This is a genomic window from Synechococcus sp. KORDI-100 (assembly GCF_000737535.1).
Lineage (GTDB): Bacteria > Cyanobacteriota > Cyanobacteriia > PCC-6307 > Cyanobiaceae > Parasynechococcus.
This window is the reverse complement of record NZ_CP006269.1, coordinates 1,864,716-1,915,295: the sequence shown is the minus strand read 5'-3', so window position 1 is coordinate 1,915,295 and position 50,580 is coordinate 1,864,716. Positions and strand designations below refer to the sequence as shown.

General features: G+C 58.3%; 70 protein-coding genes (1 of these 70 cut by a window edge). 39 read left to right on the top strand and 31 right to left on the bottom strand.

Going from position 1 to position 50,580, the window contains the following annotated elements; genetic code table 11:
* Positions 1-1,053, bottom strand: the 5' portion of a protein-coding gene (locus KR100_RS09765; RefSeq protein WP_038545308.1) for a DUF2130 domain-containing protein. The gene continues 351 nt to the left of window position 1, outside the view; the window shows 1,053 of its 1,404 coding nt (coding positions 1-1,053); its start codon is at positions 1,051-1,053; its stop codon lies off the left edge, out of view.
* Between the two features lie 88 nt (positions 1,054-1,141).
* Here KR100_RS09765 and KR100_RS16575 point away from each other — a divergent pair, with 88 nt between their 5' ends.
* The gene (locus tag KR100_RS16575; RefSeq protein ID WP_204207677.1) at positions 1,142-1,306 is read left to right on the top strand and encodes a hypothetical protein; all 165 of its coding nucleotides are present in this window, start codon (positions 1,142-1,144) and stop codon (positions 1,304-1,306) included.
* Here the strand turns inward: KR100_RS16575 and KR100_RS09760 are convergent.
* Positions 1,296-1,679, bottom strand: a complete 384-nt coding sequence (locus KR100_RS09760; RefSeq protein ID WP_038545305.1) for a DUF1499 domain-containing protein — start codon at positions 1,677-1,679, stop codon at positions 1,296-1,298. The genes KR100_RS16575 and KR100_RS09760 overlap by 11 nt on opposite strands.
* A gap of 138 nt (positions 1,680-1,817) precedes the next feature.
* Between KR100_RS09760 and KR100_RS15985 the strand changes: the two genes are divergently transcribed.
* From KR100_RS15985 to KR100_RS15975, 4 genes are all read left to right on the top strand, one after another.
* Positions 1,818-1,994 (top strand): hypothetical protein, encoded by a 177-nt coding sequence (locus KR100_RS15985; RefSeq protein ID WP_156098025.1) that lies wholly within the window; start codon positions 1,818-1,820, stop codon positions 1,992-1,994.
* Positions 1,995-2,245: 251 nt separating this feature from the next.
* Positions 2,246-2,419 (top strand): hypothetical protein, encoded by a 174-nt coding sequence (locus tag KR100_RS15980; RefSeq protein ID WP_156098024.1) that lies wholly within the window; start codon positions 2,246-2,248, stop codon positions 2,417-2,419.
* Entirely contained in the window at positions 2,416-2,664 is a 249-nt protein-coding gene (locus tag KR100_RS09755; RefSeq protein ID WP_038545304.1) for a TIGR03643 family protein, read from the top strand. Before KR100_RS15980 ends, KR100_RS09755 begins: the two co-directional genes overlap by 4 nt.
* A gap of 44 nt (positions 2,665-2,708) precedes the next feature.
* Entirely contained in the window at positions 2,709-3,173 is a 465-nt protein-coding gene (locus tag KR100_RS15975) for a hypothetical protein (RefSeq protein ID WP_156098023.1), read from the top strand.
* Between the two features lie 21 nt (positions 3,174-3,194).
* On the opposite strand, the gene KR100_RS09745 is transcribed toward KR100_RS15975, so the two are convergent.
* Together KR100_RS09745 and KR100_RS15390 are read right to left on the bottom strand one after the other, a co-directional pair.
* Complete coding sequence (locus KR100_RS09745) at positions 3,195-4,631, bottom strand: glycosyl hydrolase family 57 (RefSeq protein WP_081858905.1); 1,437 nt, start codon at positions 4,629-4,631, stop codon at positions 3,195-3,197.
* 58 nt (positions 4,632-4,689) lie between these two features.
* Positions 4,690-4,932, bottom strand: coding sequence for a hypothetical protein (locus tag KR100_RS15390; protein WP_081858904.1), 243 nt, complete (start codon positions 4,930-4,932; stop codon positions 4,690-4,692).
* Between the two features lie 182 nt (positions 4,933-5,114).
* On the opposite strand from KR100_RS15390, the gene KR100_RS09735 reads away from it, so the two are divergent.
* Both KR100_RS09735 and KR100_RS09730 read left to right on the top strand, forming a co-directional pair.
* Entirely contained in the window at positions 5,115-5,312 is a 198-nt protein-coding gene (locus KR100_RS09735; RefSeq protein ID WP_028952331.1) for a hypothetical protein, read from the top strand.
* A gap of 73 nt (positions 5,313-5,385) precedes the next feature.
* Entirely contained in the window at positions 5,386-6,036 is a 651-nt protein-coding gene (locus KR100_RS09730; protein ID WP_038545295.1) for a ParA family protein, read from the top strand.
* Between the two features lie 43 nt (positions 6,037-6,079).
* On the opposite strand, the gene KR100_RS09725 is transcribed toward KR100_RS09730, so the two are convergent.
* Positions 6,080-6,538 carry a lipocalin-like domain-containing protein gene (locus KR100_RS09725; protein WP_038548535.1) on the bottom strand — a complete coding sequence of 153 codons (459 nt, stop codon included), beginning with the start codon at positions 6,536-6,538 and terminating at the stop codon, positions 6,080-6,082.
* A gap of 561 nt (positions 6,539-7,099) precedes the next feature.
* On the opposite strand from KR100_RS09725, the gene KR100_RS09720 reads away from it, so the two are divergent.
* Positions 7,100-7,480: a hypothetical protein gene (locus KR100_RS09720; RefSeq protein WP_038545292.1), complete on the top strand. Its 381-nt coding sequence runs from the start codon at positions 7,100-7,102 to the stop codon at positions 7,478-7,480.
* On the opposite strand, the gene KR100_RS09715 is transcribed toward KR100_RS09720, so the two are convergent.
* From KR100_RS09715 to KR100_RS09710, 3 genes are all read right to left on the bottom strand, one after another.
* Positions 7,462-9,141, bottom strand: a complete 1,680-nt coding sequence (locus KR100_RS09715) for a protein adenylyltransferase SelO family protein (RefSeq protein WP_038545289.1) — start codon at positions 9,139-9,141, stop codon at positions 7,462-7,464. The two genes, KR100_RS09720 and KR100_RS09715, sit on opposite strands and share 19 nt — an antisense overlap.
* A 160-nt stretch (positions 9,142-9,301) precedes the next feature.
* Complete coding sequence (locus KR100_RS15385) at positions 9,302-9,481, bottom strand: hypothetical protein (protein ID WP_081858903.1); 180 nt, start codon at positions 9,479-9,481, stop codon at positions 9,302-9,304.
* 51 nt (positions 9,482-9,532) lie between these two features.
* On the bottom strand, positions 9,533-11,293 hold the full coding sequence (locus KR100_RS09710; RefSeq protein ID WP_038545286.1) for a gamma-glutamyltransferase family protein: 1,761 nt from the start codon (positions 11,291-11,293) through the stop codon (positions 9,533-9,535).
* A 99-nt stretch (positions 11,294-11,392) separates the two neighbouring features.
* Between KR100_RS09710 and KR100_RS09705 the strand changes: the two genes are divergently transcribed.
* A complete protein-coding gene (locus KR100_RS09705) occupies positions 11,393-13,027 on the top strand; it encodes an FAD-dependent oxidoreductase (protein WP_038548532.1) in 1,635 nt (544 codons plus the stop codon).
* A gap of 57 nt (positions 13,028-13,084) precedes the next feature.
* Positions 13,085-13,303, top strand: coding sequence for a hypothetical protein (locus tag KR100_RS09700; protein ID WP_038545283.1), 219 nt, complete (start codon positions 13,085-13,087; stop codon positions 13,301-13,303).
* Positions 13,304-13,423: 120 nt separating this feature from the next.
* On the opposite strand, the gene KR100_RS09695 is transcribed toward KR100_RS09700, so the two are convergent.
* The 3 genes from KR100_RS09695 to KR100_RS09685 all read right to left on the bottom strand — a co-directional run bounded on the left by KR100_RS09695 (position 13,424) and on the right by KR100_RS09685 (position 16,104).
* Positions 13,424-13,810, bottom strand: coding sequence for a hypothetical protein (locus KR100_RS09695; RefSeq protein ID WP_156098022.1), 387 nt, complete (start codon positions 13,808-13,810; stop codon positions 13,424-13,426).
* A 277-nt stretch (positions 13,811-14,087) separates the two neighbouring features.
* Positions 14,088-14,930, bottom strand: coding sequence for a DUF429 domain-containing protein (locus KR100_RS09690; protein WP_038545275.1), 843 nt, complete (start codon positions 14,928-14,930; stop codon positions 14,088-14,090).
* 340 nt (positions 14,931-15,270) lie between these two features.
* Positions 15,271-16,104 (bottom strand): M20/M25/M40 family metallo-hydrolase, encoded by an 834-nt coding sequence (locus KR100_RS09685; protein ID WP_071839886.1) that lies wholly within the window; start codon positions 16,102-16,104, stop codon positions 15,271-15,273.
* A gap of 573 nt (positions 16,105-16,677) precedes the next feature.
* Here KR100_RS09685 and KR100_RS09675 point away from each other — a divergent pair.
* Both KR100_RS09675 and KR100_RS09670 read left to right on the top strand, forming a co-directional pair.
* Positions 16,678-17,391, top strand: coding sequence for a response regulator transcription factor (locus tag KR100_RS09675; protein ID WP_038545270.1), 714 nt, complete (start codon positions 16,678-16,680; stop codon positions 17,389-17,391).
* Between the two features lie 290 nt (positions 17,392-17,681).
* On the top strand, positions 17,682-17,966 hold the full coding sequence (locus tag KR100_RS09670) for a DUF427 domain-containing protein (RefSeq protein ID WP_038548526.1): 285 nt from the start codon (positions 17,682-17,684) through the stop codon (positions 17,964-17,966).
* A gap of 251 nt (positions 17,967-18,217) precedes the next feature.
* On the opposite strand, the gene KR100_RS09665 is transcribed toward KR100_RS09670, so the two are convergent.
* Positions 18,218-18,406, bottom strand: a complete 189-nt coding sequence (locus KR100_RS09665; protein WP_038545267.1) for a hypothetical protein — start codon at positions 18,404-18,406, stop codon at positions 18,218-18,220.
* 187 nt (positions 18,407-18,593) lie between these two features.
* Positions 18,594-18,695, bottom strand: coding sequence for a DUF4278 domain-containing protein (locus tag KR100_RS15030; protein ID WP_071839885.1), 102 nt, complete (start codon positions 18,693-18,695; stop codon positions 18,594-18,596).
* Positions 18,696-19,368: 673 nt separating this feature from the next.
* Here KR100_RS15030 and KR100_RS09655 point away from each other — a divergent pair.
* Complete coding sequence (locus tag KR100_RS09655) at positions 19,369-19,614, top strand: RNA-binding protein (RefSeq protein WP_038545261.1); 246 nt, start codon at positions 19,369-19,371, stop codon at positions 19,612-19,614.
* Between the two features lie 12 nt (positions 19,615-19,626).
* Here KR100_RS09655 and KR100_RS09650 read toward each other — a convergent pair whose 3' ends face one another.
* Positions 19,627-20,937, bottom strand: a complete 1,311-nt coding sequence (locus tag KR100_RS09650; protein ID WP_038545258.1) for an MSMEG_0569 family flavin-dependent oxidoreductase — start codon at positions 20,935-20,937, stop codon at positions 19,627-19,629.
* Positions 20,938-21,111: 174 nt separating this feature from the next.
* Between KR100_RS09650 and KR100_RS09645 the strand changes: the two genes are divergently transcribed.
* The 6 genes from KR100_RS09645 to KR100_RS09620 are packed head-to-tail and all read left to right on the top strand — an operon-like array spanning position 21,112 to position 25,671.
* Positions 21,112-21,594, top strand: a complete 483-nt coding sequence (locus KR100_RS09645; protein ID WP_038545255.1) for an MSMEG_0572/Sll0783 family nitrogen starvation response protein — start codon at positions 21,112-21,114, stop codon at positions 21,592-21,594.
* Between the two features lie 19 nt (positions 21,595-21,613).
* Positions 21,614-22,606, top strand: a complete 993-nt coding sequence (locus KR100_RS09640; protein ID WP_038545251.1) for a Nit6803 family nitrilase — start codon at positions 21,614-21,616, stop codon at positions 22,604-22,606.
* A complete protein-coding gene (locus KR100_RS09635; RefSeq protein ID WP_038545248.1) occupies positions 22,599-23,690 on the top strand; it encodes an MSMEG_0568 family radical SAM protein in 1,092 nt (363 codons plus the stop codon). The genes KR100_RS09640 and KR100_RS09635 overlap by 8 nt, the downstream gene beginning before the upstream one ends.
* A gap of 3 nt (positions 23,691-23,693) precedes the next feature.
* Entirely contained in the window at positions 23,694-24,362 is a 669-nt protein-coding gene (locus KR100_RS09630) for an MSMEG_0567/Sll0786 family nitrogen starvation N-acetyltransferase (RefSeq protein WP_038545245.1), read from the top strand.
* Between the two features lie 14 nt (positions 24,363-24,376).
* On the top strand, positions 24,377-25,336 hold the full coding sequence (locus KR100_RS09625) for a sll0787 family AIR synthase-like protein (RefSeq protein WP_239420307.1): 960 nt from the start codon (positions 24,377-24,379) through the stop codon (positions 25,334-25,336).
* Between the two features lie 53 nt (positions 25,337-25,389).
* Entirely contained in the window at positions 25,390-25,671 is a 282-nt protein-coding gene (locus KR100_RS09620; RefSeq protein ID WP_038545239.1) for an MSMEG_0570 family nitrogen starvation response protein, read from the top strand.
* A 93-nt stretch (positions 25,672-25,764) separates the two neighbouring features.
* On the opposite strand, the gene KR100_RS09615 is transcribed toward KR100_RS09620, so the two are convergent.
* On the bottom strand, positions 25,765-26,106 hold the full coding sequence (locus KR100_RS09615) for a hypothetical protein (protein WP_038548523.1): 342 nt from the start codon (positions 26,104-26,106) through the stop codon (positions 25,765-25,767).
* A gap of 171 nt (positions 26,107-26,277) precedes the next feature.
* On the opposite strand from KR100_RS09615, the gene KR100_RS09610 reads away from it, so the two are divergent.
* Positions 26,278-27,123: a sugar phosphate isomerase/epimerase gene (locus tag KR100_RS09610; RefSeq protein ID WP_038545236.1), complete on the top strand. Its 846-nt coding sequence runs from the start codon at positions 26,278-26,280 to the stop codon at positions 27,121-27,123.
* On the opposite strand, the gene KR100_RS09605 is transcribed toward KR100_RS09610, so the two are convergent.
* From KR100_RS09605 to KR100_RS09590, 4 genes are read right to left on the bottom strand one after another with little or no spacing between them, the layout of a single operon-like run.
* The gene (locus tag KR100_RS09605; RefSeq protein WP_051847448.1) at positions 27,077-28,168 is read right to left on the bottom strand and encodes an aromatic ring-hydroxylating dioxygenase subunit alpha; all 1,092 of its coding nucleotides are present in this window, start codon (positions 28,166-28,168) and stop codon (positions 27,077-27,079) included. The two genes, KR100_RS09610 and KR100_RS09605, sit on opposite strands and share 47 nt — an antisense overlap.
* Complete coding sequence (locus KR100_RS09600; RefSeq protein WP_038545233.1) at positions 28,168-28,935, bottom strand: ABC transporter ATP-binding protein; 768 nt, start codon at positions 28,933-28,935, stop codon at positions 28,168-28,170. Before KR100_RS09600 ends, KR100_RS09605 begins: the two co-directional genes overlap by 1 nt.
* 3 nt (positions 28,936-28,938) lie before the next feature.
* Positions 28,939-29,766 carry an ABC transporter permease gene (locus KR100_RS09595; RefSeq protein WP_038545230.1) on the bottom strand — a complete coding sequence of 276 codons (828 nt, stop codon included), beginning with the start codon at positions 29,764-29,766 and terminating at the stop codon, positions 28,939-28,941.
* Positions 29,766-30,770: an aliphatic sulfonate ABC transporter substrate-binding protein gene (locus tag KR100_RS09590; RefSeq protein WP_038545227.1), complete on the bottom strand. Its 1,005-nt coding sequence runs from the start codon at positions 30,768-30,770 to the stop codon at positions 29,766-29,768. The genes KR100_RS09595 and KR100_RS09590 overlap by 1 nt, the downstream gene beginning before the upstream one ends.
* Before the next feature lie 194 nt (positions 30,771-30,964).
* Here KR100_RS09590 and KR100_RS15970 point away from each other — a divergent pair, with 194 nt between their 5' ends.
* Complete coding sequence (locus tag KR100_RS15970; RefSeq protein ID WP_156098021.1) at positions 30,965-31,120, top strand: hypothetical protein; 156 nt, start codon at positions 30,965-30,967, stop codon at positions 31,118-31,120.
* Positions 31,121-31,626: 506 nt separating this feature from the next.
* The gene (locus KR100_RS16570) at positions 31,627-31,794 is read left to right on the top strand and encodes a hypothetical protein (protein WP_204207675.1); all 168 of its coding nucleotides are present in this window, start codon (positions 31,627-31,629) and stop codon (positions 31,792-31,794) included.
* 10 nt (positions 31,795-31,804) lie between these two features.
* On the opposite strand, the gene KR100_RS15965 is transcribed toward KR100_RS16570, so the two are convergent.
* Positions 31,805-31,978 carry a hypothetical protein gene (locus KR100_RS15965; RefSeq protein ID WP_156098020.1) on the bottom strand — a complete coding sequence of 58 codons (174 nt, stop codon included), beginning with the start codon at positions 31,976-31,978 and terminating at the stop codon, positions 31,805-31,807.
* Positions 31,979-32,125: 147 nt separating this feature from the next.
* Here KR100_RS15965 and KR100_RS15960 point away from each other — a divergent pair, with 147 nt between their 5' ends.
* Positions 32,126-32,341 (top strand): hypothetical protein, encoded by a 216-nt coding sequence (locus KR100_RS15960; RefSeq protein WP_162176512.1) that lies wholly within the window; start codon positions 32,126-32,128, stop codon positions 32,339-32,341.
* Positions 32,342-32,401: 60 nt separating this feature from the next.
* Positions 32,402-32,755 (top strand): hypothetical protein, encoded by a 354-nt coding sequence (locus tag KR100_RS09585; RefSeq protein WP_038545224.1) that lies wholly within the window; start codon positions 32,402-32,404, stop codon positions 32,753-32,755.
* A 7-nt stretch (positions 32,756-32,762) separates the two neighbouring features.
* On the opposite strand, the gene KR100_RS09580 is transcribed toward KR100_RS09585, so the two are convergent.
* The gene (locus KR100_RS09580) at positions 32,763-33,176 is read right to left on the bottom strand and encodes a YccF domain-containing protein (protein WP_038545221.1); all 414 of its coding nucleotides are present in this window, start codon (positions 33,174-33,176) and stop codon (positions 32,763-32,765) included.
* A 96-nt stretch (positions 33,177-33,272) separates the two neighbouring features.
* Between KR100_RS09580 and KR100_RS09575 the strand changes: the two genes are divergently transcribed.
* From KR100_RS09575 to KR100_RS09560, 5 genes are all read left to right on the top strand, one after another.
* Positions 33,273-34,130 carry an NAD-dependent epimerase/dehydratase family protein gene (locus tag KR100_RS09575; protein WP_038545217.1) on the top strand — a complete coding sequence of 286 codons (858 nt, stop codon included), beginning with the start codon at positions 33,273-33,275 and terminating at the stop codon, positions 34,128-34,130.
* A gap of 422 nt (positions 34,131-34,552) precedes the next feature.
* Positions 34,553-34,717 (top strand): DUF4278 domain-containing protein, encoded by a 165-nt coding sequence (locus KR100_RS15020; protein WP_081858902.1) that lies wholly within the window; start codon positions 34,553-34,555, stop codon positions 34,715-34,717.
* Between the two features lie 315 nt (positions 34,718-35,032).
* Complete coding sequence (locus KR100_RS09570) at positions 35,033-35,254, top strand: hypothetical protein (RefSeq protein ID WP_038545214.1); 222 nt, start codon at positions 35,033-35,035, stop codon at positions 35,252-35,254.
* A 378-nt stretch (positions 35,255-35,632) separates the two neighbouring features.
* Positions 35,633-35,785: a hypothetical protein gene (locus tag KR100_RS15955; protein ID WP_204207674.1), complete on the top strand. Its 153-nt coding sequence runs from the start codon at positions 35,633-35,635 to the stop codon at positions 35,783-35,785.
* Positions 35,785-36,057 (top strand): hypothetical protein, encoded by a 273-nt coding sequence (locus KR100_RS09560; protein WP_038545209.1) that lies wholly within the window; start codon positions 35,785-35,787, stop codon positions 36,055-36,057. The genes KR100_RS15955 and KR100_RS09560 overlap by 1 nt, the downstream gene beginning before the upstream one ends.
* A gap of 1 nt (position 36,058) precedes the next feature.
* On the opposite strand, the gene KR100_RS09555 is transcribed toward KR100_RS09560, so the two are convergent.
* Positions 36,059-36,379: a hypothetical protein gene (locus KR100_RS09555; protein WP_239420306.1), complete on the bottom strand. Its 321-nt coding sequence runs from the start codon at positions 36,377-36,379 to the stop codon at positions 36,059-36,061.
* 36 nt (positions 36,380-36,415) lie between these two features.
* On the bottom strand, positions 36,416-36,799 hold the full coding sequence (locus tag KR100_RS09550) for a DCC1-like thiol-disulfide oxidoreductase family protein (protein ID WP_038545206.1): 384 nt from the start codon (positions 36,797-36,799) through the stop codon (positions 36,416-36,418).
* On the opposite strand from KR100_RS09550, the gene KR100_RS09545 reads away from it, so the two are divergent.
* Positions 36,799-37,170 carry a hypothetical protein gene (locus KR100_RS09545; protein ID WP_369793790.1) on the top strand — a complete coding sequence of 124 codons (372 nt, stop codon included), beginning with the start codon at positions 36,799-36,801 and terminating at the stop codon, positions 37,168-37,170. The two genes, KR100_RS09550 and KR100_RS09545, sit on opposite strands and share 1 nt — an antisense overlap.
* On the opposite strand, the gene KR100_RS09540 is transcribed toward KR100_RS09545, so the two are convergent.
* On the bottom strand, positions 37,171-39,060 hold the full coding sequence (locus KR100_RS09540; protein ID WP_081858901.1) for a cadherin-like domain-containing protein: 1,890 nt from the start codon (positions 39,058-39,060) through the stop codon (positions 37,171-37,173).
* An 881-nt stretch (positions 39,061-39,941) separates the two neighbouring features.
* Here KR100_RS09540 and KR100_RS09525 point away from each other — a divergent pair.
* The 5 genes from KR100_RS09525 to KR100_RS15945 all read left to right on the top strand — a co-directional run bounded on the left by KR100_RS09525 (position 39,942) and on the right by KR100_RS15945 (position 41,458).
* Positions 39,942-40,142, top strand: coding sequence for a hypothetical protein (locus tag KR100_RS09525; protein WP_038545194.1), 201 nt, complete (start codon positions 39,942-39,944; stop codon positions 40,140-40,142).
* A 57-nt stretch (positions 40,143-40,199) separates the two neighbouring features.
* Positions 40,200-40,412, top strand: coding sequence for a hypothetical protein (locus KR100_RS09520; protein WP_038545191.1), 213 nt, complete (start codon positions 40,200-40,202; stop codon positions 40,410-40,412).
* Positions 40,413-40,464: 52 nt separating this feature from the next.
* Positions 40,465-40,590, top strand: a complete 126-nt coding sequence (locus KR100_RS16945) for a hypothetical protein (RefSeq protein ID WP_255347477.1) — start codon at positions 40,465-40,467, stop codon at positions 40,588-40,590.
* 295 nt (positions 40,591-40,885) lie between these two features.
* Positions 40,886-41,041, top strand: coding sequence for a hypothetical protein (locus KR100_RS15950; RefSeq protein WP_204207673.1), 156 nt, complete (start codon positions 40,886-40,888; stop codon positions 41,039-41,041).
* 96 nt (positions 41,042-41,137) lie between these two features.
* Positions 41,138-41,458, top strand: coding sequence for a hypothetical protein (locus KR100_RS15945; protein ID WP_156098016.1), 321 nt, complete (start codon positions 41,138-41,140; stop codon positions 41,456-41,458).
* A 125-nt stretch (positions 41,459-41,583) separates the two neighbouring features.
* Here KR100_RS15945 and KR100_RS09515 read toward each other — a convergent pair whose 3' ends face one another.
* Positions 41,584-41,832, bottom strand: coding sequence for a hypothetical protein (locus KR100_RS09515; RefSeq protein ID WP_204207672.1), 249 nt, complete (start codon positions 41,830-41,832; stop codon positions 41,584-41,586).
* Between the two features lie 161 nt (positions 41,833-41,993).
* Between KR100_RS09515 and KR100_RS09510 the strand changes: the two genes are divergently transcribed.
* Together KR100_RS09510 and KR100_RS09505 are read left to right on the top strand one after the other, a co-directional pair.
* Complete coding sequence (locus KR100_RS09510) at positions 41,994-42,608, top strand: hypothetical protein (RefSeq protein WP_038545187.1); 615 nt, start codon at positions 41,994-41,996, stop codon at positions 42,606-42,608.
* A gap of 24 nt (positions 42,609-42,632) precedes the next feature.
* A complete protein-coding gene (locus KR100_RS09505; protein ID WP_038545184.1) occupies positions 42,633-42,917 on the top strand; it encodes a 2Fe-2S iron-sulfur cluster-binding protein in 285 nt (94 codons plus the stop codon).
* 10 nt (positions 42,918-42,927) lie between these two features.
* On the opposite strand, the gene nth is transcribed toward KR100_RS09505, so the two are convergent.
* Positions 42,928-43,581 (bottom strand): endonuclease III, encoded by a 654-nt coding sequence (gene nth, locus KR100_RS09500; RefSeq protein WP_038545181.1) that lies wholly within the window; start codon positions 43,579-43,581, stop codon positions 42,928-42,930.
* A 177-nt stretch (positions 43,582-43,758) separates the two neighbouring features.
* On the opposite strand from nth, the gene KR100_RS09495 reads away from it, so the two are divergent.
* Positions 43,759-44,646 carry a metal ABC transporter substrate-binding protein gene (locus KR100_RS09495; protein WP_369793843.1) on the top strand — a complete coding sequence of 296 codons (888 nt, stop codon included), beginning with the start codon at positions 43,759-43,761 and terminating at the stop codon, positions 44,644-44,646.
* 22 nt (positions 44,647-44,668) lie between these two features.
* On the opposite strand, the gene KR100_RS09490 is transcribed toward KR100_RS09495, so the two are convergent.
* A complete protein-coding gene (locus KR100_RS09490; protein ID WP_038545178.1) occupies positions 44,669-46,147 on the bottom strand; it encodes a hypothetical protein in 1,479 nt (492 codons plus the stop codon).
* A 237-nt stretch (positions 46,148-46,384) separates the two neighbouring features.
* Here KR100_RS09490 and KR100_RS09485 point away from each other — a divergent pair, with 237 nt between their 5' ends.
* The gene (locus KR100_RS09485) at positions 46,385-47,146 is read left to right on the top strand and encodes a metal ABC transporter ATP-binding protein (protein WP_239420456.1); all 762 of its coding nucleotides are present in this window, start codon (positions 46,385-46,387) and stop codon (positions 47,144-47,146) included.
* Here the strand turns inward: KR100_RS09485 and KR100_RS09480 are convergent.
* The 4 genes from KR100_RS09480 to KR100_RS09465 all read right to left on the bottom strand — a co-directional run bounded on the left by KR100_RS09480 (position 47,138) and on the right by KR100_RS09465 (position 50,527).
* Positions 47,138-47,374, bottom strand: coding sequence for a hypothetical protein (locus KR100_RS09480; RefSeq protein WP_038545175.1), 237 nt, complete (start codon positions 47,372-47,374; stop codon positions 47,138-47,140). The two genes, KR100_RS09485 and KR100_RS09480, sit on opposite strands and share 9 nt — an antisense overlap.
* Before the next feature lie 45 nt (positions 47,375-47,419).
* The gene (locus KR100_RS09475) at positions 47,420-48,643 is read right to left on the bottom strand and encodes a flotillin family protein (protein WP_038545171.1); all 1,224 of its coding nucleotides are present in this window, start codon (positions 48,641-48,643) and stop codon (positions 47,420-47,422) included.
* Positions 48,644-49,900, bottom strand: a complete 1,257-nt coding sequence (locus KR100_RS09470) for a flotillin family protein (protein WP_239420305.1) — start codon at positions 49,898-49,900, stop codon at positions 48,644-48,646.
* 126 nt (positions 49,901-50,026) lie between these two features.
* Positions 50,027-50,527, bottom strand: coding sequence for an NfeD family protein (locus tag KR100_RS09465; RefSeq protein WP_038545165.1), 501 nt, complete (start codon positions 50,525-50,527; stop codon positions 50,027-50,029).
* Positions 50,528-50,580 lie beyond the last annotated feature (53 nt).

Genomic DNA, 50,580 nt, shown 5'->3' with positions numbered 1-50,580 from the left:
GATGAATGGGATGAAGAATTGTGGACGGATGACATAGGTTTTGTCGTATCTGTGGGAGACATCGACGATTCCAGAATTGTAAAGTTCGCTATCGGGTTCAAGCAGAGAAACAAGAACCGCGTATTCGCAATTTTTTTCTCGGCGATCTTTGTCAAGCTCTTTTAAAAAGTCTTCGTTTTTCTTCTTGGTTGCGGTCGTATCAGACTCGTTTTTCATTTCAAACATTATGGAGATAATTTCGGTATTCAGCGCATCTAAATCACGAAATATGTAGTCGCCTTTACTGCCGGACGTGGCATCGTTGTCTTTTTCAAAATAAGCCCGCGGGAAGGCCGCTGCACGGATTCGGTTGAATTCCGTTTCGCAGTGCTGTTCAAGGGTTTCGCCCACCATTTTTGTTGAGAGACGGGCCTTCATGTCACGAAGTCGTTCAATCGCCTGATCCCGGTCATGGATCTGAAGTTCGTAACGCTCCTTCAGGCTTTGTTCGGCAAGCTGATGCTTCAGTTCGCTCTGACTTAATTCACTGCGAAGCTCATCACGCTGTTTCTCAATAGAGGTCAGGGCCTCCCGGATTGCAAGTTTCTGCTGCACTCCGCTGGACTCCAGCTGGGAACGAAGCTCGCGGAGCTCACCATCTTTCTTAAGAGTGATGGCTTGAATTTCCTTGGCGAATTTTGTCTCTGCAAGACGGGTTGCGGTGGTGTTGCTGTCGCGGACCTGCTGGAGTTCACCAGCCAGAAGATCGCGTTGCTTTTCTGCCGCACTGACCGCTTCCGTGATCGCCAGCTGCTGGCTGATCGTCCGGGTCTCCAGGGATGCCTTCAGTTCTTGAATTTCCAGTTCCTTGCCTGCTGCAACCGTTTGCATCTCGGCCTTGATTTTTTCAACAGCAAGATTGATGGCACTGCGCTTATCCTTTTCCGCCAGCGACAGCCTCTCCCGCAGTTGTTGTTCAAATTCTCGATCACGAACCTGTTTGAGAATATCGGCGTAGCCAGTTTCATCAACCTTGAATGCCTTGCCGCAATGGGGGCAGATGATGTCATTCATGTGGGGTGATCTGCGTCCTGTAGATGTCGGCTTGTAATGGTCACCTTATCGGGATGTTGCTACCAATCCAGCAGCACAGTGTTTCGCCATGACAACCCTCACCTCGGCCTGGCCCGCGCTGCTCTCAGACCCCCATGCGCTCCTCGAAACTGTGATCATTGTTGGCATCGTCGTCCTGGCGATGCTGGGATTCTTCACGGGCCTGAAGCAGTTGATGGGGGATCTTCGCAATCTCCGCAAAGTCAAGGCCTGAGCGACGCCAGGCGATTGGCATTGACGCCGAGGTCTGAGTCGCCGAGGCGGGAGATGGAACGGGCTTCGACGCTGGTTCCGGTGTCCAGCAGCTCAAGATCATCCACGAATCCGAACAGGGCACTGCTTACTTCCGCGTGCAGGTACTGGGCGGTCTGCTCGACGATCTGTGTGCGAGGCAGCAACGCCACTGCATGGGTCAGGGTCAGGAATTCAGCGTTGGAGTCCATCGCCGTCCATTGCTTTTCGGCGCAGTGAGCGGGCCCCGGGCAGGGGCTGAGATGGCCGTTGTGAATGCCGAGGTCCGCAGGGACGGGGCCCACGACGTGGAACAACATCAGCACCGGCAGCACCAGTGATGCAAGGAAGGCCATGGCGCAAGCTGCGATCAAAGCCCAGCAATTTCAACATGAAACCGTTCATTCTTCCTGACGTGATCCCAAAGAGAGCCTGTGGTTTTTGAGCACTGGATCGCGCCTTGATTTTCAATTTCGATAGGACAGACCACACTGATGTTCTGCATTGAACGGCTGGATTCCAACGGTCACTGGACCAAGGAGATCTGCTTCAAAACCGAATTCAAGGCCTTCGTGAGCGCGCGAACCAAATCGCGTGCCACGTTGCGCACCTATCGGATCGTGAACCCAACCTGGAACCACGTTGTGGCGGTGGTGAAGGGTCAGAAATAAACCGTCAACGTTGCCGGTTTCTGCCCCAACTGAGCATGGCGAGCCACAGCCAGAACAGCAGCCCGACGGGGACCACAATCACCAGCAGCTGGGCGATCACGAACAGACGCACCTCCGGGTCCATGCGTCTCAGCGGTTCAGCAGGTAGTGGATCACGCCGATCGTGACCATCAGCACGATGCCGGCATTCCAGATTGTGGAGGGAGCAGCAGGTGGACGCATGTCGCCATCATGGGTGGCCTGACTGTTTTGTGGCGGTGCACAGCAACTGGTTTCTGCTTGGTTGGGGTGTCGTGGCAGCCGCCTCGATCTGGAAGTTCTGGAGGCTGACGGCCTCTTACCGCAGCAGCTTGCGTTCGAGTGGCACACCGCCTGCCTCGGCTCGCCAGCGGCTGGAACGTGCCTGGCAGAAGAGCAATCAATGAGTGCAAACCAACAGCTGCCGATCGAGGATGTGGATCGGGTAATCGAAATGGCCTGGGAAGATCGCACGCCGTTTGAAGCCATTGAGATGCAGTTCGGCCTCAAGGAGAAGGATGTGATCGCCTTGATGCGCTTTGAGTTGAAAGCTTCATCATTCCGGATGTGGAGACGGCGCGTCAGTGGACGTCGTACCAAACATCAGGCGACCAGCAAGGCGGATCGCTTCCGAGCCCCGTGCCACCGCTGAGCTCACCTGCCATCGGGCCGCTGACTCAGGCCTCCTGACTCGGCTTGGCTGGCACGTCTGATGTGGCCGCGGGTTTTTCCTTGGGGCTTGATTTCACCTGCGCAGCTGATGGATCGGAATCTGCAGCTGCTTTTTTGCTGGAGGCGGCTGATTCATCAGTGGCTGTTGTCTTATCAGTAGCCGGTTTGTTGTCAGCGTCTGTCGTCTTTTCAGTGATTGTTGTCTTGACAGTGGCTGATGTCTGTTCAGGGGCTGTCTTTTTGGCAGGTGTTGCTTTTTTTGCGACGGCAGTTGCGGCAGGAGCTGGTTTCTTGGGTTTGAGCTTGGAGCTGTCGAGGTTTTTTTCACCCCAGCTCTTGAAGCCAATGAAAGTAAGCCCTGCAACGACGGGGATCGAGAGAACACCGCCGACGCTGATCTCAAAGCCCGTCAGTGCCATGGTGGCTGCAAAATTTAAATTTTATCGGCTTCGACACGCTGCCCTGCATCTTTTTATTGATGTCGGCTGACATTAATGATCACGGCATGGTTCATGGCAACAGGGCTTCACCGCGCTGGTGAATCGTGCGGGCATAGTCGGTCCAGGTTCCCTGGCCCCAGTAGCGAAAACAGCTGGTTTGCAGCAGCAACACGTGCAGCAAAGCTTCCTGATAATTCCTTCGCCTGGTCAGGCTCGGATCCTCAGCAAGGGCCGCGTCAAAGTGCTGATGAAAGCGTGCACTGAGCTGTTTTATCGGTTCCAGCACGTTGTCGTAACCCTCAACCCAGCTGAGGTTGTTGGTCCATGAAGCCCCTTCCATTGAAAAGCCCTCACCGGCTTTGGTGAGGTCGTCGATGGCCTGCGACACCTTGGCTGGGGTTGGCCTTGCGTCGATGCTCTGCCAGAGGCGCTGCTGCTGAACGGCCTGGATGGTCGGGAACTGATCGCTGCTCAGTCCGGCGGCATCCAGCAGCTCGAGATACTCCGTGCCGTTGATGGCGACGGTGCCGTTCTGCGCTTCCCGGATGCGCTGATTCGCCTGGATGAATGCCGATGGGAATTCATTCATCATCACGCCGCCGTTTTCGCCATCAGCGATCTGACTCACCAGTGGCGGCACCTCCCGGCCACCCAACGGCAGCCTTTGCAGCCCAAGCGCTTCGTAGCAGGGCTGCATCTGTCCCACCAATTTGGTGTCGGACCCCTGGGTCTTGATCAGCGCCGTGATGCTGATCGTCTCGCCGGAACTGTTGCGGGCGATCAGCCGGTTCGGCAGATACTTCTGCTCCTGACTGAGAGCGGCACCGTCGAGGGTTTCAACGCTGTGCTCCTGCACCATCAGCCAGCGATAACCGGATTGCCTGAGGGCGCTGATGAATTCGAACAAGGTGTCGGGATGGTTGGGCAGGTGCATCTCCGGTGGCGAGAACCCCCTGACCCGCTGAAGTGCCTCATCCCCGAACATGGCCGCAAACTGATGCTGCCAGGCTGTGATCTGAAGCTTCAGGTCGGGGATCGGTGTGGAGGGAGCCACCGCGTGGCTCCAGAAGCTGCCAAGCCACTCCACATGGCGCTGCATCTCTGCATCACAGGCCAGATAACGCAGTGCTCCGGTGATGTCCTGCCGTCCCATCTGCTCAACACCCCAGAGCAGATTTCCCGAGTAATCCACCATGATGCGCGGGTTGCAGCCCTCACGGATCAGTTGCGGCATCAGGTCGGCCAGCCGCCTGTAGCACTGGGCGAAGGGTTCGGCGTTGTGGTTGTCGCCTTCTCCCTGGTGCTCGATCATGTACTGGAGATGGGAGATCAACGCCCCATCGGCACCGGCGGGAATGGTCGGTTGGTGCATGTGCAACGCACAGGCGAAGCTGGAACGAATCCGATCAAGGTTCAGATTGCTGTGCTGGATCCAGACGGGGCTTTGTGATTGCAACAGGCTTTGCAGATCCGCTTCGCGACCGGCGATGGGAGGAAGGGAGATCAAGGGAAACAGGTCAGCCAGCCTCCTTTCCCTAGCGCCGTTTGCAACAATCAGGTTTGTTTCAGCGCAGAGACAAAAAAATTGGGAGGGTTCCCCAACCCTCCCAACACTCGACGCTGATTCCCCTCCCGGAGGGGAATCCACATGATTCCTGCGATTCCTCGAACAGGTTGTAGGTATGGATACTCAGTTGCATGTCCAGGATGAACGGAGCCCGTTGCTGCGGTTCCTGCAGCGTCTCAGGCGTGATCGATCCTGTGCTGATGGCAAGTGGATGACGCCTGTGGATCATCCCGGAGACCATTCATTCAGACATCGTTGGAGCGACCTGGAACCTTTCCTCGACGCTGATGGACTCAAAGTCTTTGTTAAATCGTGGTGGAAATGAACCTTTTTTGACGGATTTGGTGTTCATCGCTGCTTACTGAATGTGGAGCTGCTTGCGAGCAGCAATACCGCTTTTACGGTTGGAGCGCTGTCAGCAAGATGGTCGTGAACTCCTTTCAAAACAAGGACGGTTGGGCGAGAGCTCAGCAGCGCAAGGTGAATCAACCGATCGATCTGGATACGTTGATGTGGGTACGGAATCGCTTGATGCGCCTGGAGGTGGAGATGCGTTGGGCCGATCGGATCTGCCTTTTTGAAGAGTTTTTTCCGAACGATGCGTTGATCCCAAGAATCTGATCAGCCGGATCGTGTGTTTTTGGCGATATCGCCAGGACTTATTTCGGCGTTGTTTCTACTCTCATCAAAAACAATGTTCCTGACGGTTTTCGGACAGAAAGGAGGCGTTGCCAAAACCTGCACCAGTGTTCACCTCGCCTGCGTCTGGGCACAACAGGGTCATTCGGTGTGTGTCGTGGATGCCGATCGCAATCGCTCCGCCACGGCGTATGCCGCCCGTGGCATGTTGCCGTTTGAGGTTGTGCCCGTCGAAGCCGCTGCCAAGGCAACCCGGGCAGCCCAAGTGATCATTACCGATGGCCAGGCCAGCAGCCACGAAGAGGAACTCAAAAACCTCTCCGCTGGTGCCGATCTGGTGTTGTTGCCAACAACGCCCCAGGCCCGGTCGGTGGAACTCACCATTGAGCTGTCGTCCATCCTGCGCAGCATGGACACCCTGCATGCGGCCCTTCTGGTGAAGGTCGACAGTCGTAAGCAACGTCTGGCCAACGACGCTCGCCAGACGCTGGACGGTTTCGGAGTGGACGTGCTGACCGCTGAAATCCCCTTGCTTGCGGCCTTTGAGAAGGCGGAGGTTGAAGGCGTCTGTGTCTCGGAAGCCGTTGACGATCGCGGCCGGGCCGACCTGCGCCGGATGGGAGGTTGGTCGGCCTACTGCGCTGCAGCCGTCCAGATCAGAGAGCGGCTGATGGCGGCGGACGCGACGGATTCGATGATCGCCTGACGGTGATTTACAACCATAAATCAGCGATCAGCCGGCGATTGACTCACCGACAACGCTGGAAGGTCACGATGCTGCGGGTGAGTCCCTTCTCCGGCCAGTTCGGCATCACACGCCAGGGGGTTGTGACCGTGAGCCGGTCATCGTCAATACGGAAATAACGGGTCTGTTCGGTGCCAACCCATTCTGGATTCCAGGCCACGTCCACCCTGGTGATCCAGCGGTTGTCCTCCAGCGTGTAAGTGCCGGTGTAGGCGATCATGCTGCTGAGCAGACCGGCACTGTCCTCGATGCTTTCAGCTGCCTGGCGGCCTTCGGCGGAAAGGGTGAAGGCCAGTCGCCCTTCAGGGGTGAAGATCACATAGCCCGAGGGGTTGTTCCCCATTGGCGGAAATGTCTCGTCCGATTCCTTGACCTCCACGAGATAGGTCACCAGGCTCCAGACGCCATGGACCTGCTGGCTGGTTGTCGGTCGCTCCTGTGGTTGGACGGACGAGGCGTTCAAGACCCGATTCACGGAGATGCAGCTACCAAAGCATGCTGTTGAAGGATCTGCGGTTGCATCAGCCAGTCCTGCCGTTGCCATGTCCATGGCGATGGCAACGGAACTTGTTCATGGCGAACATTGATGCCTTGTTTTGATCCAGCTCTTGCATGGGTTTTCAGGTGCAAGCTGTTGATTGATGGCGGGGCTGATCAATGCCCGTCCATGGGTCGATGGGCGCCTTTCAGTTGACCGAATCAGGCATCGCGAGCGGTCTGCGGTTGGATGTATGGCTTGATGACTGAATGGCGTTGCTGAAAGATTGAGTTGGCTGAACATCAGAGAGCGTGTTCTTCGTCCTGGTTCTGATGTCTGATGCAGCGTTCCTCAAAGCTTTTGCTTGGATCATTGAATCCGTGATTGACCATTGGGACATGCCCGAACCCCCATATTGACCACCTGAAGGATTGCAAGTGGTTCCGCCTGAGATTGCCTGGTATCGGCGGCACCTTCAGCGCCGCTGATTGTTGATTACCAAGATGATTCTGAACATCAAGTGACAGACCTGCTCGGTCGCCTGATATGAGAGAGGACTCCGTACTCCAGCGGAGGGAATTTGCCCTTGCAGAGCTGGACAGCGCTTTTGAAGGATTTCTCTGGTTGGTCATAAAAGATCGTTTGATGCATGCAGCCGCAATACTTTTCTTTCTGACGTCGATAGTTGTCACGCATGTCATCCTCGCCAAGGCAGATGTCTGTCCAGAGATCACGCGGTGGAGGGATGACGGCCTGAAATCGCACGCAGTCTTCCAACGTGTCAAACAACGGGTTGCTGTCCTGGCATTGCTTCAGGAGGTCCGGATAGGCATCAACGCCTCTGAATTCGCTGTCTGCGTGAACAGGATGCGTGACGAGGACGAAGGCGCCGACAAGGAGGAGGAGTTTCATGACGAACAGCTGTAGTGAGAGATTCCCCCAGCGCTGAAGAACTCGCGTGGTTTGAGTTGGTCGTAACGCGATGCAAGCGCTTCCGATGGGTCGTCGTACGGGTGGCGGAACAACAGCTGCAGCTCCCGCACCAGCTCATGATCGCCCTGTTCGGCCTGCTGGTAGGCGGGGGCAATCAGCCATTCGCGCCAGGTGATGGCGGGGTTGACGCGCCGCATCGCTGCAGACGTCTCGCTCAGGTTGTCGTTGCTGCTGAGTGAGGCGTGCCAGCGCTTCAACCAGGCTTGCCAATGGGCATCGATCGCGTCGGAGCTGGGCAGGTAGAAACTCGGATGCAGCTCGGATGAATGGCCGGGTCGCTCGCAGAGCAGCCGGAAGGTTTTGGTGTAATCGGCCTTGGAGGCCACCATCAGCTGCAGCAGCTCGCCGACCAACGCCTCGTCGTAGGCGGGCAGACCGAGCTTGCTGGCCCACATCGTCTCGAGTTGCAGCTGCATCGCTGTGGCGAAGCCCTGCTGCAGCCGATCAAGCTGCTCCTGGGCGTTGTCGTCTCCCTCCAGCAGGGTGCGCAGCGATTTCCAGAACATGCGGTAGTTCGCCTCCGCAGCCACAGGTTGGTTGAAGAAGGAGAAGTGGGCACCACCGCCGGTCCAGGGTTGGAAGCGGGGATCGAACAGCTCACAGAATCCGAAGGGGCCGTAATCAAGGGTGTAGCCCCCTGCGGCGCAGTTGTCGCTGTTGAAATTGCCCTGGCAGTAGCCAACCCGCATCCAGTTGGCGACCAGGGAGATGAGTCGTTCGCGGAACAGGCGGGCCAGCTCGAGCACCTGCTGGTTGAACGGCAGGCTGGCGTCGATCTCTGGTCCGTAGTTGCGTTCGATCAGGTGTTGCACGATCAACTGCAACTCCAGGCGCGCCTCCGGGTGAGCATCGTCGCGGGCTCGGCGGGCGAACAGCTCGATCTGGCCGACGCGCAGAAACGATGGAGCGACGCGGGTGCTGATGGCTGCCGGGTTGTCCACCATCACATCCGGATCGAAGGAGCGGGAGTTCTCCGAGTACCAGGGGCGGCGCACGCTCTCAGCGCGCGACATGTACAGCGTCAGCGAGCGGGAGGTTGGAACGCCGAGGGCGTGCATGAACTCCTGGGCCAGGAATTCGCGCACGCTCGAGCGCAGCACCGCACGGCCATCGGCACCGCGGCAATAGGGGGTGGGACCACCACCCTTGAGTTGCATTTCCCAGCGTTTGCCGTTGAACACCCCTTCCACGATCGACATGGCCCGTCCATCGCCGTAACCGTTACCCGTCCCGAACGGGCACTGCTGGATGTACTCGGTGCCGTAGATCGAGAGGGCATACCCGGTGGCCCAACCCCAGGGGCGCATCGGCGGAGTGGCCACGGAGGCATCTCCGGAGAACAGGCTGGTGAAGGCAGGGTCCTGGGCAAGAGCGTCGTCCAGACCCAGTTCAGCGAACAGGGTCTGGCTGTGGGCCACGTATTCCGGGTTGGGAATCGGCGTCGGTTTCACCGGAACCCAGTGACCTGAGTAGACCGGCCGAGGACGGTGATCGATGCCATCCGCAGTAGCCTCAGGATCCGGATGCAGACTCTCCAGCAGGGAGTAGTCGACCCGCTCGGCGAACTCCGTGAAGCTCTTCGAAGTGGTGGACATGAGGTCGAACGGTCTCCCTCGCGATGCTATTCAGCGGATCGAATCGCCTTTGATCAGAAGGCAGCGAGGAGTTGGGTAATCGCTGCGGCTGCGCCGATGCCGCTGAAGAACAGAACCAGTGGCAGCACAACCGGCCAGCCAACAGAGGAATCGGGAGTCATCAGGCTTCGTTCCCTTCCGGTTGGTCGCTTGCAGGTAGGAGCTGCTCTGTCGTGGCCTTGGTCTGGCTGCGTGGGCAGGTGGGTTCGGCAGCGTTGGCCAGGTTGGCGAAGGCGGCCAGCACCATCACGGCAATGACGATGGTGCCGCCTGCAAATGCTATGAACGGACTCCTATGCATGGCAACCGTTTCGAAACTCGCTAGAAGCTAACGGCTGCCGAAGAAATCTGCTCAGGGCAGCGCCAGGGCTGTCCCTTCACGGCGTGGATCGGCGACGCCATACCACCGACCGTCGGTCCATTGTAGGAGAGCGGTGCCGCTGCCGAGACGTCGAATAAGACGTGGTTGATCGTCGGGATCCCAACGATCGATGTCGATCGGCCAGGGCAGGGGTGGATCCTTCTCCAGCACCAACTGGGTTGATCGTGCCGAGAGATGGGGCAGTCCCACAGCCCTGGGCGGTGACTCCTGCCAGACGAGGGAGGCCAGCAGCACGCGGCTGAGAATGTGGGGGATGCTGCGCCCTCCGGGACTGCCGATCGCGAGGACCGGCCGCCCTGCCTTGAACACGATCATCGGTGCCATTGAGGACACCGGCCGGCGTCCCGGCCAGCGCCGGTTCGCCACCGGCTGGCCGTCGATCGAAGGCTGGAAGGAGAAGTCGGTGAGCTGATTGTTCATCACCATCCCGGCGATCAGGTGGCGGCTGCCGAACACCGTCTCAACCGAGCTGGTGTAGCTGGCGATGTTGCCCTGGCGATCCACGATCGAGAGATGGCTTGTGCCCTCTTCCCGGCCCTGCTTCGGTAAGGCGAAGGGATAGCGCGTGGTCCCCGGGGGCAGGCCAGGTGTCGGGCGCCGAGCGGGGCTGACCTGAATCGTCCGGGCGCGGGCACGGATGTACGCCGGATCGAGCAGACCGCGGCTGGGGATGGCGCCATCGATCGGATCGCGCACCCAGTAGAGGCGATCGGCATCCGCCCAGCTCTGGGCCTGAGCCAGGCGCTGCCAGGACCGGGGATCCGACGCGGACGCGCCGGTGGGACCGTTCAGCTCCTGCAGCAGGGACAGGGTCTGCAGCACCGCCAGCCCGCCGCTGCTGGGTGGTGGAACCGTGCAGAGGCGGTGGTTCAGTTGTTGCTTGCAGAGGGGTTGGCGACGCACCACCGCATAGGTGGCCAGATCAGCCGAGGTCCAGCCGCGGAAGCCGGGTTCATCGGATTGGAGGGCGCTGATCTCGTTCAGGATCTGTTGCGCCAGGGCTCCCTTATAGAACGACGGGCCTCCTTCTCTCGCCAGGGTTGTGAGGGTTCGGGCCAGGGCAGGGTTGCGAAACAGCTGATTCGCTGGCGGTGCCTGGCCACCAGGGAGGTAGAGGGCCTGGAAGGCGGGGCTGTGATCGATGCCGATGCGCTTGGCCATGCCAAGCGAGCGACGCAGGCGCGGGCTGGGTTTGAAACCATCGCGGGCCAGGCGGATGGCCGGTTGCAGGGTGGTGGACCAGGGCAAACGGCCGTGCTGCTGATGGGCCTCCCAGAGCAGGGCGATGGTGCCGGGGATGCCGATGGCGTTGAGGAGGCTGGTGGCTTCACGCCAGGGCCGTGGCTTTCCGGAGGGATCAAGCAGGTCGTCCGCTCGGCTGCGCTCGGGGGCGACTTCGCGGCCATCCAGCACCTCCAGGGAGTGTTCCTGTTCATCCCAGTGGAGAAGGAAACCACCACCCGCCAGGCCTGAGCTTTGGGGTTCCACCACAGCCAGCACCGCCTGCGCCGTGACCAGGGCATCCACCGCGGAACCGCCGGTTTGCAGCATGGCCAGGGCCGCGGAGCTGGCCAGCGGATTGGCGGTGACAACGACGCCGGATCCCGCAGCCGTGGAGATGGTCTGGCCGCCGGGATCGGCAGATTCCGGGTCGTCGCGGCTGACCGGTGCAGCCGCCGAGACTGCGCCGCCGATGCAGAGACTGAGAATCAGCAGCAGTGCACGGAGCATCGGGCCGGGGCTGGTTCAACCGTGTCGGTCGTTGAGTCTGACGGGGTGATCCCAGCCCGTGCCTAACTTATGCGCCTTGATTCGCTGCAGGACCAACCCATGACGGCGAAGGATCGATCAGCCGCCGCTGCATCCCATGTGGTGGTGATCGGTGCCGGCTGGGGGGGCTGGGGTGCCGCCAAGGCACTGTGTGAAGCCGGCGTGCGCGTCACCCTGGTGGATGGGATGGCGGATCCCGGTGGCCGCACACCGCTCACCACAGCCAGCGGCAAACCCTTTGAGGCCGGCACCCGCGGCTTCTGGCGGGACTACCCGAACATCAATGCGCTCACCGAGGATCTCGGGCTGCGCAACGTTTTCACTGAGTTCACCAGCAGTGCCTTCTGGTCTCCCCAGGGGCTGGAGGCCACGGCACCGGTGTTCGGAGAAGGGCTGCAGCTGCCCAGTCCACTGGGGCAGGCCTTTGCCACGGTCAGCAACTTCAAGCGACTGCCGGTCGCCGATCTACTGAGCATCGTCGGACTGCTGGTCGCCATGCTCGATCTGAACCGCAGCGATGCGGTCTATCGCCGCTACGACGCGATGGACGCGTTGACCCTGTTCCAGCAGTTGCAGATCAGCGAACGCATGATCGACGACTTCCTGCGGCCGACGTTGCTGGTGGGTCTGTTCAAACCGCCGGAGGAGCTCTCGGCGGCGGTGACGATGGAGCTGCTCTACTACTACGCCCTGGCCCATCAGGATTCCTTTGATGTGCGCTGGATCAAGTCCAGGAGCATTGCCGAGCATCTGATCGCTCCCCTGTGTGAGCGGTTGTGCAGCCAGCATCAGATGCAGCTGATGGGGGGAACCCTGGCGGCTCGCCTGAATGTCTCGGCCGATGGGAGGGCGATTGATTCCGTGGAGACGCGGGAGGTTGTCACCGGTGAGACGGGTGTAATCGACGACGTCGATGCTGTGGTGCTGGCGGTGGGATCCAAGGGAATGGGGGCATTGATGCAGGCGTCGCCGCAGTGCGCGGCGTTGGCGCCGGAGCTTGCGGAGGCAGGTACGCTTGGTGCCATTGATGTGGTGTCGGTGCGGTTGTGGCTGGATCGCACCGTTCAGGTCGCCGATCCCGCCAATGTCTTCTCCCGGTTCGAGGGCCTGCGCGGCGCCGGGGGCACCTTCTTCATGCTGGATCAACTGCAGGCCGACACGCTGCAGGAGCTCTGGGGCGACCAGCCGGTGCAGGGATCGGTGATCGCCAGCGACTTCTACAACGCCACGGCGATCGCCGAGCTCAGTGATCAGGCGATCGTCGACTGCCTGATGCAGGACCTGCTGCCCCAGGCGCAGCCCGCCTTCCGCGATGCGCAGGTGGTGGATCAGGAGGTGCGCCGCTATCCGGGATCGGTGTCGTTGTTTTCGCCGGGAAGCTTCAGCCAACGGCCACCGTTGGAGTCGTCTCTGGAGAGGGTGGTCTGCGCCGGCGACTGGGTGCGCATGGGCAGGCGTGAATTCGGTGCCAAGGGCCTCTGCCAGGAACGTGCCTATGTGTGCGGGCTTGAGGCTGCCAATTCCTTGCTGCGGAAGGGGATTGTGCAGGGCAGTGACCCTGCTGCCAGCCGCCAGCACGCGGTGCTTCCGATCCGCGCCGATGAACCGCAGGTTGTGCTCGGCCGGGCGTTGAACAAGTTGGTGATGGACCCGCTGGAGGCTGCGGGCATCCGCTGGCCCTGGCTGGCGGGCTGACGGCAGTGAGGTTGGCCGTCGGCGGACTTAGCGTCGAATCAGATCCTCAACGACTGCATGCAGCTCAGCCTTCTTCAGCGTGTTGTTGCAGCTGCTCTGTTCCTGGCAGCGGCCATGCCATTCAGCCCAGCTCCGGCTGAGGCGAAAACAACCCGAACATTCAGTGGCTCCAATCCGGCTGAGGTGGAGAAGAACGCCCGCAGAGCCGGCTACACCTATCCGGAGGGGGAGATGCAGTGTTCAGGTCGCTGCAACCAGCGCTGGGCGAAAGAGTGAGGTCGCTTTGACAAATGAAAATCGCCGAATCGTTGAGCAGACCTTCGACGGTTTGCCCAATCGTTACTGAACCATGGCGATGACCTGTTGTCGTTCACAGCCGTGATGTCTGGCTCAGTTTTAACAGCTTCCGCCGTTGATGTTGAAGGACTCAATTGCAAAATACAAAGGGTCATTTTCCTGACCCGGAATGATGTATTTGATGCGTTGCTTCCTGAGATTGAGCTTGCTTTTCAAGCGACTGTTCTGAACCGATTGAAGGAAGATTGTGGTGGTGTTGCGATCGGTCTCGCGAAAGATGAATGGATTCCTGTCGTTCGCGCCCATTCGCATCTCCCAGAATCCCGGACTGATCAGTCGGAAGCGCCGTTCCCAATTGGCAACGCAGGTCACATTCCTCACATCGTTGATCCGTGGCCCTCGCATCTGCGTAAGCCCCGGGCTGCCACTCAGACCGATCCCCAGCAGGCAGGCCATGCCAAAAACGCTCCTGGTTCGTCGCTGCATCTCAGGGCTCCCGGAGGTTTGATGGATTCGGAACCATCCTCAGCGCAGCTGATGGTCTTGTCCAGACGCTGGCTCACGGCAGGCAATGCAGCAGTTCTCTCTATTGCTCCATGCCCTCAGTCAGCTCGGTACGAAGATCGCGGCAGTAGTCGGAGATCGGTACTTCTAACATGCAGGACTCCACCAACCTCTGGATCGGGATGGTGCCGCCTGTGGGCAGCTGGTCGTCGGGCGGCCAGATCCGTTGTTCGTTCCTGTGCCTTAACGCCCTGGCTGCCTACTCACAAAGGCTCACTGGAATCCAGATCGCGGCGCTCTCATCCCCCAGCCCAGCGGTGCGGCCCTCGAGGTGTTCGATCCCCATCCAGGCGCAGATCAGGGCATCGAGGATGTCTTCGATCGGCTTGAGCGACGCCAGGGTTGTCACCTCAGATGGCTCGGGGATGAACTTCGGGATGCCGCTGATCTGGGCCTCAAGCCCGGTGTTGATCGCTCTGAATTGATCAAGCAGCCGTTCGATGCGTTCGGCGGGTGCGGGCGACTCGGCCTTCCAGTACTGCAGCGAGCGGCTCACCTTGTAGGGAACCCGGTAGTTGCGCTCCAGCAGTGCCAACAGGGCGACGTGGGGATAGACCTCGATGAGGGCAGGGAAGGGTGTGGGGACAGTGGTGGTGTGCAGCTGGTAGCCAAGAGCGGCGAGGACGCCTCGCAGCTGATCGGCAATGGCGCCGGGGCGTTCGCTCGACGGACTGTGCACCGCACAGCCCCGGGTCCCGAAGCGGCTGGCGATGGCCGTGTCGGCGGCCCGTCGGCCGGTAATCGGAGTCGTGGCCAGGGGCATGTCGACAGCGACGCAGCTAACGGCTGCACCGGCCAGTTGCTGTGAGGCCTGAAGCAGGGCTGCAGGGTCGGGCCTGCTGCCGCCGGCTTTGGTCTTTGGATCCCAGTGCTGCCCAGATGCTAGGCGGATGAAGGCGTCGTAACTGGGGGCCAGGGCCAGGCATTGCCAACCCTCAGCTTTTCGTTGCACCAGAGCTACACCACTGGGGTTGTGGGCCGTCCAGGCGGCGTCGATGCCGAGGACGCATGAGCCGTTGGTTGGATCAGTTGTGTTGGCCATCCAGATCCCAGGGGTTGATCAACGTGAGGCCGATGTCCTCGACGTCGCGTCAGTTACCAGTTGTCCCTCGTGGGAGAAGTGCTCATGAATGCGGGAACCCAGCACTGCTCTCAATGCTGGCATCGCTGACGAAGGGCATGGGAAAGCCCCACCACTGGGGCGGGGCTTCCGGGATATGGCGATCGCTGGCGAGGCGGTGATGACGTCTTGTTCTTGTCCTTCACCGTGCTTTCACGATGGCCCGGTCGCCGGGTTGGGTCTGTGAGCCAGGTCAGGCAGGGCCGTGTTGTTGATCACAGAAGGGAATGCCCTTGCTTGCCCGCTTTTTTTGTCTCTTAGTTCAAAGGCCGCTCAAGCTAATGTCTAGCCCATCAATCACCGATGCAAAGAACGGCAGATCCAGGCTGTCGATCGTGTCGCTCATCCGGTGGTAATTCGGGTTCCGCAGGAATGAGGTGTCGGTCACCATCAGCGCGTTGTAGCCGCGATCCCAGAACGGGCTGTGGTCGCTACGGCGCACCGCGGAAACGTCATGGCCGGCACGCAGAACCGGAAGCAGTTTGGTGGTCACGTGTTGACCCATGGAATGGGTGAGACGAGGGAGCATCAATCCCGCGCCTGCATTGGCCACCAGTGCGATGAAATCCCCTCGATCGCCGTAGATGTGCCGCATCGCCGGATGGGGGTAAGCCTGCATGTCGCTGGTGAACGCCAACATCTCCAAGCTCACCATCAGCTTCAGGGGCTGTCGGTCTGTCCTGAGTTCCTCGGCCAGTGCAGCGCTGCCGAGCATCCCCCATTCCTCCTGATCAAAAGCGACCAGCCACACCGGGCGTTTGGGAGGTTTGGCAGACCAACGTCTCGCCAGTTCAAGCAACGCCACGATTCCACTGGCGTTGTCATCTGCACCGATGGAATGCAGTGGTCCGTCGTAGTGGGCGCCAACAAGGAGGGGTCTGCGTCTGGGGTTGCGGCTCGGGAGCCTGAGGATGAAGTTGACGCCATCATCAATCCCACTGGTGAAGTGGTGCTCCTCCAGCTCACCATGAGCAGAGAGCTGATCACGGACGTAACAGCGCACAGCCATCAACCCCAGGCGGTCCCAGCGCGCATGGCGCGGAACGGCGATGGCTTCTAGATCGGCCAGACAGATGTCGCTCAGACCTCGAGGCATTGCTGCAGCAGTTCAAGTTGGTGATTGGTGTCGGCTCGATATCGCGACACCTCCAGCACCTGAGTTGTGGGGCCAGCCAAGACGGTTTGTTGGCGGACTTTGCTGGACGGATTGGCCTGTCTCTGAATCAGGTTGGCTTGCCATCCCTCTCCTATGGATTGACAGCGCCAGGCCGAAGGCGTTGAAGACAGCGCTGACGTTTCGGCAAAGCTAACGACGGGCCGACACGTGATCGTTTATTGGATTGATGCTCGGACTGTCCCATGAGAAAGCCCCACCACAGGGGCGGGGCTTTCGGGCATATGGCGGGCGCTGCTGGGGGGAGGTCAAGCGCAGTCAGCCATCGCACGACGGTTCTTTTGGCTCTGTTTCATCCTTGGCTGAACCCCCTGTTGCGTCCTCCCCCAAAAGGGGAAGCAACTGCTGAGGATTGGCTGAGTGAGACCGCATGTACGGATGAACCGGCTGTAAAGAGTGCTGCGCGATGGATTGCGTGTCCTTCCGGCAGCTGCATCACCGGAAGCACTTCGCGCCTGGGTTCCCCGCTAAAACGTAGGGATCAACTCCCCGGCCATGGAGCTCCGGCTTGATACTCGCGCGCTTCAGGATGCTGTCGCCCGGGCCAAACAGCTGCTGAAGGATCGTCGGCTGGTTGTCGTCTTCGGGGATCGACTCACCTTGATGTCCTTTTGCGTCGCCGAGCCGATTCGTCCATCGCTGGTGGGTGCCGCCACCACGGAAGACGAGGGCTTCGAGCTGGTGCGACGCACCCAGCCCGACCTGTTGATCTGCAGCTCGGATCTGGAAACCGGCTACGGCCCCTATCTGTTGAGACGCGTGAAAGCGGAATATCCGTGCTGTCAGTTGCTGATTGTGCTGGCCCGCGAAACGGAGGAGGCGGTGTGCGAAGCGATGGGGGCGTATGCCGATGGTGTGGTGTTCAAATCCAGCCTCGGCACCGGTCGCGGTGATCTGATCAGTGCGCTTCAAACCATCGCAGATGGAGGCGTGTATTACCCGGAGGACATCTGTCGCATCGCTGCATCAGTTCCCCAGCCGAACCTGCCGGGCCTGGTTGAAGAACTCACACCTCGTGAGCTGGAGGTGGTGGCGGCCGTGTCCCATGGCCTCAAAAACAATTCAATCGCCGATCGGCTCGGTGTGTCCGTGGAGACGGTGAAGACCCACGTCGGCAATGCCATGGACAAACTCGGGGCCCGTGATCGGACCCAGATGGCTGTGACGGCGTTGCTCTACGGCCTGATTGATCCAAAGGGTTTCGGCTGAGCGAACAAAACTTTTTGCGTCCCATGTCATGCATGGGTTTTGACGTGACCAATCATGAATGGCGTGTCTGTTGTGGTTGATCAGGATCGCCAGGTTTCCTTGATTGGCTCATCAAAAGTTGATGATCAATCTGTCAGCAGCGTTGCAATTCTGTGCTGCATGCCTGAGACATTCGTGTGATTCATACGACCACGTTTGAATGATGTCTGGCCGTCGTGACGGTGGTTCGCGGCGCTCTTCGTGCTGCCATGTTGATTAAGCTCCGCTGCACATCAATCGAGCACCCATCCATGCAGGCAGTTTTGAATGGCACTGTGATTGCTGAGAGCGACGACATTGTGATGGTGGATGGCAACCCCTATTTCCCCCGCTCTGCAATGCGAACGGAGTATTTTCGCGAATCCACGCACAGCACGGTCTGCGGTTGGAAGGGAACCGCTCGCTATTGGGATGTCGTCTTCGGTGAGAAGGTGATCCGCAATGCCGTCTGGGCCTACGACGATCCCAAACCGAAGGCTGAAACCATCCGTGAACGGTTTGCTTTCTATCGAGGCAAGGGGGTCGATCTTGCTTGATCAGTCTGTCTTCACCCTGTCAGTGATCACGTGCCTAGCTCTCGATAGGGTTGTCGTCACCAAGGGCTTGGCGGCGGCGAAGTTCAAACTGCAGTTGTCGCAACTTCTCAGCGTTTTTCGTGTTTTCACCTTCCGTCCAGTGTTGCGGGTGAGCTAGCCGCGATTGAAGCTCCGCAATGTGGCCGATGAGTTGTCTCGCTGGGTCCTCGGAGTCTTGGGACACTCCCACTATGAACGGGTTGGCGACAGGGTCACTCAGAGGTTGTACTCATGCTGCTGGCTGCTCTGCGTTCCTCCTGGCTTATGCGTCTGATCGCGGCGTGACGAAAGGCGCGTTCTAGCTTGGTGAGTCGCGGTTGTTTGTCTTTCATGGCAGCTTCCCCGCGCTCTTTTGCCGCGTTGATGAAATCATCTGATTTGGTTCCTTTCAGCCCGGCCATTTTCTTTCCGTTGTTCTGCTTCCACCATGACCAATCCTGAGGTCATTGGTTGCCAAACAAAAGCCCTTCTTTCGGATTGGTGCCAAGAGAGGACGTCTTGTTTTGTTTGATCAGCGACCGGGAGTGCGACTAGAATTCCATTAAAAAAGCCCCGCGGGGGCGGGGCGTTCGTGCTTTCAGACTGAACTCACTTGGCGTAAGAGACGCCGCGGTAGGTCAGGGAAGGCTTTTTGCTGGCGACGGCAGTTTTGGTTTGCACGTAGCGCTGGCCGCGGTAGGTCAGGGTCATTGGAGGTTCCTCGAAGCAAGCTCAGGTCCCCGTTCCATGGCCTGAGTCGAACTGCGCTCCGCGAGGTGCGGAGTGAACGTTTGGTAGCTGTCGCTACAAGACCTTTATACGACTGCCGTCTACCGTCCTGTCGTTCACTCTGATACCAAACCTCCTTCAGGTCCGCCGGTTCTGTTGAACTCCCCAATGAAGGAGGCCGCCCCTCCCGGATGGAAGAGACGGCCAACGTCGCTCGTTCGTGCATGGCTCAACCCGTGAACAGCAGATGAAGCGAATGATCAGGGTTGGAAGCGTCTGGCTGATGGCGCCTGGGGCCAGGGAGTCCAGAGGTTAGGCCGGCATCCTGCGGGGCACCTTGATCTTGGGCGGTGCAGAGGATGGTCGACTGGTCGGACGGACCGCTGTTGTCGTTCCAGACGAAAGGCCCACGCATGGGTGGAAACTGTTGGAGCAGGGGCCGAGAGTCAGGCTGCTTCTCAGGTGTGCTCAGGTGGAGTGTCGGCCGTCATGGGCTCCTCCGATCTCAATGACCACAGTTTTGGCGCGCGCGGACACAAAGGCAATCGGTGTTAAAGCGCATTGCGAACAGAGCCTGTTTCGATCGAGATTGGGAATGCCGTGCCGTCTTTCCGTGATGTGAGAGGGTGGTAGAGAACCTTTTCCGTTCAATTTTTTGACCATTTTCATTGGAAATCTCTCCTGGGATGCTGAGAGAGAAGACCTGCAGCATCTTTTCGGGCAATACGGAGAGGTAACCAAATGCTCAATGCCGCTTGATCGTGACACCGGTCGCAAGCGTGGATTTGCCTTTGTGGATCTCAGTCAGGAAGCGGATGAAACCAAGGCCATTGACGATCTTCAGGACGTCGAATGGATGGGTCGCAACATTTCAGTTCGCAGGGCGGAGCCGCGCCGTTAATGAAGCCTGTTCTCAGGAGCCGAGAATGGCTGTGCATTCCAGCCGTTCCTGGCTGGCGTCACGACGTTCCAGCCGCAGGCTGATCAGTCTGGCCAGGTAGTCCGCATCGTCTTTAACACCGCAAAAGCGACCTGAGCCCCAGGTGTTGAGCCAGGGAAGTCCCAGAAAATAAAGGCCTGCGCTCTGGGTCACCCCTCGATCATGGGCGGGTTGGCCGGCACCGTCGAAGACCGGCGCATCGATCCAGCTGAAATCACTGCGGTACCCGGTGCACCAGATCACGGCTGCCAATGGATCCGTTCGGAGATCGAGTCCGGGATCCGGCTTCGGTGTCGGCTGCCAGCAAGGTGAGTAGGCCGGCTCAAGTGGGGCCTCGATCTGTTCCTGTTGGATCCAGCTGTCAATGCTGCTGCGAATACGGCAATACACCGCATCGGCCTGGTCAAGGCTGTCACCAAGGTCGTTGGCAAAGCCAAGGTGTTCTGCAGTGATCTCGCCGAGTCGGCCGTGCAGCTGCATTCCCTCGAGAGCTCGACGTCGCAGATCGATCTCGCGCCCCCCATCGCGACCGGTGAGGTAGTGATTCGTTTTGGCGCGAACGCTGCGCGGGTCTGCATGTTCGCTGATCGGCATCGAGTAGTAGCCCATGCGATCGAGCCAATCGACGACGTCTCGGCCTCGGTATCGGCGTGGTGAACGTGGAGCGCTTCCCACACTCAGATGCACGGTTCTTCCGGCCAGAAAAAGATCCTCGGCAATCTGGCTTCCGGACTGACCACTTCCCACCACCAGGACCGGTCCCGGCGGCAAGGCGTCAGGGTTGCGGTAATCCCGTGCATCAAGCTGAAGGATCGAGCCTGGGAGCCTTTCGGCCAGGGGATGCCTCCGTGGTTGGTGGTAACCACCGGTGGCCACAACGATCTGCTCGGCCTCGATCTCTCCTTCACTGGTAATCAGGCGGTAACCATGACCATTCGGCGTCAGCCGTTGCACGGCAACGCCCTCTCTCACATCCCCCGCCACATGTCTGGCAAACCGTTGCAGGAAGTTCACGATCGAGTGTTTGTCCATGAACCCCTCCGGCTGGTCGCCGTCGTAAGGGAAGTCCGGTAGACGGCACTGCCAGTTGGGCGTCACCAGGCAGAAGGAATCCCATCGTTGCTGGTCCCAGGCGTAGCCGATGCGATGTTTCTCGAGAACCAGGGGACGGATGCCGCGCTGCTGAAGGGCGTAGGTCACAGACAAGCCAGCCTGCCCAGCGCCGATGACGACAACTGAATGTGATGACCTGGCGGTTGTGCTGTGCGACGCACTGTTCAGCATCAATCAGCTCAGAATTTGCCTTTTTAACCATCAGGGAAAGCAAGCCGTCGTGATGTAGTCATGGGCACGAAAATCAACGCAGACCCGTGGGTTTCGATGCCTGATTCGGTTGCATCAGGAACATTTTTTGAATGGTGACCAAGGCCATGGTTTGGGTTCTTAGCCTTTCTTCACATGCCAGTTGTCGATCGCCCCGCTAATCAGCCCGGAGATTTTCTCGTCGACTACGAGGAGAAAGTTTTTCCTGATGTGAAGGCGGATCCAGGTGAGAAGGCGTTGGTGACCTTTCACACCGTGGCATTTGAAGGGTCGATCGGTCTGGTCAACCTGCTTCAGGCCAGTCGTCTGATCAACAAAGGCTTCGAGACCTCCGTTCTTCTCTACGGCCCGGGCGTGACGCTGGGTGTGATGCGTGGTTTTCCCAAGCTTGGTGACGCGGCGTTTGACGGCCATCTGAACTTCAATGCCCGTCTGCAGAAATTCATGGATCAGGGTGGCAAGGTCTACGCCTGCCGCTTCGCTCTGCAGGCCCTCTACGGACACAGCGAAAAGGCTTTGATGCCAGGCATCACTCCGGTCAACCCTCTGGATGTCCTCGACATCGTGTTGATGCATCGCAAGGAAGGAGCCTTCATCCTCGAGACCTGGACGCTCTGAGTCAGCACCGGACCTCACCATGGTGACCACCGTCAAAGTTGCCGCTGCCCAGATCCGTCCTGTGCTTTTCAGCCTGGACGGGTCCCTTCAGAAGGTGCTCGATGCCATGGCCGATGCGGCGGCCGAAGGCGTCGAGTTGATCGTCTTCCCCGAGACGTTTCTCCCCTATTACCCCTATTTCTCCTTCGTCGAGCCCCCTGTGCGGATGGGTCGTCCGCACCTTGCTCTCTATGAGCAGGCGGTGGTGGTTCCCGGTCCTGTCACTGACGCCGTTGCAGCAGCGGCACGCCAACACGGCATGCAGGTTCTGCTGGGCGTCAACGAACGCGATGGAGGCACCCTTTACAACACGCAGCTGTTATTCAACAGCTGTGGTGAGATCGTCCTCAAACGGCGCAAGATCACCCCGACTTACCACGAGAGGATGGTGTGGGGACAGGGAGATGGCGCCGGACTGAAGGTTGTCACCACCCCTCTGGGTCGTGTCGGTGCCCTGGCTTGCTGGGAGCACTACAACCCCCTCGCTCGCTACGCCCTGATGGCCCAGGGGGAGCAGCTTCACTGCGCCCAGTTTCCCGGCTCCCTCGTGGGACCGATCTTCACGGAGCAGACGGCCGTAACCATGCGGCACCACGCCCTGGAGGCCGGCTGTTTTGTGATCTGCTCCACAGGATGGCTGGATCCCGAGGACTATGGGGCGATCACACCGGATACGTCGCTTCACAAGGCCTTTCAGGGCGGATGCCACACCGCGGTGATCAGTCCGGAGGGCCGTTATCTGGCTGGACCGCTTCCGGACGGCGAGGGCCTCGCCATTGCGGAGCTGGATCTGGCCCTGATCACCAAACGCAAGCGAATGATGGACAGCGTCGGCCACTACAGCCGTCCGGAGTTGCTGTCGCTCCGCATCAACAGCTCGCCTGCGATGACGATGCAGGAGATGCCATCGGAGCTGCAACCTTCTCCAGCCGTTGAGTTGGGCCGTGCGATCGAGGAGTTGAACCATGTCTGAGCTGGGCCGTGTCGTGACCGAACTTCAGGTCAAGGGTCTTCGCGATGGATCCCTCAAGGGGAACCGGGGGCGGCGAGGCGGTGCAGGTCCGTCGGACCACCGCGCCCTTGAGCTTGATGGCACCACCGTGATGGTGCCGATTTACAACGATGCGTCCAGCCTCTCGCCTTACAGCCTCGACGCATCTGGTGATGGGGTCGCCCTGAGCGGCCCTCAGAACGAGGCGTTGCCTGCGGTGACGACCACCGATGAGCCGACGTTCTACGGACTGAGCACGGCCGATGGCGTGCCCTATCGCTCCATCGCTCTGCTGCACAGCCGCAGTGTCCTGGCCACCACGCTGCTGCAGACCTGTATCCGCTTCCGGGACCGCACGCAGTCCTGTCAGTTCTGTGCCATCGAGCAGTCCCTTGAGGATGGTTCCACGGTCGTTCGCAAAACCCCGGATCAGGTGGCGGAGGTGGCTGAGGCTGCCGTGCGTCTCGATGGCGTCACTCAGCTGGTGATGACGACCGGCACCCCCAACAGTGATGACCGTGGAGCTCGCTTGATGGCCGAGACGGCCGCCGCCGTCAAGCAGCGCGTGGATCTGCCGATTCAAGGCCAGTGCGAGCCACCGGACGATCCGATCTGGTATCGACGCATGAAGCAGGCAGGGGTCGACAGTCTGGGCATGCACCTCGAAGTGGTCTCGCCGGAGGTGAGACGTCGCATTCTGCCTGGGAAGTCTGAGCTGAGTCTGGAGCGGTACTACGAGGCTTTCGCCGATGCCGTTGCTGTTTTCGGGCGCGGGGAGGTGTCCACCTACCTGTTGGCGGGGTTGGGCGACAGCCGGGATGCTCTCCTCGACTGCAGCCGTCGACTGATTGACCTTGGTGTTTACCCCTTTGTTGTCCCCTTTGTGCCGATTTCCGGGACTCCACTGGAGAACCATCCTTCGCCGGACACTTCATTCATGGTTGACGTCTACCAGGGGGTTGCCGAGCTGTTGCGCCAGGGAGATCTCCGGTCGGAGCGCATGTCTGCTGGTTGTGCGAAGTGTGGAGCCTGTTCGGCCCTCTCACTGTTTGAGCAGAGCACCTGAACCATGGTGTCCTGTCTTGATCCGAGCAGCCGAGGCATCGGTCGCAGCGTCAGCTCCGCCCCCAGTTTGTTCACCCCTTCAGTCCGTGGAGGCATCGGCATCGATGCCGATGACTTTCGCCTCTCGCCGACCGCTCACTCAGATCGCTTCACGTTTCACTTGCTGCGTCCGGATTCATCCCTGATCCGTGGCTACTGGTCCCTGCGGCGCAGCATCTTCTGCCGTGAACAGCATGTGTTTGAACACTCTGATCGCGATGAGCTCGATCGCATCGCCTGTCCGATCGCGGCGTTGCATCACAGTTCCGAGCCGCAGGACAACGACGACGGCGAGGCTCAGGTGGTTGGTGTGGTGCGGATCGTTGAGACCGAACCACGGCTCTGGTACGGAGGCCGCTTAGGGGTACACAGCGATTTCCGACGTCACAACCAGATCGGCAAAGGCCTGATCTGGAAAGCTGTCACCAGCGCCAATGGCTGGGGCTGCGATCGTTTTCTGGCCACGGTTCAAATTCAGAATGTGCGCTTCTTCCGTCGTCTGCACTGGACGTCTATCGAGGAACTCGAGATTCGTGGCATTCGCCATCACCTGATGCAGGCCGACCTCGACTACTACGTCCCGTCAAGGGAGTTGCGACCAGCCGGGACCTTTGCCTCACCCATCGCGGCATGAATCTCAGGCCGTTGGTGACTGCGCTGCGTCAGCAGAGCGGTCTGCTTGCCAAGCGCGACATCCAGCCTGCAGCGGAGGCGTTTTCCCATCGTCCCTTCCCGCAGTTGGGGGCCGCTGGAATGCTGGGCGACGATGCAGCCCTGTTGCCTCGCCAGAACGGTCAGTTGTTGCTGGCCTGCGAGGGCATGCATCCCGGCCTCGTGGAGGACGACCCATGGTTCGCAGGCTGGAGTGGTGTTCTGGTGAACCTCAGCGATATCGCCGCCATGGGTGGACGTCCCCTGGCTCTGGTGAACAGTGTCTGGAGCCAGGGCCCGGAATCCCAGGCTGAGCTGTTGGCTGGAATGCGATTCGCCTGCGATCGCTTCGCGATTCCCATGGTGGGAGGGCACTCCAACCAGCACAGTCCGTACCGGGCTCTGTCGGTGGCTGTCCTGGGGGTCGCCGAAGGCCCCGTGCTCTCAGCCCGGTCGGCACGTCCTGGCGATGAGCTCTGGATGCTGGTGAACCAGAAGGGATCCTTATACCGCCACTATCCCTTCTGGGATGCGGCGACCAAGGCGTCTTCAGAATCGCTTTGCTCCCACCTCAGCCTGCTTCCAGCTCTGGCTTCGGCAGGGATCGTTCATGCGGCCAAGGACATCAGCATGGGGGGGATCACGGGCACAGCGGCGATGTTTGCCGAAGCCTGCGGCCATGGACTCAGCATCGACCTAGATTTGATCCGACGGCCGGATCAGGTTGAGGAGACGGCATGGCTGACCTGTTTTCCCAGCTTCGGGTACCTCCTGGCAGTGGACCCGTCACACGCGGACAGGCTCAAACGGTCGGTGCGAGACGATCCCGATCTGATCTGCTGCCGGATCGGACGGTTCGCCAAGGGAGCCTGTCAGGTTCAGTTGGAGCGCGCTGGCGAGTCTGAATGTTTCTGGCAGGGCTCTCTTGGCCTGACAGGCTTCGGCTGTGCCAGTTGAAACAGCAGGGTTGAACGACCCCATTGCAGGATTCGTGATCACTTTTCAGGCTCATGCCGGAAGTTCGCTTTCAACTGGAGTGGCCTGACGGTCAATTCAGCACCTTGTATTCACCCTCAACGGTGATATTGGAGTATCTGAAACCTGGCGACTCGTTCCGCGTTTCTGAACTTGAATCCCTCGGTGTGAAGGCATTGAGGGCAGCATCTGATCGAGTTCGTGCTCGCTACGGATTTGCTTGCACGCGAACTGACGAGGAGGAATCCCAGCTGCGTCGCTGGACGTCGCGCTACAAACCGGAAGAGAATGTCAGGGTGATCAGCCAGCTTCCTTGAAGCAACTCATCTGGACAACGTGAACAGATCGTCATTGGATTGTTCATCAGTTCTCAGGGTCCATCTGTCTTGTTGATTCGCTGGCTCTGGCTCTCAGGCCCTCTCACCCGGAGGGGTCTGGCGCAGCATGCACTCCCAGTGTTGCTGCCAGGTGCGTTCGTCGCCGATACCCGCCAGGAGTTCAACGTTTGCAGGTGATTGCTTTAGGCGTTGTTTCCAAACATTGATCTCTTCGGCCTGATCGATCCAGAGATTGAGAACATCGTGATGAATGCGATCGGCATCCCAGCGTTGTTGGTCTGCTACGCGCTGAGACCAGATCACAAGATCATCGAGTGCGACGGGTCGGAAACCCATCAGATTCAAGCCGGTGAGCTGCTCAAGTTCAAAACGCCGCAGTACATCTCCGAGTCCGAAGAAGTGAAGAAGGATCATGGAGTTGATCACTTGTTCCCGGAGAACGTAAGGGCAATGTGTTGAAAAAAAGGTTCAGGTTGATGAACTTTATCGTTACGAATTGATCACAGAATTGATTGCTGCGTCTTGGCACTCGACGCTTGAGACTGCCAGATTTTCCTTGTTGAGATTGGTTGCCGCTGGTCTGTTTTGTGTCCCACTGAGCTTCTTCTGTTCCAAACACTCTGGGGTTGGCGCGGATCCTTCGATCAGGCCCTTCAACGTTCCGGTGCAACCGGTTTTGACGGCATCGAGATCAACCTGGATCATCCCTGCCTTGAAACCGTCAGCTCCAGTGATCTGCTCGAGGCACTGCGTCGGTTCGATCAGGCCCTGATCCTGGAAATCATCACAGGCGGGGATTACACCCCCAACCTCGGCGACAGTCCCGACCAGCATCTCGAGCAGCTCGATCGAGCCCTGAATCGCGCAGGGCCGCTGCTGCCTCTGAAGATCAACCTGATCACCGGCAGCGATAGCTGGACAGACCCGGAACAGAACGATTTTCTTGAGGCGGTGCTGGATCGCCTTGAGCAGGTGTCCTGTCCGGTGATGCTGGAGACGCATCGGAGCCGCAGTCTGTTCAATCCCTGGCGGTTGCCCTTCTGGCTCCAGCAGCACCCCCGCCTGCGCCTCACCGCCGATCTCAGCCACTGGTGCGCGGTGAGCGAACGCCTGATGACGCCGGACCTGAAGCCGATCCAGGCCATGGCAAGTCATGTCGATCACATTCATGCCCGGGTTGGGCATGCCCAAGGTCCCTCGGTTTCGCACCCGTTTGCCCCGGAATGGGCTGAAGCCCTGGAAGCCCATCGTCTGTGTTGGCAGTTGTTTCTTGATCGCCGCGGTTCGAAGGCTGATCCGATCACGATCACCCCGGAATTCGGGCCTGATGGCTACATGCCGACGGTTCCCTTCAGCGCCGAACCGCTCGCCGATGTGGACGCCATCAACGTTGCCATGACCTCCTGGCTTCGGACGACGATGCGTCTGTAGACCCCGGGAGTTGTTGTCGGTAGATTCTTTGCCAGTGCAGGATCCGATCTTCCAGGCGGTGGGCAGGTCCTGGCATGATGCCGCTTTCGTAGCCGCGCTGCGCTGATTCCACCAGTTTCCGGTCTTCCTCCAGGAAGCCAAGCAGGCTGGTGAGCCAGATGTCCGTCGCTTGGTCGCGCTGGTCGTCGTCGCCGCCGTCTCGGCTTTGCTCTGAGACAAACAACCGCAACTGCATCGCCGTGGTGCAGTGGCTCTCCGGCAGGAACTCCAACAGCGCCATGCGCCCGTCCGGCCAGGTGATCAGGTGCGTCCAGGGAGGCAGGCCGAACGTATGAAAGTGGCCGCCGTCGGCATGGGGTGTGATCAGGACATTTCCGAACTCCGTGAACCGGTGCACGTAGTCCTTCACAGGCCCCTGCTCGCGGTGCAGAGTCGTTGGATGGGCCACCGCGACGTGATAGTCGTCGAGGGTGTTGTCGTGAGCGACTTTCCAGTTGCAAGTCAGGCGGCGTCGGATCTGATGCACCTGCTTCATGGGGCTTGTCCACAGGGCCATCACTTCCTGATGCACCTGTTCCAGCTGTCGCGTCAGAGGACGAGGCTCGTCGCTGAGCGCCACCCAGATCAGTGGGCCATCGACGAGACAGGGGAGCGCTGTGAGGGGCCAGTCCCTGCGCTGAAACGGCTGCGGGAGGTCCTGTTCCCTGGCTGCCGCCAGCAACTCTCCCTCCAGGTTGTAGGTCCAGCCGTGATAAGGGCAGATCAAACGCCGGCAGGGCAGGCCGTTGTCGCTCTCGTCCTGAAAGGCCACGCCTCGGTGGGGACAACGGTTCAGGAACGCTCGCGGTTCTCCGTCTCCTGGCCTTGTCAGAAGGAGAGGCCGTCCCAGAAGGTTGATGGCCTGGCACTGGCCAGGGGCAAGCTGAGATGTGGCTGTGACGGGATGCCAGTACGTCCCGGCATAGGTGCTGCAGTCCCAGCGATGAACATCAGGTTCGGTGTAAAGCCAGGCTGGAAGAAAGCTCTCACTCTCGAGGGCCTGCATCACAGAAATGTCGGTTCCAGCTGCTTGAGGCTGGCGGACAGGCTTCGGCGCAGCTGCTGAAAATCACTGCTCAGCCGCAGTTCATCGAGATCGCTTTTATCGAGCTTCACGTCCAGGGAACGGATGATCCGGCCTGGATTGGGGGCCAGCACATGGACGTTCTGAGCAAGCACCAGGGCTTCCTCCACGTCATGGGTGATCAGGAGAACGGTCAGGCCTGTGCGCTGCCAGAGCTGGAGCAGGAAATCCTGCATGGATTCTCTGATCTGCAGGTCCAGGGCACCGAATGGTTCATCCAGCAGCAGCACACTGGGGTTGGTGGCCAGGGTGCGTGCGATGGCGACCCGTTGCTGCATGCCGCCGGACAGTTCGCGAGGCAATTTGGACGAGGCGTCCTGCAAGCCCACGACCTCAAGGAAGTAAGCCGTACGTTCTCGGATCTCCCTGGATTTCATCCCCTGCAGACGCATCCCGAAGGCCACGTTGTCGGCGGCATTGAGCCAGGGATACAAGCTGTATTTCTGAAACACCATTCCCCGGTCCGGGCCTGGACCACCGACCACGTTCCCGTCCACAAGGATCCGACCGCTGCTGGGCTGATCAAGGCCGGCAATCAGTCGCAGGATCGTGCTCTTGCCAGAACCGGAGCTTCCCACCAGGGCTGTGAAATCTCCGGATTGCATCCGGAAGCTGATCCCTTCGAGGACGGTTTTGCGCGAAGGCCCGTCCCCGAAGTGCTTACCGACCTGCTGGACCAGTAATTCCATCCGCTACACCGCCCAGCGGCAGCTCAGACGAAGCAACAGCCGGAAACTCATATCGATCGCAAAGCCAATCAGACCCAACACGATCAGTTCAGCGAAGATCTGATCGGTACGGAAGAAACGCTGAGCGAGCTGGATGCGTTTCCCTAGACCCACCTCCGCCGCCACAAGTTCTGCGACCACGACCAGATTCCAGGACGTGGCGATGTTGATGCGCAGGGTGTCAATGATGCTCGGCATGCTGTAGCGGGCCACCACCTGCACGAGCACCTGACGGCTGCGGCCCCCCAGGGTGAGGGTTGTTTCGATCAGTTCCTTTGGAACGAACTTGACTGAATCCATCACCATCAGGATGTTGAAAAACACCGTGCCCAGAAAGATCAGAGCGATCTTCGGTTCCTCACCGATGCCCAGGTAGATGATCAGAAGAGGAATAAAAGCCGCTGCCGGCATGTATCGCAACATGGCGATGAGCGGCTCGCAGAGCGCGCAAATGGCTGGGTAGACACCCATGCCGATGCCGATGGGCACAGCCACCAGGGTGGCGAGCAGGAACCCAGCGAACACCCGCCCTGTGCTGGCAACGATGTCCTGAAACAGGATGCCGCTTTGCGCCATCGAGGCGAGGGATCGATAAACAGCCCCCGGTGAGGGCAGGAATTTTTCATCGACGACGCCGAGAGCGGCGATCACCGTCCAGGCGAGCAACGGGAGCAGCAGTGAAGCAACCTGAAGTCCGCTCCTCACAGCTCTTGAGGGCGTTGCCCCAAGAGCGAGCAGGGAGAGAACACCAGGCTTTTTCTCAAGGGCAGCGGCAGGGGCCGAAGCGCTCATCAGGCGCCGGCTTCCTTCTTGACGAAGCTGGAATCAAACAGGCTGCTCAAGTCCGGTTTCTCCTCGATGAAGCCGACGGAGACCATGAAGTCGGCCATGGATTCGGCTGCATAAGGCATGTGCTGCATGCCTTCCCCAGAGCTGAACGCTTCAAGGTTTTCATCCAGAGTGAAGAAGCGGGTTCCACCCTTGTACTGCTCGTATTCCTCAGTTGGGATCCCTGCCCTTTTCGCCATGATCTCCTCGGACTTCTCAGGGTTTTCGTCCATGAATGCTCTGACGTCCCACCAGGTTTTGACGATCTTCTGAACGTCATCGGGACGTTCCTTGATGAGATCGCCACTCACGGTGAGGAGGTCAGGGATTGCTCCGGGGTACTCCTTCGAGGTCGCGATCACCCGCGCTCCCTCACGTTGCATGGCAGTTCCGGTGTAAGGAGGGAAAGCGCCAACCGCATCCACCTGACCAGCTGCAAAGGCCGTTGCTGCCTGGTCGGTCGGCATGCCCTTGATCACAACGTCGTCGCGACTGAGGCCAACGTCCTTGAGCGCCAGGCTGAGCAGGTAATCGTCCACGACCCCTTCTTCCACGGCCACGGTTTTGCCTTTGAGCTCTTCCACTGACTTGATCGAGGCATCGGCAATGATCTGGTCGTTGCCAGCGGAGTTGTCGTTCACCAACACCACAACCTCTCCACCGTTCTCTCCGGGAAGAAAGGAGATCGTGTCGTTGAGGGTCTGGGAATTCCCATCAATTTTGCCGGCAGCAAAGGTTTCCATCGATGGCAAGTACCCGTCAAACCACTTCATCTCGACGTTCACGCCGTTTTTCTCGAACAGCTTCTCCTCGACAGCGATCGCCCAGGGCCACCAACCGGCCCAGTTGCTGTAGCCGAGCACGATTGGTGGTCCACTGACAGCCGAGGTATCGGGAGTCTTCGAGCAGGCAACAGCCAGGAGGATGGCCAGACCTGCGAAGAGCAGATTTCGGAGCTGTTTGGTCATGGTTTGGGCAATGGCGAGCTAGACGACTCATCAGCTCAATTCCGCCATCGTCTGCAGCGTTTGAATCTGGTGTGGTGTGAATCACTACGAAACAGTTCCCTGGTGTTTGGTCCGGGGCTCGCATCGGTGAAGCGATGCAACATCACCCATGCATCGTTTTGCTGAGTCGGTACGTTTGAAGCCCGGATCAAGGTATGGACCAATCCTTTGGTGGCCTTCCGAACAAGGAAATCAGTTCCGTTGTCAGTTCCTGGTGGAGGGAGCGGGTGAAGGAATTGATCAATGAGGAGCGTGCAGAGGATGCAAGAAGCCTCTATCTCGAATTTGGAGACACGAGTCAGACCATCTGATGGCTGATGATCTGATGGCTGATGAATGGCTGGGCTAAACGCCAGCCGGCTCAGTTGCTCCCCCCACGATCAACCGATGAGATGAACCCTTGAAACAATCAAGGTTCATGGACCCGGGAAGCATCAGGTTGCAATGAGTTGCTGAGATTCTTGATCTCCAAAGGATCGATCCCATGGGTATCAACAAAACGATTGACGTTCTCTGTGGGGGATCACATCGAATTCTGTTGTCTTCGCCCGTGAAGGCACAAGGATCGCAAGACGTGATCACTTCCGCCATCAGTCAGTCAGTCAGTTTGTTATGAATCACATCTCGAATGGCCTGGTCAGGAGCTGCACGAACACAGACATTGTTGGCATGGTCAGTCCAGTGGCCCAAGCTCCGATCAGTGGTGAATCAACGATCAGCGGGACAGATCCGAAGCGCTCAATTTTCTCTCAGGCTGGATTAATTCCTGGGTCAGCAGACGTTTACGCTTGCTCAAGATCACTCTGGAGATTGCGGCGTGGTTCTCTTCCTGACATCCGGTTTGTTTGCTGTTCTGTCTGGGTTCACAGGCGCAGATATCGCTTTATTCCGCAAGCTCAATCATGAACTTGGCATGCTTTGCCAGGCCCCTCCATCACAAGCCATCCGCGTTTGCAGAATTCATGCTCGCTTGGTGAACGGCTGATACGTCCTCGCTAAGCAGCTGTGTCTTCAGGAATCACGGTTTGCCTGGCCTCCAGATCTGTGATGGCTTCACGAAGCGAATTGATCAAGACGTCACGACTGCCGATGGCCTCAACACGCGCCAAAAGCATCTTGAGACGGCTGATCTCAAGGTCGCTGTTCTCGGAGAGGCGATGACGTTTCATAGGAAACGAATAACGAGCGACATCTCCTGCTTTCTGTATCAAATACATCAATAGTAGCGAAGTAGGTATTCCTACGAACATTTTTGCGTGACGATGTTATGTGGAGAATCTTGTACAGATCGTCGCTGTGTAGTGGGATGAACCCACATGAATCGTTGGTTGCGTAGAGTTACTTCATTGTCTTTTTATACAACAATGTCTCCTGGTTTTAAGAGTGTGAAGGAGACCAAGCTTGCGAGTGCACACTTGCTAAGTCTTGCCAAAGATGTTGTCGATGCCAAAACACGCAAAGATGTCCAACTGGATCCTGATCTGGATATCTGCGATTACATCAAACGACTTCAAGATCACGAACAGGACTGAAGCGCTTGGATCCTCCACCTGCATGTTCACCCGGTTGACTTCCGTTCATATGCTGAGTGCATGACACCCAGTACAACTCCAGGTCAACTGGAGCGAGATTTCAGAACAGCTCAGCTGCATGGTCGCTGGCTCAGCGACGAGGAACTTGCAGCGCTGGACGAAGAACAAAGGCAACGGATCCAAGACCAGGACCATCGCAATCAGGTCCGCCTCCGCTTGATCGTCCTGACCGGCGTCAGTTTGTTGATTCCGCCTCTCTGGCCATTGGCGATCGGACTGACCCTCTATCTGTTGTTCCCCTCCACAACCCGCCGACTTGGATTGGCAGCAGGGCTGGTTCTTGTTGCTGCAGCGATTGGATCAGCAGGGCTTCTGGCGATCCTGACGATCTGGTTGTTGTCTCTGCTTTTTTAAACGGCGACTAGAGCCACGGGCGCTCGCTTGGTTTCACGGTCATTCCCACCGGCGCCAGAGCAATCAGAGCCAGCTTGAGGTGCTGAATGCCAAATGGGATTCCGATGATGGTGACGAAGCAGGCCAGAGCCGAGCTCAGATGCCCGATCGCGAGCCACCAGCCCGCGACCAGGAACCACAGCACATTTCCGATCAGACCAACCGTCCCTGTCCCCAGATCGCTCTGGCCGGTGAGCTGTTTTCGGTTGATGGCTTCATAACCGAAGGGCCAGAGAGAAAACTTGCCGATCACCCAGCAGCTTCTGGCCCAGGGCAAACCAATGATCGTGATCGCACAGAGCAGAGAGGCTACCCACCAACCCAACGCCATCACGAGGCCTCCGAGCACGACCCAGACGATGTTGAGGATGGAACGAATCATGCGGTCAGCGTCCTCAGACCTTTCAAAGATGGCCGCATTGGATACGCAAGGCACCGATCCGTCTCGTTACGTTGCGTGAACAAATATTGATTCAAAATGACCTCCCGTTTTGGAGTAGTGGGTTGCGGCTACGTCGGAATGGGCGTTGCGATCAATGCTCGCAGCCGCGGCCTCGAGGTCACGGGCACCACGACATCACCCTCGAAACTCGCCCAGCTCTGCGAATTTGTGGATCATCCGCGGATCTGCCGCGCTGGTGACCCTGGCACCGATTACAGCTTCATCGATCAACTGGATGGTCTTCTGATTTCGATGGCCCCGACGACCGAGGACGAAGCAAGTTCCTATGGCAGTGTTTTTGGGGAAGGTGTGCAGTCTTTGGTTGAGGCCATAGGGCGCCGCAGTTCACGCACTCCCCTCCATATCACTTACCTCAGCAGTGCCGGGGTCTACGGCGACAAGGCAGGACAAACCATCAACGAACTCAGCCCACCGGATCTCACCGACGCCACCAATGCTCTGTTGGTTCGTGCTGAAACTACTGTTCTGTCCCTGAACAGTGCTTCTACCCAGGCCTGTGTGCTACGTCTTGGTGGAATTTATGGACCAGGCAAGGATATTCCGGGTTACATCCGCAGCGCTTCAGGGCAACAAGTCCCCAAGAACGGCAACAACGTCAATGCCTGGATTCACTTCCTCGACATTCTTCGCGGCGTGAGCTTTGCGTACGAACGTCGCCTGCAGGGGATTTACAACCTTGTGGATGATATGCAGCTGTCCCGGCGGGAGTTGTCGAACGAGTTGTGTGATGCCGAGGGACTGGCCCCTGTGATCTGGGAGAACCACAACCGTGATGGAGCACGGGTGTTCAATGCTCGCGTCAGCAACGCACGGCTTAAAAATCTTGGTTTCAGTCTCAAGGTCAATTCAATGCTGGATCCCGTCCCTGCCTGATGGATTGAATGTCTTTGCAAACCTTGTCAGTAAATCTTGTTGATCATTGATGGCCGCATTGTTGTCAGCTCCACAGCGTTGATTCTTCGCGGCAGCCATGGCCAACTCAATGGTCTTTCGATAAGCCAGCCTCCGTTCTGACCTGTACAGCAGATGTTGTGTAGATAGTTGCTTGATATTTGTGAACGGACCCCATGAGGTTTGACGTCCTGTCAACCCGCTTTTACAGACCCCTTGTCTTCTCATCGCCGGGCAGTCTGACAATTTGCATCGTCTTCCTGGCCAGACCTTGCCGGGGATTCAGACACGGTTTATCCATATTTCGTAGCAACGACTACTAAAACGTTCACCTTGTTATCCGGCAAGGCGCAGTACGACCCAGGTCATGGAACGGGGGCCTGGGCTGAATCCGAGACCAACTGATGCAACTCACTTTCCTCGGCAACACGTACACGCGCCAGAATGACGTTTCGGCGAAAACCGTTGTTCAACTCACCTACCGCCACAGCGTCTACCAGGCCAACCGTGAGGCTGTCTCGTTCAGCTCACCTCGCCTCACCTATCGCGGTGTCTCCTACTCGCGCTGATTCATCGGCCTTGGACGTCGGTGGCCCTGTCCTGATCATCGGGGCCACTGTTCTTTTGACGAGCATCTTGAAGATCAAGGCAGGCTGAGAGATCACGCGGCCTTTCAAACGCCAGTAGTTCGCCATTGACCGTTCAATCTGCATGCCGCAGCGGTGGCAGGCAAACAAGGGTGACATCGGTAATGAACCCCCCCCCCTGACGTCCTCACATGATGCCTGTTCAGGCGCTGTTCACAGCAATTTCTGTTTTCCGTATCAATTCGGACAATGAAATGCGTCCAGCTGAGGCTTACTAAATGCAGATTCTGAAATGGCATGGATCTGGTTGCCACTTCCACAGACGTCCCTGGGCTCTACCGCTTTACGGCATCCAGCATCCTGGGAACGCTTTGGTTGCAGACCCATTTCGCAGATTCCGAGTGGGACGCTCTTCTCAAAGGCGAGGCGAGCTTCGGTGTTGATTGTCTGAACGCTCTTGTTCAGGACGCACGGTCCGCTGGCTTGGCCGTTGAGCAGGGCGTCGTTGTTGAATCTTGATGACAGTGGCTTGTCGATGAATTAGCCATCCATTGTCTGGAGAGTCTCATCCTGGACTCATTTCGTGTCCTTCGAGACCTCCAGAGCAGCCTTGGTGCATCGGAACTCCGACAGCGTTTTAATTGTTTTGATGACACTCTTCTACGAGGATGAGGATCATATCCTTCCTCTCTTGCTTCATCCAGTCGATGACAAGGCACCTCCCTGTTGTTGTCGGGATTGCGAAGGCATCCGTAGTCGCATGAGCGAGCTCAAGGTTGACACCAGCCCATCCCCTCCACTGGTGGCTTAACTCGATTTGTAAATGCAACGCCGCTGTTGGCCACGCTGGCCACGTGGAATTTCCTACAACTCGCTAGTCCTATGAGACACCTTTTTGTGTCCGACGAATTCTGTTGTGAGCTGGCCTCTTCTCTTGCTGTGATGTTGCTCGAGTTCAATGCCGAGTTGGAAGAATTTTGTTTTCAGATCGACAGCCACGATCAGGCGCAGGAGGGGACTGAGCGTTCTGCACTGGAAGCGGTTCGTTGATGCTGGAGGAGATCAGGGCCGTTTTTGCTGATCCTCAGGTTGCTGATCTTGAGGCTTTGTATGACGCAATCAATGCTGCGAGAGATCTGGCACCCGACTCGGATTTCGAAGCCTGTTACGACATCGTCATGGCAGAGGGGGGGGCGGAGGCAGAGGCCTGGATCTCCTTCACAGTGCAGACTGCAACCCGTTTTGACATCGATCAGCAGCCGGATCCTGATCAGTTTCTGCAGGTGCTCAGGGAGAAGTGTGATTCACGGCGCCAGACGTGATTCAGCTTTCGGCGTATTTGAGAGCCTTCAGGCTCATCACCATGTGCGTTCGCAGGCTCCCGAGAGCCATCACCTGTTTCGGTGTCCGGGTGCGCGACACCTCATCTCCCTGGCTTTCCAGCCACATCAGGAGCTCTTTGGTTTGATCCGCCCAGGCTGACAGGGCTGCTCTCAGGAGTTCGTCCTCATCGACTCGACCTTCACGAGCCAAGGCCCCCTCGGTTGCGGCCTTGAGCAGAGCGTTGAGCTGGTGCTGGCTCAGGGCATCAGGAAAGGCAGGATCGAAGTCGATGCTTAAGCAAATCTGTAGGACTTGGGTCAACCGTAGGCCCTGACGGTCCCTTTATGCCACTGGACGTCATGTCGCCTCGTAATCGGGGTCTTCCGGCAGGCCGCGAATTGCGAGCGAAACACGCCTGGCAAGCAGCAATCCCGGGTAAAACAGCGTTGTACGAGCATCGTCCTGGAACAGCTTTTGTAACAGTTGCAACAAAGGGTCTCCAGGCTCCATGCGGCGAGAGAGCTCTGCAATGGCTGCACTGCCATGCCATGCCTGATCGCCTTCCAGCAACACAGCACCGTTCGCCAGATTCATTCCCCGGCTTCGCAATGTCTGACGCAACGCCTGTTCAGAACGTCCATCGCGGATTTCCAGATCAGGAATGCCGCTGGTGAGTTCACTGCGGAGTGCGAAATGACGACAGAACGGGCAGCCGCCGTCGTAGATCAGGGTGAGGCTCATTGAACAAGTTTGACGTGAATTGCATCGCCAATGTGGTGTTCGCTGCCCTCACGCTGTTGCTCCTGGCTGTTCCCGTACAGGCCGACTGGCTCTGTGACGGTGATCCGCTCAGCATCAGACGCATATCAGGTGCTGTGGATATCAGCGGCCTTCCTGATGGCATTCCAAACTCAGCTGCTGGAACACTGCCTGGTGACGGCATCCTGATCAATTGGCGAGGCGTCACGCTGCAGTTGCCACGCACGAACAATGCTGGAACGCCGAGCTACACCGATGGACGCTGGTGGTGGAGGGCTGAAGATCCTGATCGGCCGGAGTTCAAAGAGCGTCGTGGTGGCATCACGGTTTACGCCTGTGAGCCAGTTGCCTGATCAGATCACTGTGGCGTTGGAAAGGTCCGGCGCTTTGTAGAGGATCGCCAGCTGATCTCCGTTGTTGTTGAAGATGGAGGTCTTTCCAGCGTCAATCTTCCAGCTCCAGCCAGGGACGGAGCTGAGGTCGAGTGAATCGTGCTTTGTTTTGAAATCTTTGATTTGCACGCGCCCCTTCGGATGGATCACGAAGGTATCCGAGCCCTTTCCTCCTTTGGCTTGATCAGGTTTTTGGCCGTCATCTTGGCCGGCATCCAAACGGTCGTCACCCTTCCCGCCGATGAGGGTGTCCCGGCCATTTTTTCCAAGAAGATGATCATTCCATCGCCTTCCGATCAGGCGATCGTTCTTTTTCGTCCCCTTGATGGTTGGGACGTTTTTCGCTTCAAGTGTGAATTGCTGACGGACTTTTGTTGTTGCTCCCTGTCCGTCGTCGATGAGATAGCGAAACACCACATCACCAACAAATCCCTGTTTGGCTTTGAATCTCCAGGAACGAGCTCCTTTGTTCAAGAATGTTCCCTGTCGAGACCTTAAGCCTCTGGCCATGAGGGAGTCATTGTCTGGATCGCTAAACCCGCTAACAAGATCACGGTTTTTCAGTCGATAGGGTCTTCCTTGCCTCCCCGTAGTGAGCTCAGCCACTGAACCAGTCTGGACTGGTTGGTCGTTGCGAGGTTGAAGGGTGAATTCATTGCTGGCTGGTAACCGTTCGCCACGCCCATCGCCAACGATGAAAATCACACTGATGGGACCGTTGAAATTCTCGGGAGCATTAATTGTGAAACTTCCATCGGGATTTTTTCTGCTTTCACCAACGGAGCTGGTGAACTCTTCTACAGAAAGCGGATCTCCGTCCACATCACTGAATCCCTCGATGAGTTGTGCTCGGCTGATGGTGTAAGCGGCATCCTCGAGTCCTGTGGGAAGCAGTGCTCTGGCTCCGGTGAGGGCCGGCGCGTCATTCACATCCGCCAGTGAAAAGCTGTTGGTGGCTGACGTATTGCCTCCGAAACCATCGCTCACGGTGTACGTCAGTTCGACAGGGCCGCGATAGTTTGATGGTGGCGTGAACACGAAATTCAGACCATCATCGCTGTTGGTTAAGGTTCCTATAGATGGATTGATTCCTGTAAGTTGCAATGAATCTCCATCCGGATCGGTCCATCCTTCAAGTAAATCTTTGACGCTGATTTGATAAAAGACGTCTTCCTTTCCATCTGAAAGCAGGGCTTGGCTGCCGCTGAGAACAGGAGAGTCGTTGATTTCTGCTCCCCAGAGTGATTGAAGTGCCGCGATATCAAGTGCTGTGTATGTCGTCGGTTGAACTCCGCTGGCTGGGCGGCCATAGGCCATCAATGTCTGGTCGACTGAGGTGCTGATGGCTGTTCCGTATTGATCCCCGTCTCCCCCGTCGAATGGATGCTCCAGCCCCAAGGCGTGGCCAAGTTCGTGGATGGCGGTGCTTTTCCAGTCGTTTGTACTCTCGTTGCCAAAGCGCGTATTGATCGAAATGTCGTTGTAGTCAATACTGACAAAACTTGGGTTGGATTGATTCCCGAGATATCTCCAGGCTTTAGCATTTGTGCCGGCTGAATTGCTCTCCATGAGGCTTGTGTCATGGTTCATGAAGCGAATATCTGCAGTCGCTTCGTTGTTGACAACCTGAAGATTAAGATTTAGCTTTTGGTTGAGATTGCCAATGAATGTGGTTAAAAATATTTCCCCTTCACGGCTGATCGGCAATGCATCGGCAGTGGTCTTGCCAAAGCTCGTCGATTGTCCCTCAGTGTCGATGAAGACCGACAATGAGTTGCCCTGAAGGGCTGCATATTTTGTGATCAGATATCGAATTTCATCATCAATAATCAAATCGGGAGTTAGAGCCATCCTCTGGTTATTGCATCAACGGCAAGTTGTTTTTTGAACTTACCTCCGCTGAAGCCTGCTGAGCAACGAGCTCTCTGGGTTTCTCAGCCAACTCTCACCGCCTGGCCGGATGCAAGGCCTGGAACCACTTGAAGGGGCTCCGGCAAAGGGGGAAGACACTCTCCAGTCCAAGCGTTTGATCGACCAGCAGTTCACCCCAGGCAGAGATTTCGGGCTGCTGGCGCCTGGGTGTTGTCGGTAATAATTAATCATGACTGGGTTTTCCACACCCATGCTGTGATCAATCGCAGCAGGCGTCTCGCGCAACTCGCCTTTTTTCTGTCAAGCAAGCGAGATGTCTTGTTGCCCTTGGAACAAGGTCAAGGGACTGACCGTCGAGGACAGTTTTTTGTCCGTTTTCTCTGAGTCGCTTGTCTCGACGAGGCTTTTGAGGCGCAACCGTTGGGTAGATGAGGATTCGGTCCAGAGGGTCGTCCTCAGGGGCGGCTCGTTTTCCGCGAGGGCCTTCACTTGCGTCGACCCAAGACGGATCACAGCCGTGAAGCATTGTGGAAAAGCTGTGTAAAAGACTTTGCAGGACTGCTTTTGAGCGCCTCAGGACAGCCAGAATCCACCGTGCATCACGGTGTCAAGAAATCTGGTTTCGTGCGAACTCAGCTTGTTTGACGTGGGTTTGATCAGTGTTCGGGTCGGTGGAGTCCACCAGTCCTTGAGTCGACCCAGCCAGCCATTGCGACGGGGCCAAGGGCACGAGGTCATGGTGCATTGGCGCTTTGTCCCAGTGGACCGCTTCGGTTGGGGACTGGCATGAGTGATTTGACTTAATTGACACCATCTCGCGCCCGGAAGCTGTCATCATTTCTTCAGCCATAGATCTCGGCATGGACGCCGACGAACCGGTCACGCCGAATACGGCCCTTGTCGTCGATTGGGAGGGACGTCTGACCTACACCGGCGCTGATGGGCGTCGCAGGGTCATCGTTGGGAATCCTGAACTGCTCAGGCGGCTCACTGAGTTGCGTTCGGCGGATGCTGAGCAGTTCGAGAGTGGCGATGGATTCGAGGGAGGATGCGGGATCTGAGCCGATCTTGACGCGCTAGTACATCTGCACTAGAACAGTCGTACTAGTTAAGTCGTCATGGCCTCCAGCTCTCCCTACGCCGCTTTCCGTGCTGAGGAATGGATGCGCGCTTCGATGATCCGTCCTCGCAAAGCGTTTTCGCAGGCAGGCCATGGGAGATCTGTGGTTGAGCGTCATCACGCCAGCGTTTCGAGGGCTGAGGCCTGCATGGAGCGACCGACGGTTGTTCAGGGCGAGCTGTTTCTGTTTCCCGTGATCCTTGGTTGTTGAGTGCCCTGCTGCACAGGTTCTGGCAACCTGAGATGGCTCTTCAAAACACTCCATGCTGTTGTTTGCGTCTCAGACGGCTCCCGGTGGCCCCGCAGTGATTCTTCCGGCTCTGCTGATCACTGGCCTTTTGATTGCGGCCTCGCAAGCGTTCGTTCCCAAGAACGACGCCAACGATTGATTTGGATTGGTTGCTCAATCTCTTTTCATGATTGGCCTAGCCCTTCCTCAGAGGGCATTCATGTCGCATCGATTTCCCGTTCATACGGTGGATCAAACGCCGCAGGCAATCCCATGAAGAAGGGCTCCTGGATTATTCAGCTCGTTTTGATGGCCGCCGTCCTTCAAGCGCTTGTCCCCTTCCCGACTGCTTCAGCTTCTCCCACAGAACAATCCCCCATTTTGGGGATGGTGAAGCTTTGAAGATCCTTTAGAGAGGGGTGGTATCAACCGACCCAATGCTTGATCCCTACGACTTGGTGTTGCTTGTTGATGGTGATCTGCAAACCCTGACTATTCAGGCGCATGGCCATCAAGAGGCCTGGGAATTGGCTCGCCGGCGGTTTGATGACAAGGTACGTGCCGTTGTGTATCGAGGTGATGATCCTCCTGAATTGCAGGATCATCGTTGAAGGCAGGCAATCATTGGCTGGGGTTTGATCTCCTGATCAAGCGGGCGTCTAGATCTTGTTCGTCAGATACCGTTGCGCTCAGCGTCCAGCTTGTTGATGAGACCTCAAGTCAGAACCATCGCTGCATGGGCCGTTGGTTCGATTTTGGTAACCACCTCTGCCGTTTGGGGGCAAACACCAGCGACCAAAGTCTTTGTCGATCGGGATCTTCCTCTGTCTGAAATTTTTCTTGAATGGCGGGGCAAGGGTCTTGAAGGAGAGATGTTCATCTGTTCCTGCGATCGTCCACGTTGCGATACCAATCCTTATTGGCCTTTTCGAGTTTTTCGAGTGGGCCAGTCGATTCCGGTGCTTGGCGATTTCAATCGCAACATCGCACGCAGCAATGGGTTTATCTGCGGAATTCGGCCCAGGTGATCCAGGGCCTTGTCAGACGGCACAGGCTGAGTCGCAAATAAAAACGGATCCATGCACCGTTCAGGTGATGAATCCGGTCGCGGGTTGATCTGCTGACTGTTCAGCTCAGGCCTTGCGGCGGCACGTCAATACAGGCCGTAGCGGACGCCGCGATAGCGGAGCTCTCGACCTCGGGATGCCACTTGATTGTCGCCCTGGCTGACGTAGCTGACGCCCCGATAGACCAGCGGTCGTGCGAGATCTGTCCTGTCCAGGTTGGAGTGGGTTTTGTCTGTGTGGGCCATGGCGCTGAAGGCTCTGGTCATCTGCTTGCGGGCTTGCTCCAGGGCCTGACTGCGCATGGTCCTGGATTTGATCAGGTGCAGGGTGTTCATGGTTCGCTCCGTCTGATGCCCAGGCCCCCGTTGCATGGCCTGGGTCTGACTGCGGCCTCCCTGGGAGACCCAACGTTCTCAGATTGTACAACAAAATAGTATCAACCGCTACTTTTTTGGAAGCTTGAGTCTGGTCCAGTCGCTAGGTTCGCCCCGGCCAGATGCGCCCTGATGCGCCGGTCTTCTGTATTTGTGGTCCATCGGCGGCTGGCAAGACAAGCTTTGCCTCTGCCCTGGACGTACGCCTCTCTGAAAGGGGCATCGGCGTGCTTCGAATCGCCTGCGACGATTACTACCGAGCGGATTGGACTCCCCATCCACTGTTTGGCTACGACACCGTTGACGCTGTCGACTGCGAAGCTCTTGGTTTTGATCTGCTCAAGGCAAGGCGCCGACAGGCCACGTCATTGAGGCGATACGACATGCGATGTCGACGTGTGGATCGGCGTCCCATTTCACCGTCTTATGACCTGATTCTGGTGGAAGGATCCTATGGGCCTCAGATGCTGGTCGGACGTTGCCCGCTGGCCAGTCTTGTCTATCTCGACGAGTCGTTGCCGTTGCGGCTGTATCGCCGCCTTCGTCGTGATGTGCGCGACCGCAATCGTCCGCCTCGTTATGTCATTCGCCAGATGCTGCGCGAGATGCTGCCGGGTGAGCGGGCGTTCATTCATCCCTTGCGACAGCAAGCCGATCTCGTGGTGCGTGATCAGAGACGTGGACTTGAAAATCTGCTGGTGCGGATGGACCGTGCTTTTGAATCAGACCCTGGCTAAGACACGGGCAGATTCAAGAACACGATGGCGACCTACACGATCACGATTGAGGGTGGATCCTCCTTCGAGTGTGCGGATGACGCATACATCCTTGATGCCGCCGAAGAGGCTGGTGTCGATCTGCCTTATTCGTGTCGCGCTGGAGCCTGCTCCACCTGTGCGGGCAAGTTGATCAGTGGTTCAGTCGATCAGACTGACCAGAGCTTCCTGGATGACGATCAGATCGGACAGGGTTTCGCTCTGCTCTGCGTGAGTTATCCGACGTCTGATTGCACCATTCAGGCCAACGCCGAAGAGGCACTGGCCTGATCGTCAGGTTTCATGCTTTCTGTGTGAGCACAGGCTTGCGTCGGTTTGGGTAAAGCTCCCGGCAAAGGGGGCAGACTCGACCGTCGCATCCCCGTGCTGTGCAGAATTCCCTGCCGTAGAAAATGATCTGCAGATGCAGACGGTTCCAGGCCTCTTTCGGGAAGAGTGCCTTCAAATCGCGTTCCGTTGTTTCCACGTTGGCACCGCTGCTGAGCCCCCAACGCTGAGCAAGCCGATGGATGTGGGTGTCCACGGGAAACGCCGGCACACCAAACGCCTGTGACATCACCACGCTGGCTGTTTTGTGGCCAACACCTGGCAGGGCTTCCAGGGCCTTGAAGCTCCTGGGGACCTGACCGTCGTGCCGCTCGATCAACAGTTGCGCCAGCCGCTTGACGTTCTTGGCTTTGGTGTTGGCCAGACCGAGCTGACGAATGAATCCCAGGATCTCCTGTTGTTCAAGATCCGCCATCGTCTCTGGTGTTGGTCCTGCAGCAAACAGGGCAGGCGTGACTTCGTTCACCTTTTTGTCGGTGCACTGAGCGCTCAGCAGGACAGCGATCAGCAAGGTGAAGGGGTCGTTGTGGTCGAGAGGGACTGGGGTCTCCGGGTATTGCTCGTCCAGGCGCTGAAGAATGATCTCCGCCCGTTGCTGCTTGCGCACGACTGCTGATTTTTACCCGAGGCTAATGAGGCCTGTGCCAGTGATTACTCCCTCTCATTGGTCCGGCTGGTCAGGGCCACCTCCGATGATGGGGCTCTGGATCTCCCTGTTGGATTGAAACGGTTCACGTCTTTGTCGAAACGACATGTTCTGAGGTTTGTCATCGTCACGCTGGTTTTGTTCGCTCCGTTATCGGGCTGCCAACGTGCGTCGACGACCCGTCAACCAGACTCCAGGCCAAAGGTTCTGACAACATTCACGATCCTCAAGGATCTGGCCAGCAATGTGGCAGGGGACCGTCTCCAGGTTGAGTCGATTGTTCGCCCCGGTGCTGAGATTCATGGGTATCAACCCACCCCCAGCGACATCGAACGAGCCAGCGGGGCGGATCTGATCATTGAGAACGGTCTTGGTCTGGAACTGTGGGCAAAACGGTTCACGGCGGCTGCAGGTGATGTGCCCACCGTCAAGCTCACGGATGGGATTGAACCGCTGCTGATCTCCGAGGATGCTTATTCGGGAAAACCCAATCCCCATGCCTGGATGTCGCCCCAGCAGGCGATGGCCTACGTGGACCGGCTGGTCGACGCGTTCACCCGTCTGGATCCTGAGGGAGCTTCCACGTTTCAAGCCAATGCCCAGGCCTACAAAGAGCAACTGAGCCTGCTGGACGAGGAATTGAAAGAGACTTTCGCGATGATTCCAGCGCAACGTCGACTCCTCGTGAGTTGCGAGGGCGCGCTCAGTTATCTGGCATCGGATTACGGGTTGGATGAGGCCTATCTCTGGCCTGTGAACGCTGAAAGTCAGGTCACGCCAAAGCGGATGGCGCGTCTGATCAGCACCGTGAAGGAGCGTCAGGTCCCTGCTGTGTTCTGTGAGAGCACCGTGGATGATCAGCCCCAGAGGGAGGTCGCAGCTGCATCGGGGGCACGGTTCGGCGGCACCTTCTACGTTGATTCCCTCTCATCCCCAGAGGGACCGGCCCCGACGCTGCTCGATCTGCTCCGCCACAACGTCGACCTGATCCGCCGGGGTCTTGGCCCCGACGGATCACCGTCCTGACCAATCTGGCGCGATCGATGGCTCACACGACCATCACTGAGTCCGCGTCGAAGCCAGAGGGGCGTTCCAGCATGGCGGCCAGTCCACTGCCATGCCCAAATCCCTTCTCGTCTCCATTGCCATTCACCATCAGCATCGACATCGGCTTGTGTTGGTGATCCCAGATCACAAGATCGACATCAGTACGGCTCATGGCCTTCATGTCGCGGCGGTTGCTGACGCGGGCGATCTCCAGATCCGTTCGCCCATCGAACAACTCAGAACTCAGTTGAATCAGATCTCCGTCGTCTCCCTCGAAATCGAGAATCCTGTCAGCTTGCTTTTTGCCAAAACCCCTTTTGGGGTCGATGTTGAAGGAATCAGGTCCAGAGGTGCCGGTCCAGCTGGAACGGCGACCTGAGATGTGGTGGTGAGTCAGCTCATCTCTGATCACAGCTGGTCCGATGATCTCTTCAAACGGACGATCGGACTCATCAGCCCGGGTGAACAGTGTCAGGTTGTCGATCGAGAAGATGTCTCGATCGGCTCCGTGATCGCGGCTTCCATCGAATTCCTCGCGTAGGACGAAACGTCCCACATCCTCCTCGTCTTCACAGACGTGGAAAGCGATGTACTCCACAGCGGCGTCAGACGCGGACACACCTGACCCATGGGTTGTCTCGCTCGTGATCAGGTTGTCATTCACGTCGTAGACATCGAGGATCACATTGCGTTTGTCCTCTCGGCCCATGAGGTAAAAGCCAAATCCATAGACAGGGTTCTCCCAGCTTCCACCTGAGAAGTCGGTTCCAGAGAACCGGACGTCGAGGCTTCCCTCTGCTGATTCGCTCGGTATGACTTCCAGAAACTGGTCGTATGCCGTTCCGCTGACAGCATCGACACCACTGGTGACATTGATGCCTCGATCGATATTTCCGCTTGATGTCTCGCGGGCGAGTCCCGGTTCATCGGGTCCGCCGTAATGACCGATCTGGCTGAGGCTGAAATCAACCTTGAAATCACCTCCCGCCGTCATGAAACGGACGGTGCCTTCTGCAGTGGCGTTCGGGTTGTGAACACCACTGAAGCTGCTGGGGATCCCTGTTGTTCTCCCGTCTGCGCCCGTCCCCGCAGGACTCATCCAGGCGTAGGGAGAGTTCAGGCTGGACAAGGGCTGGAAACGCGCTGATGGGTCGGACCCGTCAACGTCAAACCAACCGTTGTCGATTTCGAAGGTGATCTGCTCTTCATCGAACTCCCCTGAGGAACGGAGCTGGCCGAAAAATGTCTCCGCATCGGCAGCGTTTTGGTAATCCGCTGGACCGATGGAGTGAACAGGGAGGCTGCGTGAGATCTCATCAACAGCCGACAACACCATGAAACGGCTGCCCTCCGGACAGCACTCGCCCTCGTGGTCGCTGGCATCCGCACCTCCTTGGCTGTGTCGATCGTCCCGAGGATTCAGCACGGAAGGATCGGCCTCATGGGGAACACCGTGGCCGCCGTTTTGGTGGGGCCTCATTGGATGGAACGCCATGGGAAGGATGAAGCAGGTGATCTCAGAAGGCCGCTCTGGCCCCTGAGCACACCTTCCTCAACCTGGGCCGGCAGCTTGTTGATCCAGATCACACCTGACTGTGATGCTGATCAGCCCAGATGGCTGATCGCGTTTGGGAGGCCATGGCGGCTATGAATGGATCAAGTTCATCCAACGAAGAGCCTTTTGCGTACCGGCGCTCCCACAAGCTCTGCGCAGACGCTGATCAATCGAATCGAAGCGGAAGGACTCTGCGTCGATTACTCCGGCACCGTTGCTCTCTATGACGCGACGCTGACGCTTCCGGCAGGCTGCATCTGCGGCCTCGTTGGGATGAATGGAGCCGGTAAGTCCACCTTGTTCAAGGCTCTCACCGGCTTCGTCAGGCCCTCCCGCGGTCGCATTCGGATCAATGGCTGTCAGGTGCGGGAGGCCCAGCGTCAGCAGGCCGTGGCCTACGTGCCTCAGAGCGAGAGCATCAACAGTCAGTTCCCGGTGTCGGTGTGGGATGTGGTGATGATGGGGCGCTATGGCTCCATGAACCTGTTGCGCCTGCCACGCAGTTCCGATCGGGTGGCCGTGCGCGATGCCCTGGCCCGGGTGGATTTGTCCGATTTGCGCGATCGTCCCCTTGCCAGCCTCTCCGGTGGACAGCGCAAGCGTGCCTTCCTGGCTCGGGCCATCGCCCAGCGCGCTGATGTCCTGCTGCTGGATGAGCCCTTCAACGGCGTGGATGTCCGCACCGAGAAGCTCATGGCTCAGCTGTTTCTGCAGTTTCGTGATGAAGGCCGCACGATCCTGATCTCCACCCATGACCTCAGCCATGTGAGGGAGTTCTGCGATCTCGTGGTTCTGATCAACAAGACCGTGCTCGCCTACGGAGACACCTCCGAAGTGTTCACACCGGAGAATCTGGCGATGACCTTCGGAGGTTTGCCTCCGGATCTGCTCACCGGCAGCAGCACGCCGGAGGATTCACTCTGAGCCGCGTGCCATCACACGGTTGAGCACACCCTGTTTGATTCGGGCACGGTCGCGCTCCACGTAGATCTCTGCCCAGTGCTCCGGTTTTGATTTCTGCTCCAGCCCTTTGACAAGATCCTCCACGTCGGCAAAGAGCTCGTCGACAAAGGCATCAGGGTTGTCGCCGAAGCTTTCATGACGACTCAGGGCACGATCGAGACGGCTGATCAGTTTCGTGGCGCGTGACATGGTCTCAAGGAGATGGTGTTGATGGCAGATCAGAGGCTGGGCTCGTTACTTCGCGGCTGCGTCGGAGTCGTTGTTCAGCAACCGGACACCGGTGCTGTCCTGCAACTGGCGCAACAGGGTGGCCAGAGAGAGGTTCACCTGGCCCTCCCGTTCACCAATCAGGGTGACCTCCTCCACCTCAATCGGCTGCACCGTTTCACTGAGCATGGTGAGCAACGGCTTCAGTTTCTGGAGCAGGAACAAGCGCTTGGCGTCATCCCCGGAGCGCTTGAGCGACTCCACCAGCTCCTGGAGACCTTCCGCCTGGGAGCGGCCCTGCTCAACGATGGTGGCCGCCTCGCCCTTGGCGTCCGCCACCATCGTTTCGCATTCGGATTCCGCCGGAGCGATCACGTCCGCCTCCAGCTGCTGCATCACCTGTTTGATCCGTTCCTGCTGAACCGGTAGCTCAGCCTCGGCACGAGCCAGCTCCGCACCCACCTCGGCCTGGACCTCCGCCACCAGTGCTTCCCGGCGGGTCAGGGCATCCTTCTTGCGCTTCTCGGCATTGGCGGTGGCGATGGCGAGTTCCTTGTCGAGGCGTCGCAGGGCGGTGATCCGTTCGTTTTCGGCCTGCTTCACCGCAGACTGTGAGGAGGCTTCTGCTTCGGCGATGCGCGAGTCCCGTTTCAGCTCCACCAGCTGTTTGCGACCAATGGAATCGAGGTAGCGAACGTCATCGGAGATGTTCTGAATCTGAAGGGTGTCGAGCACCAAACCCAGTTTCTGCAGGTCGTCCTCGGCCTCCTCCAGCAAGGTGCGGGCGAAGGTCAGCTTGTCCTCGTTGAGTTGTTCCGGCGTGAGGCTGGCCATCACACCTCTCAGGTTGCCTTCCAGTGTTTCCTTGGCGATATGTCGGATGTCGTCCTGGGACTTGCCGATCAGCCGCTCGATGGCGTTGTGAATACCAGGTTCCTCCCCCGAGATCTTGATGTTGGCCACCCCCGAGACGTTGAGCGGGATCCCCCCTTTGGAGTAGGCGTTATCGACCCGCAGGTCGATGATCATGTTGCTGAGGTCGAGACGCATGACCTCTTCGAGCAGCGGAATCCGCAGGGCGCTGCCGCCACGCACGGTTCGATATCCAACGCGTTGGCCGGAGCCGGTTGTGCGTTTCAAACCGGCGAAGATCAGCACTTCGCTGGGCTGACAGATGTAATACAGCTGACGCAGGAGCACCACAAAGGCCCAGATTCCGGCAGCTCCCGTCAGTCCGATGGCGACAAACATTCAGTGATCTCCTTTGCTTGTGTTGGTCAGGGTTCCGAGCAGATCGATCCCGAGGATTTCGTTCACTTGTACAAAGAACTGGCGCACCACCACATGGTTGAGCGCAATCAGGTGAGCCAGGGAGGAGGCATCGTTGCCATCGAGCGCCGTGACCTTCTTCAGATGCAGCTGGCTTGGCAGGCGGGTCGCCTGGGCCAGCACCATCTCGATCTGTTGCAGCAGAAACACCAGCTCAGCCGTGCTACCGGCGCTGTCCCACACCTGAGTCAGCAGGTCATTGACCTGGGCGCTGGCTTTGACGTCTTCAGCGGTGGCGGCGGCTGTGCCTCGCGCTCGCAGTTCCTTGGCCTTCTGACTGGCCTGCGCGGGCAGTACTTCCTCAGCGCGGAGGCGTAGCCGTTCCAATTCCGCTCTCACTTGCTGGAGCTGCTGTTCTGCCTTGGCACGGGCTTCCAGTTCAGCGGCTTCGGTGCGCTCCTCCTCGGAGCGAGCCTCTTTTTCCATCAGGGCAACGCTGGTGCGCACCTCGTTCTCTTTCTCCAGCACAACCGTCTCGGCTTCGGTGCGAACCACCTCCGCCACCTCTTCCATCTCCGCTTCCACCCGTTCAGCCTGTCCGATCGCTTCTGCTTCAGCGATTTCGGCATCTCTCACAATCTGTGCGACGCGGCGGCGACTGATCGAGTTCAGATAATCCACGTCGTCGGAGACGCTCTGAATCTTGAGGGTGTCGAGCTGCAGACCGAGACGTCGAAGATCCTGACCCACCTCCTCGGCGATCTGTTCGGCGAAGCGAAGCCGGTCTTCGTTCACCTGTTCGGGTGTGAGCTGGGCCAGCACACTGCGGAGGTTGCCCTCCAGGTTCTCCTTGGCCACCTGAACGATCTCGGCGGGGTCGCGCCCCAGGAACCGTTCGATCGCGTTGTTGCGGACCGCCGGATCCGTGCTCACCTTCACATTGGCGATCGCCTGAATGTTCAGGGGTGTGCCGCCATTGGAGTAGGCATTGCGAACCTCCACCAGGACTGGAAGCAGAGTGGCATCCATGCGACGTGCCGTCTCAAGGATGGGTTTGACGAAGGTCCATCCGCCGTTGGCAACGACGCGGTAACCCTTCATGCCCTGTTGGCCCTGGCGTGATTTTGAACCGGTGACGACCAGCATCTCCTGGGGCCGGCAGATGCGAATCGTCCAGCGACAGATGAACGTGAGAATCGCGATGCCGACGAAGACGGCCATGGCTCCGCCGGCGATCATCTCGGACTGATCTCGGTTACTGGGTAGAAAGGCCGGAGTTGGGGGCTGCGTCCGCAGCGTTGGGCCCGACATATGGGAGGCGTGAATGCTGTGCACTTCCCCTAGCAAGATCAGGCTGCTCTGCCATCACATGGGTTCAACGCTGAGGGTGTGCCCGTCGCTGTCCACAACCACGACCGAGGCCCCTTTGGTGATGCTGCCTTCGACGCTGACAGCCGGGCGGCGGATCAGGCTGCCTCGCGCCTGCAGTTCGACAAAACCGCGCTCATGTTGTGTGAGATCCAGCGTGACAAGGCCTTCAAGGCCGATCAGGTCTTCACTGCGCACAAGACTGTCTGCCTCTCTGCGGGCCATCAGCCTGAGCAGACAGGCAGCAACCCATCCCATCGCCACACCCATCACCAAGGCGACCACACCGGACGGCAGCCAGCTGCCTGCTGGAGCCAGCCAGGTGAGCAGCAAGCCGCTGAAGCCAAAGCCGAACAGCCCAAACGACCAGAAGGGAGTATTGAACAGAATCGTCAGATTGCCGCCGCTGCCGTCGCCGCTCAGGTCTCCGTCGCTATCAAGCGCCAGGGCAATGAGAACGCCTCCTGCGATCAGGCACAGCACGTAAGTGATCAGCATCTAAAAAACGCGGTCATGCATCGTTGCTCGACAGTTTCTGGGCAACCCCAGTA

Excerpts from the sequence above, each read along its gene's own strand:
- KR100_RS16575 (WP_204207677.1), top strand. The coding sequence starts at position 1,142 with ATGACAACCCTCACCTCGGCCTGGCCCGCGCTGCTCTCAGACCCCCAT.
- KR100_RS09760 (WP_038545305.1), bottom strand. The coding sequence starts at position 1,679 with ATGGCCTTCCTTGCATCACTGGTGCTGCCGGTGCTGATGTTGTTCCAC.
- KR100_RS15985 (WP_156098025.1), top strand. The coding sequence starts at position 1,818 with ATGTTCTGCATTGAACGGCTGGATTCCAACGGTCACTGGACCAAGGAG.
- KR100_RS09755 (WP_038545304.1), top strand. The coding sequence starts at position 2,416 with ATGAGTGCAAACCAACAGCTGCCGATCGAGGATGTGGATCGGGTAATC.
- KR100_RS15390 (WP_081858904.1), bottom strand. The coding sequence starts at position 4,932 with ATGGTCTCCGGGATGATCCACAGGCGTCATCCACTTGCCATCAGCACA.
- KR100_RS09735 (WP_028952331.1), top strand. The coding sequence starts at position 5,115 with ATGGTCGTGAACTCCTTTCAAAACAAGGACGGTTGGGCGAGAGCTCAG.
- KR100_RS09730 (WP_038545295.1), top strand. The coding sequence starts at position 5,386 with ATGTTCCTGACGGTTTTCGGACAGAAAGGAGGCGTTGCCAAAACCTGC.
- KR100_RS09720 (WP_038545292.1), top strand. The coding sequence starts at position 7,100 with ATGAGAGAGGACTCCGTACTCCAGCGGAGGGAATTTGCCCTTGCAGAG.
- KR100_RS09715 (WP_038545289.1), bottom strand. The coding sequence starts at position 9,141 with ATGTCCACCACTTCGAAGAGCTTCACGGAGTTCGCCGAGCGGGTCGAC.
- KR100_RS15385 (WP_081858903.1), bottom strand. The coding sequence starts at position 9,481 with ATGCATAGGAGTCCGTTCATAGCATTTGCAGGCGGCACCATCGTCATT.
- KR100_RS09710 (WP_038545286.1), bottom strand. The coding sequence starts at position 11,293 with ATGCTCCGTGCACTGCTGCTGATTCTCAGTCTCTGCATCGGCGGCGCA.
- KR100_RS09705 (WP_038548532.1), top strand. The coding sequence starts at position 11,393 with ATGACGGCGAAGGATCGATCAGCCGCCGCTGCATCCCATGTGGTGGTG.
- KR100_RS09700 (WP_038545283.1), top strand. The coding sequence starts at position 13,085 with ATGCAGCTCAGCCTTCTTCAGCGTGTTGTTGCAGCTGCTCTGTTCCTG.
- KR100_RS09695 (WP_156098022.1), bottom strand. The coding sequence starts at position 13,810 with ATGCAGCGACGAACCAGGAGCGTTTTTGGCATGGCCTGCCTGCTGGGG.
- KR100_RS09690 (WP_038545275.1), bottom strand. The coding sequence starts at position 14,930 with ATGGCCAACACAACTGATCCAACCAACGGCTCATGCGTCCTCGGCATC.
- KR100_RS09685 (WP_071839886.1), bottom strand. The coding sequence starts at position 16,104 with ATGCCTCGAGGTCTGAGCGACATCTGTCTGGCCGATCTAGAAGCCATC.
- KR100_RS09675 (WP_038545270.1), top strand. The coding sequence starts at position 16,678 with ATGGAGCTCCGGCTTGATACTCGCGCGCTTCAGGATGCTGTCGCCCGG.
- KR100_RS09670 (WP_038548526.1), top strand. The coding sequence starts at position 17,682 with ATGCAGGCAGTTTTGAATGGCACTGTGATTGCTGAGAGCGACGACATT.
- KR100_RS09665 (WP_038545267.1), bottom strand. The coding sequence starts at position 18,406 with ATGGCCGGGCTGAAAGGAACCAAATCAGATGATTTCATCAACGCGGCA.
- KR100_RS15030 (WP_071839885.1), bottom strand. The coding sequence starts at position 18,695 with ATGACCCTGACCTACCGCGGCCAGCGCTACGTGCAAACCAAAACTGCC.
- KR100_RS09650 (WP_038545258.1), bottom strand. The coding sequence starts at position 20,937 with ATGCTGAACAGTGCGTCGCACAGCACAACCGCCAGGTCATCACATTCA.
- KR100_RS09645 (WP_038545255.1), top strand. The coding sequence starts at position 21,112 with ATGCCAGTTGTCGATCGCCCCGCTAATCAGCCCGGAGATTTTCTCGTC.
- KR100_RS09640 (WP_038545251.1), top strand. The coding sequence starts at position 21,614 with ATGGTGACCACCGTCAAAGTTGCCGCTGCCCAGATCCGTCCTGTGCTT.
- KR100_RS09635 (WP_038545248.1), top strand. The coding sequence starts at position 22,599 with ATGTCTGAGCTGGGCCGTGTCGTGACCGAACTTCAGGTCAAGGGTCTT.
- KR100_RS09630 (WP_038545245.1), top strand. The coding sequence starts at position 23,694 with ATGGTGTCCTGTCTTGATCCGAGCAGCCGAGGCATCGGTCGCAGCGTC.
- KR100_RS09620 (WP_038545239.1), top strand. The coding sequence starts at position 25,390 with ATGCCGGAAGTTCGCTTTCAACTGGAGTGGCCTGACGGTCAATTCAGC.
- KR100_RS09615 (WP_038548523.1), bottom strand. The coding sequence starts at position 26,106 with ATGATCCTTCTTCACTTCTTCGGACTCGGAGATGTACTGCGGCGTTTT.
- KR100_RS09605 (WP_051847448.1), bottom strand. The coding sequence starts at position 28,168 with ATGCAGGCCCTCGAGAGTGAGAGCTTTCTTCCAGCCTGGCTTTACACC.
- KR100_RS09600 (WP_038545233.1), bottom strand. The coding sequence starts at position 28,935 with ATGGAATTACTGGTCCAGCAGGTCGGTAAGCACTTCGGGGACGGGCCT.
- KR100_RS09595 (WP_038545230.1), bottom strand. The coding sequence starts at position 29,766 with ATGAGCGCTTCGGCCCCTGCCGCTGCCCTTGAGAAAAAGCCTGGTGTT.
- KR100_RS09590 (WP_038545227.1), bottom strand. The coding sequence starts at position 30,770 with ATGACCAAACAGCTCCGAAATCTGCTCTTCGCAGGTCTGGCCATCCTC.
- KR100_RS15970 (WP_156098021.1), top strand. The coding sequence starts at position 30,965 with ATGGACCAATCCTTTGGTGGCCTTCCGAACAAGGAAATCAGTTCCGTT.
- KR100_RS15965 (WP_156098020.1), bottom strand. The coding sequence starts at position 31,978 with ATGAAACGTCATCGCCTCTCCGAGAACAGCGACCTTGAGATCAGCCGT.
- KR100_RS15960 (WP_162176512.1), top strand. The coding sequence starts at position 32,126 with ATGAATCGTTGGTTGCGTAGAGTTACTTCATTGTCTTTTTATACAACA.
- KR100_RS09585 (WP_038545224.1), top strand. The coding sequence starts at position 32,402 with ATGACACCCAGTACAACTCCAGGTCAACTGGAGCGAGATTTCAGAACA.
- KR100_RS09580 (WP_038545221.1), bottom strand. The coding sequence starts at position 33,176 with ATGATTCGTTCCATCCTCAACATCGTCTGGGTCGTGCTCGGAGGCCTC.
- KR100_RS09575 (WP_038545217.1), top strand. The coding sequence starts at position 33,273 with ATGACCTCCCGTTTTGGAGTAGTGGGTTGCGGCTACGTCGGAATGGGC.
- KR100_RS15020 (WP_081858902.1), top strand. The coding sequence starts at position 34,553 with ATGCAACTCACTTTCCTCGGCAACACGTACACGCGCCAGAATGACGTT.
- KR100_RS09570 (WP_038545214.1), top strand. The coding sequence starts at position 35,033 with ATGGATCTGGTTGCCACTTCCACAGACGTCCCTGGGCTCTACCGCTTT.
- KR100_RS09560 (WP_038545209.1), top strand. The coding sequence starts at position 35,785 with ATGCTGGAGGAGATCAGGGCCGTTTTTGCTGATCCTCAGGTTGCTGAT.
- KR100_RS09550 (WP_038545206.1), bottom strand. The coding sequence starts at position 36,799 with ATGAGCCTCACCCTGATCTACGACGGCGGCTGCCCGTTCTGTCGTCAT.
- KR100_RS09540 (WP_081858901.1), bottom strand. The coding sequence starts at position 39,060 with ATGGCTCTAACTCCCGATTTGATTATTGATGATGAAATTCGATATCTG.
- KR100_RS09525 (WP_038545194.1), top strand. The coding sequence starts at position 39,942 with ATGGACGCCGACGAACCGGTCACGCCGAATACGGCCCTTGTCGTCGAT.
- KR100_RS09520 (WP_038545191.1), top strand. The coding sequence starts at position 40,200 with ATGGCCTCCAGCTCTCCCTACGCCGCTTTCCGTGCTGAGGAATGGATG.
- KR100_RS16945 (WP_255347477.1), top strand. The coding sequence starts at position 40,465 with ATGCTGTTGTTTGCGTCTCAGACGGCTCCCGGTGGCCCCGCAGTGATT.
- KR100_RS15945 (WP_156098016.1), top strand. The coding sequence starts at position 41,138 with ATGAGACCTCAAGTCAGAACCATCGCTGCATGGGCCGTTGGTTCGATT.
- KR100_RS09515 (WP_204207672.1), bottom strand. The coding sequence starts at position 41,832 with ATGAACACCCTGCACCTGATCAAATCCAGGACCATGCGCAGTCAGGCC.
- KR100_RS09510 (WP_038545187.1), top strand. The coding sequence starts at position 41,994 with ATGCGCCCTGATGCGCCGGTCTTCTGTATTTGTGGTCCATCGGCGGCT.
- KR100_RS09505 (WP_038545184.1), top strand. The coding sequence starts at position 42,633 with ATGGCGACCTACACGATCACGATTGAGGGTGGATCCTCCTTCGAGTGT.
- KR100_RS09490 (WP_038545178.1), bottom strand. The coding sequence starts at position 46,147 with ATGAGGCCCCACCAAAACGGCGGCCACGGTGTTCCCCATGAGGCCGAT.
- KR100_RS09480 (WP_038545175.1), bottom strand. The coding sequence starts at position 47,374 with ATGTCACGCGCCACGAAACTGATCAGCCGTCTCGATCGTGCCCTGAGT.
- KR100_RS09475 (WP_038545171.1), bottom strand. The coding sequence starts at position 48,643 with ATGTTTGTCGCCATCGGACTGACGGGAGCTGCCGGAATCTGGGCCTTT.
- KR100_RS09470 (WP_239420305.1), bottom strand. The coding sequence starts at position 49,900 with ATGATCGCCGGCGGAGCCATGGCCGTCTTCGTCGGCATCGCGATTCTC.
- KR100_RS09465 (WP_038545165.1), bottom strand. The coding sequence starts at position 50,527 with ATGCTGATCACTTACGTGCTGTGCCTGATCGCAGGAGGCGTTCTCATT.